55 protein-coding genes and 2 pseudogenes (2 of these 57 cut by a window edge) are annotated in these 57,671 nt (G+C 46.2%); 40 read left to right on the top strand and 17 right to left on the bottom strand.

The genetic code is table 11. The features are described from left to right. From ACQQ6X_RS25285 to ACQQ6X_RS25275, 3 genes and pseudogenes are all read right to left on the bottom strand, one after another. Positions 1 to 2,840, bottom strand: a pseudogene (locus ACQQ6X_RS25285) (condensation domain-containing protein); its annotated part reaches 412 nt to the left of the window's first position; the annotation flags it as partial. Between the two features lie 218 nt (positions 2,841 to 3,058). Continuing rightward, a complete protein-coding gene (locus ACQQ6X_RS25280; protein WP_305168257.1) occupies positions 3,059 to 4,129 on the bottom strand; it encodes a hypothetical protein in 1,071 nt (356 codons plus the stop codon). Between the two features lie 103 nt (positions 4,130 to 4,232). Continuing rightward, on the bottom strand, positions 4,233 to 5,036 hold the full coding sequence (locus ACQQ6X_RS25275; RefSeq protein WP_305168258.1) for a hypothetical protein: 804 nt from the start codon (positions 5,034 to 5,036) through the stop codon (positions 4,233 to 4,235). Positions 5,037 to 5,260: 224 nt separating this feature from the next. On the opposite strand from ACQQ6X_RS25275, the gene ACQQ6X_RS25270 reads away from it, so the two are divergent. Further along, positions 5,261 to 6,676: a helix-turn-helix domain-containing protein gene (locus ACQQ6X_RS25270; protein WP_305168259.1), complete on the top strand. Its 1,416-nt coding sequence runs from the start codon at positions 5,261 to 5,263 to the stop codon at positions 6,674 to 6,676. Positions 6,677 to 7,626: 950 nt separating this feature from the next. Here ACQQ6X_RS25270 and ACQQ6X_RS25265 read toward each other — a convergent pair. Continuing rightward, positions 7,627 to 8,325: a CTP synthase C-terminal region-related (seleno)protein gene (locus tag ACQQ6X_RS25265; protein ID WP_305168260.1), complete on the bottom strand. Its 699-nt coding sequence runs from the start codon at positions 8,323 to 8,325 to the stop codon at positions 7,627 to 7,629. A 1,198-nt stretch (positions 8,326 to 9,523) separates the two neighbouring features. Beyond that, positions 9,524 to 10,096, bottom strand: coding sequence for a hypothetical protein (locus ACQQ6X_RS25260; RefSeq protein WP_430493515.1), 573 nt, complete (start codon positions 10,094 to 10,096; stop codon positions 9,524 to 9,526). Positions 10,097 to 10,302: 206 nt separating this feature from the next. Between ACQQ6X_RS25260 and ACQQ6X_RS25255 the strand changes: the two are divergent. From ACQQ6X_RS25255 to ACQQ6X_RS25205, 11 genes and pseudogenes are all read left to right on the top strand, one after another. Next, positions 10,303 to 10,482 (top strand): annotated as a pseudogene (locus ACQQ6X_RS25255) (hypothetical protein). 145 nt (positions 10,483 to 10,627) lie between these two features. Then, entirely contained in the window at positions 10,628 to 11,128 is a 501-nt protein-coding gene (locus ACQQ6X_RS25250) for a hypothetical protein (protein ID WP_305167513.1), read from the top strand. Between the two features lie 110 nt (positions 11,129 to 11,238). Further along, entirely contained in the window at positions 11,239 to 11,601 is a 363-nt protein-coding gene (locus ACQQ6X_RS25245; RefSeq protein WP_305167512.1) for a phage terminase small subunit-related protein, read from the top strand. 18 nt (positions 11,602 to 11,619) lie between these two features. Next, positions 11,620 to 11,865, top strand: coding sequence for a hypothetical protein (locus ACQQ6X_RS25240; RefSeq protein WP_305167511.1), 246 nt, complete (start codon positions 11,620 to 11,622; stop codon positions 11,863 to 11,865). 3 nt (positions 11,866 to 11,868) lie between these two features. Beyond that, on the top strand, positions 11,869 to 12,027 hold the full coding sequence (locus ACQQ6X_RS25235; RefSeq protein WP_430493514.1) for a hypothetical protein: 159 nt from the start codon (positions 11,869 to 11,871) through the stop codon (positions 12,025 to 12,027). A 105-nt stretch (positions 12,028 to 12,132) separates the two neighbouring features. Beyond that, entirely contained in the window at positions 12,133 to 12,960 is an 828-nt protein-coding gene (locus ACQQ6X_RS25230) for a TIM barrel protein (protein ID WP_305167509.1), read from the top strand. Between the two features lie 16 nt (positions 12,961 to 12,976). Continuing rightward, positions 12,977 to 14,323, top strand: a complete 1,347-nt coding sequence (locus tag ACQQ6X_RS25225; RefSeq protein WP_305167508.1) for an amino acid permease — start codon at positions 12,977 to 12,979, stop codon at positions 14,321 to 14,323. Positions 14,324 to 14,484: 161 nt separating this feature from the next. Beyond that, on the top strand, positions 14,485 to 15,498 hold the full coding sequence (locus ACQQ6X_RS25220; RefSeq protein WP_305167507.1) for an SIS domain-containing protein: 1,014 nt from the start codon (positions 14,485 to 14,487) through the stop codon (positions 15,496 to 15,498). 95 nt (positions 15,499 to 15,593) lie between these two features. Beyond that, complete coding sequence (frlD, locus tag ACQQ6X_RS25215) at positions 15,594 to 16,376, top strand: fructoselysine 6-kinase (protein WP_305167506.1); 783 nt, start codon at positions 15,594 to 15,596, stop codon at positions 16,374 to 16,376. A 63-nt stretch (positions 16,377 to 16,439) separates the two neighbouring features. Continuing rightward, positions 16,440 to 17,168, top strand: a complete 729-nt coding sequence (locus ACQQ6X_RS25210) for a GntR family transcriptional regulator (protein WP_305167505.1) — start codon at positions 16,440 to 16,442, stop codon at positions 17,166 to 17,168. Between the two features lie 271 nt (positions 17,169 to 17,439). After that, a complete protein-coding gene (locus tag ACQQ6X_RS25205) occupies positions 17,440 to 18,090 on the top strand; it encodes a glycosyltransferase (RefSeq protein WP_305167504.1) in 651 nt (216 codons plus the stop codon). 384 nt (positions 18,091 to 18,474) lie between these two features. Here ACQQ6X_RS25205 and ACQQ6X_RS25200 read toward each other — a convergent pair whose 3' ends face one another. After that, a complete protein-coding gene (locus tag ACQQ6X_RS25200) occupies positions 18,475 to 19,383 on the bottom strand; it encodes a discoidin domain-containing protein (protein WP_305167503.1) in 909 nt (302 codons plus the stop codon). Between the two features lie 153 nt (positions 19,384 to 19,536). Beyond that, a complete protein-coding gene (locus tag ACQQ6X_RS25195) occupies positions 19,537 to 20,550 on the bottom strand; it encodes an SPRY domain-containing protein (protein ID WP_305167502.1) in 1,014 nt (337 codons plus the stop codon). A gap of 241 nt (positions 20,551 to 20,791) precedes the next feature. Here ACQQ6X_RS25195 and ACQQ6X_RS25190 point away from each other — a divergent pair, with 241 nt between their 5' ends. After that, complete coding sequence (locus tag ACQQ6X_RS25190) at positions 20,792 to 20,992, top strand: hypothetical protein (protein WP_430493513.1); 201 nt, start codon at positions 20,792 to 20,794, stop codon at positions 20,990 to 20,992. 148 nt (positions 20,993 to 21,140) lie between these two features. Here the strand turns inward: ACQQ6X_RS25190 and ACQQ6X_RS25185 are convergent, their stop codons facing one another. Continuing rightward, positions 21,141 to 21,506 (bottom strand): cupin domain-containing protein, encoded by a 366-nt coding sequence (locus ACQQ6X_RS25185; RefSeq protein ID WP_305167498.1) that lies wholly within the window; start codon positions 21,504 to 21,506, stop codon positions 21,141 to 21,143. Positions 21,507 to 21,615: 109 nt separating this feature from the next. Next, positions 21,616 to 22,155 carry a GNAT family N-acetyltransferase gene (locus ACQQ6X_RS25180; RefSeq protein WP_305167496.1) on the bottom strand — a complete coding sequence of 180 codons (540 nt, stop codon included), beginning with the start codon at positions 22,153 to 22,155 and terminating at the stop codon, positions 21,616 to 21,618. Positions 22,156 to 22,329: 174 nt separating this feature from the next. Between ACQQ6X_RS25180 and ACQQ6X_RS25175 the strand changes: the two genes are divergently transcribed. Continuing rightward, positions 22,330 to 22,818, top strand: coding sequence for an aminoglycoside 6-adenylyltransferase (locus tag ACQQ6X_RS25175; RefSeq protein ID WP_305167494.1), 489 nt, complete (start codon positions 22,330 to 22,332; stop codon positions 22,816 to 22,818). Then, positions 22,815 to 23,414, top strand: a complete 600-nt coding sequence (locus ACQQ6X_RS25170) for a dienelactone hydrolase family protein (RefSeq protein ID WP_305167491.1) — start codon at positions 22,815 to 22,817, stop codon at positions 23,412 to 23,414. The genes ACQQ6X_RS25175 and ACQQ6X_RS25170 overlap by 4 nt, the downstream gene beginning before the upstream one ends. A gap of 45 nt (positions 23,415 to 23,459) precedes the next feature. Here ACQQ6X_RS25170 and ACQQ6X_RS25165 read toward each other — a convergent pair whose 3' ends face one another. After that, positions 23,460 to 24,149, bottom strand: coding sequence for an ArsR/SmtB family transcription factor (locus ACQQ6X_RS25165; protein WP_305167489.1), 690 nt, complete (start codon positions 24,147 to 24,149; stop codon positions 23,460 to 23,462). Positions 24,150 to 24,247: 98 nt separating this feature from the next. Between ACQQ6X_RS25165 and ACQQ6X_RS25160 the strand changes: the two genes are divergently transcribed. The 3 genes from ACQQ6X_RS25160 to ACQQ6X_RS25150 all read left to right on the top strand — a co-directional run bounded on the left by ACQQ6X_RS25160 (position 24,248) and on the right by ACQQ6X_RS25150 (position 28,201). Continuing rightward, entirely contained in the window at positions 24,248 to 24,886 is a 639-nt protein-coding gene (locus tag ACQQ6X_RS25160; protein WP_305167487.1) for a flavin reductase family protein, read from the top strand. Positions 24,887 to 25,049: 163 nt separating this feature from the next. After that, positions 25,050 to 26,342, top strand: coding sequence for a homocysteine synthase (locus ACQQ6X_RS25155; RefSeq protein WP_305167486.1), 1,293 nt, complete (start codon positions 25,050 to 25,052; stop codon positions 26,340 to 26,342). A 194-nt stretch (positions 26,343 to 26,536) separates the two neighbouring features. Beyond that, complete coding sequence (locus tag ACQQ6X_RS25150; protein ID WP_305167485.1) at positions 26,537 to 28,201, top strand: CoA-disulfide reductase; 1,665 nt, start codon at positions 26,537 to 26,539, stop codon at positions 28,199 to 28,201. On the opposite strand, the gene ACQQ6X_RS25145 is transcribed toward ACQQ6X_RS25150, so the two are convergent. Next, positions 28,186 to 28,554 carry a VOC family protein gene (locus ACQQ6X_RS25145; RefSeq protein WP_063211926.1) on the bottom strand — a complete coding sequence of 123 codons (369 nt, stop codon included), beginning with the start codon at positions 28,552 to 28,554 and terminating at the stop codon, positions 28,186 to 28,188. The two genes, ACQQ6X_RS25150 and ACQQ6X_RS25145, sit on opposite strands and share 16 nt — an antisense overlap. A gap of 144 nt (positions 28,555 to 28,698) precedes the next feature. Between ACQQ6X_RS25145 and ACQQ6X_RS25140 the strand changes: the two genes are divergently transcribed. The 8 genes from ACQQ6X_RS25140 (at position 28,699) to ACQQ6X_RS25105 (ending at position 36,109) form a co-directional block, all read left to right on the top strand. Beyond that, positions 28,699 to 29,028 (top strand): hypothetical protein, encoded by a 330-nt coding sequence (locus ACQQ6X_RS25140; protein ID WP_305167484.1) that lies wholly within the window; start codon positions 28,699 to 28,701, stop codon positions 29,026 to 29,028. 338 nt (positions 29,029 to 29,366) lie between these two features. Next, positions 29,367 to 29,489, top strand: coding sequence for a hypothetical protein (locus ACQQ6X_RS25135; RefSeq protein ID WP_305167483.1), 123 nt, complete (start codon positions 29,367 to 29,369; stop codon positions 29,487 to 29,489). Between the two features lie 99 nt (positions 29,490 to 29,588). Continuing rightward, positions 29,589 to 29,897 carry a hypothetical protein gene (locus ACQQ6X_RS25130; protein ID WP_326403295.1) on the top strand — a complete coding sequence of 103 codons (309 nt, stop codon included), beginning with the start codon at positions 29,589 to 29,591 and terminating at the stop codon, positions 29,895 to 29,897. Between the two features lie 722 nt (positions 29,898 to 30,619). Continuing rightward, a complete protein-coding gene (locus ACQQ6X_RS25125; RefSeq protein WP_305167481.1) occupies positions 30,620 to 31,075 on the top strand; it encodes a MarR family winged helix-turn-helix transcriptional regulator in 456 nt (151 codons plus the stop codon). 152 nt (positions 31,076 to 31,227) lie between these two features. Continuing rightward, positions 31,228 to 32,106: a (Fe-S)-binding protein gene (locus ACQQ6X_RS25120; RefSeq protein WP_305167480.1), complete on the top strand. Its 879-nt coding sequence runs from the start codon at positions 31,228 to 31,230 to the stop codon at positions 32,104 to 32,106. A 122-nt stretch (positions 32,107 to 32,228) separates the two neighbouring features. Further along, complete coding sequence (locus ACQQ6X_RS25115) at positions 32,229 to 33,731, top strand: HD-GYP domain-containing protein (RefSeq protein WP_305167479.1); 1,503 nt, start codon at positions 32,229 to 32,231, stop codon at positions 33,729 to 33,731. Between the two features lie 174 nt (positions 33,732 to 33,905). After that, positions 33,906 to 35,351, top strand: coding sequence for an ATP-binding protein (locus ACQQ6X_RS25110; RefSeq protein ID WP_305167478.1), 1,446 nt, complete (start codon positions 33,906 to 33,908; stop codon positions 35,349 to 35,351). 38 nt (positions 35,352 to 35,389) lie between these two features. Next, on the top strand, positions 35,390 to 36,109 hold the full coding sequence (locus tag ACQQ6X_RS25105; protein WP_305167477.1) for an NAD(P)H-binding protein: 720 nt from the start codon (positions 35,390 to 35,392) through the stop codon (positions 36,107 to 36,109). 78 nt (positions 36,110 to 36,187) lie between these two features. Here the strand turns inward: ACQQ6X_RS25105 and ACQQ6X_RS25100 are convergent, their stop codons facing one another. After that, positions 36,188 to 37,450, bottom strand: a complete 1,263-nt coding sequence (locus ACQQ6X_RS25100) for a DUF4179 domain-containing protein (RefSeq protein WP_305167476.1) — start codon at positions 37,448 to 37,450, stop codon at positions 36,188 to 36,190. Further along, positions 37,447 to 37,974: a sigma-70 family RNA polymerase sigma factor gene (locus ACQQ6X_RS25095; RefSeq protein WP_305167475.1), complete on the bottom strand. Its 528-nt coding sequence runs from the start codon at positions 37,972 to 37,974 to the stop codon at positions 37,447 to 37,449. Before ACQQ6X_RS25095 ends, ACQQ6X_RS25100 begins: the two co-directional genes overlap by 4 nt. Before the next feature lie 285 nt (positions 37,975 to 38,259). Here ACQQ6X_RS25095 and ACQQ6X_RS25090 point away from each other — a divergent pair, with 285 nt between their 5' ends. Beyond that, positions 38,260 to 38,640: a RidA family protein gene (locus tag ACQQ6X_RS25090; RefSeq protein WP_063211908.1), complete on the top strand. Its 381-nt coding sequence runs from the start codon at positions 38,260 to 38,262 to the stop codon at positions 38,638 to 38,640. 243 nt (positions 38,641 to 38,883) lie between these two features. Here ACQQ6X_RS25090 and ACQQ6X_RS25085 read toward each other — a convergent pair whose 3' ends face one another. Beyond that, on the bottom strand, positions 38,884 to 39,639 hold the full coding sequence (locus tag ACQQ6X_RS25085) for a tryptophan-rich sensory protein (protein ID WP_305167474.1): 756 nt from the start codon (positions 39,637 to 39,639) through the stop codon (positions 38,884 to 38,886). Positions 39,640 to 39,934: 295 nt separating this feature from the next. Here ACQQ6X_RS25085 and ACQQ6X_RS25080 point away from each other — a divergent pair, with 295 nt between their 5' ends. The 3 genes from ACQQ6X_RS25080 (at position 39,935) to ACQQ6X_RS25070 (ending at position 42,957) form a co-directional block, all read left to right on the top strand. Then, positions 39,935 to 40,885 carry a bile acid:sodium symporter family protein gene (locus ACQQ6X_RS25080; protein WP_305167473.1) on the top strand — a complete coding sequence of 317 codons (951 nt, stop codon included), beginning with the start codon at positions 39,935 to 39,937 and terminating at the stop codon, positions 40,883 to 40,885. A gap of 250 nt (positions 40,886 to 41,135) precedes the next feature. Further along, positions 41,136 to 42,260: an NADH-dependent flavin oxidoreductase gene (locus tag ACQQ6X_RS25075; RefSeq protein WP_305167472.1), complete on the top strand. Its 1,125-nt coding sequence runs from the start codon at positions 41,136 to 41,138 to the stop codon at positions 42,258 to 42,260. A 109-nt stretch (positions 42,261 to 42,369) separates the two neighbouring features. Then, positions 42,370 to 42,957: a GNAT family N-acetyltransferase gene (locus ACQQ6X_RS25070; protein ID WP_305167471.1), complete on the top strand. Its 588-nt coding sequence runs from the start codon at positions 42,370 to 42,372 to the stop codon at positions 42,955 to 42,957. On the opposite strand, the gene ACQQ6X_RS25065 is transcribed toward ACQQ6X_RS25070, so the two are convergent. Continuing rightward, positions 42,887 to 44,539 carry a response regulator gene (locus ACQQ6X_RS25065; protein WP_305167470.1) on the bottom strand — a complete coding sequence of 551 codons (1,653 nt, stop codon included), beginning with the start codon at positions 44,537 to 44,539 and terminating at the stop codon, positions 42,887 to 42,889. The two genes, ACQQ6X_RS25070 and ACQQ6X_RS25065, sit on opposite strands and share 71 nt — an antisense overlap. A 7-nt stretch (positions 44,540 to 44,546) precedes the next feature. Beyond that, positions 44,547 to 46,361, bottom strand: a complete 1,815-nt coding sequence (locus tag ACQQ6X_RS25060; RefSeq protein WP_305167469.1) for a sensor histidine kinase — start codon at positions 46,359 to 46,361, stop codon at positions 44,547 to 44,549. Positions 46,362 to 46,568: 207 nt separating this feature from the next. On the opposite strand from ACQQ6X_RS25060, the gene ACQQ6X_RS25055 reads away from it, so the two are divergent. Genes ACQQ6X_RS25055 through ACQQ6X_RS25045 form a run of 3 tightly spaced genes read left to right on the top strand, consistent with a single transcriptional unit; the run spans position 46,569 to position 49,635 of the window. Then, on the top strand, positions 46,569 to 47,450 hold the full coding sequence (locus ACQQ6X_RS25055; protein WP_142613566.1) for a carbohydrate ABC transporter permease: 882 nt from the start codon (positions 46,569 to 46,571) through the stop codon (positions 47,448 to 47,450). Further along, entirely contained in the window at positions 47,451 to 48,287 is an 837-nt protein-coding gene (locus tag ACQQ6X_RS25050) for a carbohydrate ABC transporter permease (RefSeq protein WP_142613567.1), read from the top strand. It abuts the gene before it with no gap. A gap of 52 nt (positions 48,288 to 48,339) precedes the next feature. After that, positions 48,340 to 49,635 (top strand): ABC transporter substrate-binding protein, encoded by a 1,296-nt coding sequence (locus ACQQ6X_RS25045; protein WP_305167468.1) that lies wholly within the window; start codon positions 48,340 to 48,342, stop codon positions 49,633 to 49,635. 177 nt (positions 49,636 to 49,812) lie between these two features. Here ACQQ6X_RS25045 and ACQQ6X_RS25040 read toward each other — a convergent pair whose 3' ends face one another. Then, complete coding sequence (locus ACQQ6X_RS25040; protein WP_305167467.1) at positions 49,813 to 50,352, bottom strand: dihydrofolate reductase family protein; 540 nt, start codon at positions 50,350 to 50,352, stop codon at positions 49,813 to 49,815. A 103-nt stretch (positions 50,353 to 50,455) separates the two neighbouring features. Between ACQQ6X_RS25040 and ACQQ6X_RS25035 the strand changes: the two genes are divergently transcribed. The 7 genes from ACQQ6X_RS25035 to ACQQ6X_RS25005 all read left to right on the top strand — a co-directional run. Then, positions 50,456 to 51,388, top strand: coding sequence for a helix-turn-helix transcriptional regulator (locus tag ACQQ6X_RS25035; protein WP_305167466.1), 933 nt, complete (start codon positions 50,456 to 50,458; stop codon positions 51,386 to 51,388). Between the two features lie 178 nt (positions 51,389 to 51,566). After that, on the top strand, positions 51,567 to 54,692 hold the full coding sequence (locus ACQQ6X_RS25030; RefSeq protein WP_305167465.1) for a DEAD/DEAH box helicase: 3,126 nt from the start codon (positions 51,567 to 51,569) through the stop codon (positions 54,690 to 54,692). Between the two features lie 20 nt (positions 54,693 to 54,712). Next, on the top strand, positions 54,713 to 55,438 hold the full coding sequence (locus ACQQ6X_RS25025) for a phosphoribosylglycinamide synthetase (RefSeq protein ID WP_305167464.1): 726 nt from the start codon (positions 54,713 to 54,715) through the stop codon (positions 55,436 to 55,438). Positions 55,439 to 55,589: 151 nt separating this feature from the next. After that, positions 55,590 to 56,495, top strand: a complete 906-nt coding sequence (locus ACQQ6X_RS25020) for a M15 family metallopeptidase (RefSeq protein WP_305167463.1) — start codon at positions 55,590 to 55,592, stop codon at positions 56,493 to 56,495. Positions 56,496 to 56,848: 353 nt separating this feature from the next. Continuing rightward, the gene (locus tag ACQQ6X_RS25015; RefSeq protein ID WP_305167462.1) at positions 56,849 to 57,142 is read left to right on the top strand and encodes a hypothetical protein; all 294 of its coding nucleotides are present in this window, start codon (positions 56,849 to 56,851) and stop codon (positions 57,140 to 57,142) included. After that, positions 57,142 to 57,477: a hypothetical protein gene (locus tag ACQQ6X_RS25010; protein ID WP_305167461.1), complete on the top strand. Its 336-nt coding sequence runs from the start codon at positions 57,142 to 57,144 to the stop codon at positions 57,475 to 57,477. The genes ACQQ6X_RS25015 and ACQQ6X_RS25010 overlap by 1 nt, the downstream gene beginning before the upstream one ends. Positions 57,478 to 57,484: 7 nt before the next feature. After that, positions 57,485 to 57,671 carry the start of a glutathionylspermidine synthase family protein gene (locus tag ACQQ6X_RS25005; RefSeq protein ID WP_305167523.1) on the top strand. Its footprint extends 1,226 nt past the window's final position, so the window shows 187 of its 1,413 coding nt (coding positions 1–187); it begins with the start codon at positions 57,485 to 57,487; the stop codon falls past the right edge of the window.

Genomic DNA, 57,671 nt, shown 5'->3' with positions numbered 1-57,671 from the left:
TACAGTGACTCATCGTCTAATGCCAGCATGGTTTGCAGACGCAAGCTCGTTGCGGATTCAGATGCCGTTTCGCTATCAGACTTCGAATACGATTTCAAGCTTAAGCCTTCATTCAGGTTGTCCCTTTCCATCGTTTCAACGCTAACCGCCGTCGCCAGCTCACCCTTAACATTTCCATCGCCCAAAGCCCGTTGGCTTTCATTCAGCAATGCTTGTGCACCCTCCTGCAGTCCCGTCTGGGTCAACAGTACCGTCGCACCACTATCCTCCAGCATGAAGCGGATGCGTTCGGACGGATAGTCGGCATCCAGTGGCACATAGGCGCCTCCAGCCTTCCACACCGCCAATACGCCGACCAGCATGTCTACCGAACGTTCACTCCAAATGCCGACAATCGACTCGCGTCCAATGCCTTCATTTCTCAGTCTGCGAGCGAGTTGGTTCGCACGCTCGTTCAGTTGCCGGTACGTCAGCTGTTGCTCCTCGTACACCACCGCCACGTGATCTGGTGTAAGCTGAGCCTGTTCTTCCACGAAGGTATGGAACAGGGCTCCTGCATCAACTGCAGCAACATCTCTTACTCCCACTTCTCCAAAACCGTGGATAAGTTGCTCTTTTTCCTCGGCGGTGACCATATTCAAAGCGGCCAGTGGCTGCTGCGGATGATCTGCAATCGCTCGAACGATTTCCGCAAAATGCTGGGCTAATCGCATCATGGTCTCTGGCTTATACAGCGCCGTGCTGTATTCCAGACTGCACAGAATACCTTCGGGCTGCTCTACAGCCTCCAAGCTCAAATCAAATTTGGCCGTATGATTGTCCAGTGGATAGGAGCTCAAGGTCAGACCTTCCAGCTCGAATTCCTGCTGTTCCAAGGTCTTCAATTCAAACATCGTGTCAAACAACGCATTCCGGCTCGTATCCCGCGCTACATTCAGCTTTTCCACCAGTTCTTCAAACGGATAGTCCTGATGCTCATAAGCACTAAGCGCCTGCTCCTTGACCTCTTGCAGATAATCCAGGAACGGTGTATCGCCGGATGGATAATTGCGGATCGCCAGCGTGTTAATGAAGACACCTACCAAACGACTGAGCTCTGCATGCGGTCGTCCGGCAATCGGCGTGCCGACGATGATGTCCTCTTGGCCTGTGTATTTATGCAAGAGCGTGGTATACGCCGCCAGCAGCACCATATACAGGGTAGCGCCGGTCTGCGCCGCCAGTTCTTTTAGGCGTTCACTCACCTCACGCTCCAGTACAAATTCGATCGTATCCCCTGCCGTACTCTGTACCGCTGGGCGGACAAAGTCCGTAGAGAGATCCAGCACAGGCAGTTCCCCTCGGAAGGTGCTCAGCCAGTACGCTTCCTGACGCTGCATCCATTCCTGATGAGCTTCGCTTTGCTGCCATACGGCATAATCTTTGTACTGAATCCGCAACGGCGCCGGCTCTTCACCGCCATACAAGCGGACAAACTCATCGGTCAGGACCTCCATGGACACCCCGTCCGAGACGATATGGTGCATGTCGAGCATAAGCAAATGCTGGGATTCCTGCTCTGCTCCTGATACGCCCAGATCCACCAAGCCTACCCGCAGCAGCGGCGCAGCTTTGAGGTCAAACGGACGGACAAAGCTCCGCACCATTTCTTGTGCTTCCTTGCTGACCATGGTGTACATATCAGTTGTGACCCAACCTGTATCCGTAGTCGCACCCTCTGCTTGTACCTTCGTATATTCCACCTCGAACGGCACGATGTCCTCGATCCATTGCATCGGCTCACCGTCGATTAGCTCAAAACGAGTACGCAAGGTCGCATGGCGGGCGATCAGTTGACGGAATACCTGTTCCACTCGTTTCACATCCAGCGGACCGCTCACTTGCAGCACCGACGGCATGTTGTAGTTCACATCCTGCGGATCGAACTGATGCAGCACATACAGTCGTTTTTGCGCCGAGGATAGTGGATAGAAGCTACGCTCTTCCGTTACCGGAATAGACGCATACGCCACCTGATCCAGCCCTTCCAGCACAGCTGCCAGTTGTTCAATGGTTGGCGCTTCAAAAATACTGCGCAATGGAAGCTGCTTGTGCAGCTCCTTGTGAATCTTCGAGGCCAGTGTCGTTGCCCGCAGCGAGTGTCCGCCGATCTCAAAGAAGTTTTCCTTCACGCCGACCTGCGCCAGGCCCAGCACTTCCTGCCAGATTTGTGCCAGCTTCGCTTCCACCCATGTCCGCGGCGGGATATAATCAGCTCCGCTTTGCAGGCTGCCTTCCGGTGCCGGCAGTGCCTTACGGTCGATTTTACCATTGGGACTCAGCGGCATTTGCTCCAGCTGTACAAAGTAGGACGGTACCATGTAGCTTGGCAGTTCCCGGCCCAGCTCATTTCTCAGCTCGCTGGCTCCAAGCTCTTGTCCCGCGACATAGTAGGCCACCATGTGTTTTTGGCCCATTTCGTCTGCACGAGCCATGACAACCGCTTCTCGTACCGATTCCACTTGCAGCAGCTGCGTTTCGACCTCGCCCAGCTCAATCCGGTACCCGCGGATTTTTACCTGATGATCGATCCGGCCCAGATATTCAATGTTGCCGTCCGGCATCCATCTCGCCAAATCGCCGGTGCGGTACATCCGTTCGTACCCGGCTTTCCCGCCGGCAAACGGATCTTTCACAAATTTCTCGGCCGTCAGCTCCGGACGGTTCAGATACCCTCGGGCTACGCCGACACCGCCGATGCACAGCTCCCCTGCAACCCCAATCGGCTGCAATTGCTCCGTGCCTTCCTTCACGATGTACAGACGGATATTCTGAATCGGTTTCCCGATCGGGATCACCGCATCATAATAATTGTTAATAGAATTCTTTTCACTTTAATCTTCCTTAATGTGCTTTTTCTACATTAAAATTGGGGGAAACTTTTGATTGTTTAAGAATATTGGCTAATTCAAATTGTTGGTCTCTTTAGTAAAAATAACACTAAGCAGATAAAGAAAGCCGGAAAGATAGCGTAAGCTTGCTTCTTTCCGGCTTTTTGGCATATCGCTAATCAGAACAATTACTTGTTCAGCAGCATGAAGTTATTGATAAAACCCTCTTTCTGTATGAAGATAGGGGTTTGGGTTTTCGATGTGAAATCATAATAATATACGCCACGTCCTTCGTCCTCATTTTTCTCAGAGGCGCTTCCCAAATAATAGACACCCTTGCCGTCGGGGGACATATAGACAAATTGGCGGGATAAAATAGGTAATTTTATTTTGGTGCGTTTACCTGTTGCAATATCAACCAGACTATACACAGTATTGCCGAAATTAGATAGATTAGTAGTTACGAGAAGAAGTTTATCATTACTGCTGGTCATTGAAGTTATTTTCTCTTTTTTTAGTGTGAGGATAAGACGCTCTTGCTTGGTGATGCAATTGATTTCTGTAAGCTTGTTGTCTGCAGGTCTTGAATTAGTATCTTTTTTTGAGGCAATGTCGAATTCTCTGCGTTGTTCCTTATCTGAATACTGTGAATTGTAAATTGCTTTTTTTGCTGGATTATAGGTTATAGACCAAGTATGTTCATCCTGGTTTTCATCATGCATAACTTGCATGGTACGGGTTTCTTTATTATAGAACATAGTTTTAAGTATCCGCTCTCCTTTTTTGACTGCAACCAGAACAAGGGGACCATCCGGAGTAGTTGGTACGATATCATTGATGGCAAACAAATTATCGGTAAGCTGTTCGTTTTTTTTGGTATTCAAGTCATACGAAAATAATTGGTCTCCCTTATTACCGACATCAGCAGAATAATAAATTTTGTGATCAGGCAAGGACACCACAGAAAGCGGGTATTGAGAGGTATACGGAACATCAGCCAGCTTGGTCATTTTTTTACTGCTTAAGTCGTACGTCATAACTCGCATAACCATGCCTTGATCTGCGTTCTTCCCATTCACATATTCTGTATAGGTCATGGATAAATATTGGCCCTGACCGGTTAGAGCTGTCTTTTCCCCTGATTGGGTCTTTTGGGGTACAGCAGATTCTGCTGGTGGGGTAGAAGAGGGGGAGCAGGATGACAATAAAGCTGGCACGAGCAGGGAAAGTATAAAGAATTTGTAGCGGCGTGTTCTCAAAACGATGCATTCCTTTCTGAAATAAGTGATGAATCAAACTGAATATAATGCGAAAGGGGAAAAGGATAGGACACGAGACCCTATCCTTTTTGCTATAAAGATATTAGAAATTATAGGAGTACCTACCTGAAAATGAAGTATACGAATGCCAAGTTAAACCTAGATCCTCTACACCCGTTTTCCAAATATCAATGATTGCATCTGGAAGAGACCCATTATCGGCCTTCGTAAATTCGTGGACTATATCATTATCACTATTCCTTACCCGAATTGTTGTTCCGAATTTTGGATTATCAATGGCCCCTTTTGTTGCACAGTCACCTCTTTGGAGTCTATTGCCATTTTCCCCATACGTGTCCGTGAAGTTGGTTCCTCTCCCTGTGCCTATAACAGAGCCATGCTGGTCTCCACTAATAGAGATTACATTATTAGATGGTCCGTATCTGTAATCCCCAGCTGGGTTTCGTGTTCCGCGTGGCAATGCATTAAGTCCATAAACATCCGAAGACACATTATTCGGCAGGATAATGTCCTTGAGAAGACCTTCACCATCATAAATTACTTTGAGTCCAGGTTGAGGGGCAGGGGTTTCAATATAGTATACCGGCCGGGGTGTCTTGTCTTCTTCGATTTTCTTGATCATTGCTTCTTCTTTTTCCGATTCTATTTGTTGCTCAGCAGTAAGTGGGGCAATAGAAGCTTTAGATTTTTGCTGTTCCGGTACCGGAGTCCCTTTTTCCACTATAACCATATTATTATTATCATCGTATTGGATGATGGTACCCGCCAACATTCGGTCAGGGATTTTCTCTCCTTTTTCGGCATTTGAGGTAGTTGGATAGGCGATCCCCAAAGAAATGAATAGCGTTGCAGCCAGAAAAGCTTGCGGTAGAAATTTTACTTTCAAACAAAACGCCTACTTGAAAATTTTGTAAATGCATGACCAGCGTAAGGGATTCTATCAATATTGTCAACCTTTTTATGGAATATATGAATAATTCTAATAGATTCTAGGGTGGATATAGGATTGCAATGAAAAAAGAAGGTTATTGACAACTGTTAAATTATGGACAACAATAGAGTGCAATAATATATAATGTTTGGAATTTCTGTATGAAAGGTGGATATGATATGAAGCATACACCTACGATCCGAGCAGAATTAGATAGATACCTACAACAAGAAGGTTTGAGCATGACGGAGTTTGGACATATAGCAGGCATGAATAGGGGAGCGATAAGCGCCATTGTGTCAGGGAATAAGTCTATGTCTATTAACCAACTTGATCTAATTACTGAGGCTATGGGCTTACCAGAAGGTCACTTTTATGATCTGTTTATAGAAAACTTCATCATCGACCATCCCCCGAATATGAGGCGAATCGAGCCGTTTTTGTTTCGCTGTGCGGAGTTGGGCAAGTTGGATGCAATCCGTCGAGTAGTGGGAGCCATCATGGATAATCTGCTATATTCGCCTAAGCTATTTGAAATTGCAGAAGAATTATTGTCGCAGGGACGATATGAGGCTGCTTTGCTGCTTTATGAGGGTGTAGCTGAAACGGAGAGATATCAACATTCTGAACGCTTGGCAGTCTGCCAATATCGTATATTCACAATCAAAATTGGTGATGATCAAAGCCAAAATGTTAGGGCAGCAGCTGTTTTTGAAGCTTTTGTCGAACGCCTAGATGAAATAGACCAACTTGACGCATTAAAGGATTTAGCTAACGTGTACAGGTCTTTGCGTAAATGGGACAAGGTAGACGAAATGGCGAGGAAAATGAGGGCCAAGGCGGAAATCCAATATTCAATGAAACATGAACAACGGAGTCGAGAGCGGGATGAGTCTGTCAATAAGCTAAGTCGCCCGTTGTTTGTATATATTTCCTATGCCGACCTGTTGTGTGCAAGTGTCTGTGAAGCCCGAGGCGATTATCAGCAAGCTCTACAATATACATACGCCTATGCGGATTTAGACTGGGTATTGGAGACGGACCAGGATACTTTGTATTGGCTAAATCTTTATAAGGATTGGGCGAAATGTAATACTTACATTTATAAACTATTGTCTGGGGATACAAGTGTGCTTACGGATTATGTTGAATACATTGCTGCAACAACAGCCGATAACGAGAATGAGAAGCTTTCAAAACTATTGAATGTTATAATTGCAGCAAACCAGTTTAGCATAGACGTAGACGATATACTCAAACGATTTGAAACGATAATTGCGACTTTTTCACAGCAACCATCATCAGATGATATGTATACCCGACAAGTGATACCAGATTATATCGCGTGGTTTGGTTATGAAATGGCCTACTATTATTTAAACAGAGAACGTTACAGTGATGGCTTTAAACAATTGTTATTGGCAATGGTACAGTCGCATAACATAAATAATGAAACTTACTTTATAAACTGCATGGGATTGTTTGTTCGTTTTCAAGACCATGCGGTTCCTGAAACTAAAGCTAAGTATTTCAATCTTATTGAAAGGGTGTGGGAAAACAATGTTCAAAAAAATGGTGCTTTTAATCGCGGCTAGCTTTTTGTTAATTTTTACTGTGCCGGATCAAGCCATTAACCACCACTATAGTATTCAGCCTAACGTTACCGTTGGAGGTTCTTAAAGCTAAAGCTCTGCCAACCTTATAGTTGGTAGGGCTTTCTTTAGTGCAGGAATTACCACACATACGGCAGAATAACTATCTGAGGTGATCAGCATGAACCATACATATAAGTATCTACAGAATCCCCCAAACTGATTATACTTTCCATATAAATCCGAAAGCATCGGTGATACCCTGCTGGCATACGCTGGTGGGTTATTTTTGTTTACCTAGAAGTCTATTCCCTAAACATTTCCTCGCATAACCTGTGTAGTAACAACTGAGGCGTTACGTGTGAGGGGAACTGAAAGTAGTTGCGGAAGTACTGACTGAAAAGTTTGGACATCAATAGTTGCTGTCTTGACATTGTTCATCTTGTTGGTAATCATCTTGGAACTAATTTTTTTTATAAAGATCCATAGGCTTTCACCTCATTTTTGCGAATTGCCATTTAGCCCTGTCAATTTTTTTTAATGACACATACTGTATACCGTATCTAAAAAAAGGAGGAGTTCATGTGAGTGAATGTGGACATGAGCATAAGGCCAAACATTTTTGTCCTTTCACATCGACGGGGGCAATTTTGGTACTCTTTATTCTGTTGGTTATAATCACTAAAGCATGCTGGATTTAATTTTGTGAAATGAACTGTTAAATAACAAAGAGCTCTGCTAACCTTAATGGGGCGGCAGAGCTTTTTAGTTGAAAAATTGCTTACAGACGGACATTCAAGGTGCTATGAATCCACTTTTTTAAATGTTCGATGAAATAATGTTTTGATAAATATAATAAAAGAAATAACGGTAGGCTAGGACGGGAAAGTATGCCCTAGACTGCCGTTGTTTTATTCAACTAACGTTTCCAGTTAGCTTAATCTATGAAGTTATTAGTATTGAATGGCTTTACGAAGGAAGGCTTTAATCAATGGATGAACGATATTCTTCAATGCTGAACGTTCTGGTTGAAATAAGGTCCCCACAAAGAAGGGATGTTGATCAAGCTCCATAATTCGAACTTCGCCCTCAAGGCCTACTCCAGCAATGCGTAATCCAGCTTCTTCTAACCTTAGGCTATATTCAGGGTTCAAACCGTAATTACAAATCCCATACTGTTCAACAATCTCATTTGTTCCATAAATCTCTATCAGTTTTGTACCGGGAGTAAGCTTAAAAGAGTGTATCTTTTCACTTACCGAGCATGTGAGAGGAGCAACTAATATTAAAGAAGCTGAAGGGTTTTCCTCAGCGTGATCCGCTTCAGTAAGCCCTACGACATTTCTTGCAAACTCAATAATCATGTGTTGAAACCCACCGCAAGTACCCAAAAAGGGGATCTGATGTTCACGTGCAAACCTGATGCCGTTCAGGGCACCCTGCATGCTGCGGTATGGACTGGCAGGAACTGCCCACAGTGCCTGATACTTGGAGAGTTTCTGTTCGAAATCTTGATTGAGCGAAGGCGTTGAAACCCACTCGAAACTGATCCGGACACCCATTTCATCTGCTACCAATTGGATAGCTCGAGGTATAGCCACATGAGCCGTGACTTTCTCATCATAATCTCCAATTAATCCGATATGGTACACTTTTACACTCCCTTTCTCCACTTTTTTACAAGAATTCAACAAAAAAATAAGTATAAAGTGGCATTCACTTTAAATCAATAATTAATTTCGCTAAACTGCCCGTTAGCTTAACGTCGCCGTTAAGTCTACAAGCTTTCAGCAGGCAGCCGTAAGATGCCAGCTATTAATGAGCTGAAGATAAAGACGCGGTAGAGGACATAAAGGTTATGCTGCTTGTTTTAGAGCAAGATACCTAACTTTATGGGGGCAGGATAATTCTAAACTACGGGAAATCGTCATCTGGAGGGCTGGGACCGCAATCAAAAGATCATCCTGCTTGTAGGGGACGAGAAGGAGACTTTAGAGAACATTAAGGTATCAGTTTCGTCTTATTGCCTCAATCATTTTCTTCTACCAAATCTTCTACCGAAATACGGATATCTGTAATACCTGATGGAACCCTATTTATTGTTGGACAGGCTATAGGAGCTTTGTAAAACCCATCAAAACTCTATTTCAACGCACTCGTAATCGTAGGCCGGGGGTTCAATTCCCTGCATAGCTAAAAACCCAAGCACAGCGCGGCTTCAAGCCTTTTGGAGGTCGCGCTTTTTCGTTGGAGCGAGTATTCTTCTAACATTCTTCTACCCTTTAGTCTAGTAAAGTGGGTTCTTCAGTGCTAATGCTCTCTCCTGTAATTGAATCGCCAATGTTTTTTAACACCGCTTCTTGGAGATTCGGAAGAACATGTTGTCCTGTTTCAGAAATGGTATAAGCTTGTCGAACTGAGGCCGTTTACCTCTGTAAATCTACCTCTGCTCGGGGTAGCGCAAGTATCTCACTTTGACGCTTCTTCTTTTTTCCTTTGGGCAAGTCTACATACCAGGCAACATTCTGTGTGATAACTCCCCAGGCTACTGCCCGGTTTAACCTTCTTGATAGAGCTTACAGATAACTTGGGTAGAAGTAATTCATGATAATAATGCGCGTGTTTACTAACCACTCATAGGACTTCCAAGTACCATGTTTAACCGAGTTTTTTTGTCTTTGAGCCAGGCCTCCATAATTTCACCGAAAATTTTCTTGGTCGGTTCTACAAAGGTTCCTTTATTAAAAGCACTGAGAATGTTTGGGAATGTATGTTCTGTTTTGTGTTAAAAGAAAAGCCCGCAAAGGGATCGGGCTTATATTGTACCGAAATTTCATGCGTATGGAAATTTTACTTTGTTCCTATTATACGGAATGTAGTCATATCATTATTCTTAATCTTAAATTTATATTTCACTCTGTTTTTAATAGTGGTTGAAACAATGACATTTTCATTTTCATTTTTATCTAATACTCCCATTTCTTTGAGTAAATCTTGTGCATTATCATAATTGTAATCACTGTTTGTTGTCATTATTAAAGCAATCATAGCAGTCATTAAATTTCCATCAACTCTTTTTTTGAAACCTCCAGAACCTATTAACATAACTTCCTGTATTTTCTGCTTTGAATCAATGGTCCCTATCATGCTTAACTCATCATTGAAAGTGTATTGGAACTTTTTATGCTCTATTTTTAATTTGGATATGTGTAAGTAATCTAATTTATATTTTTGAGCAACGGCATTGAACGCTTCTGTAAAATCTCCTACTGTCATATCGAATATATATGTGTTTGAATCAGTTTCAGAAGCAGCTTTGACATCAGGGGTATCAACTGTTGTCTGAGCTGTCTCGGGAGTTGTAGTAATTGGATTTTGTGCTTCACCCTCAGTGCCACACCCTGCGAGAACTACTGTTGCCATAATAATTGTTAATAGAATTCTTTTCACTTTAATCTTCCTTTTATCGACCCATCGGTTGGGAAACTTGCTCATTTTATCTTGCCAAAACTTATTATCTAATTTTGGATTTAATCATGCAATACTTCGTAGGTTTTTACATACTGTTCTATCATGAAAATTAAAAACAACAGGAGTAGCCAGCATGATAGTAACGTGTGTAAAGATTCATGATCGTGAAGACCGTTGAGGGAATCCTCGAATCCAAGGCGTAGTAACGGAAGATTGTTAAGGCTGGTATAGCTCAGTGGGTCAAAGACCTGCAAGCTGGGAATATAAAAATGCAGACGGTCCAGGACTTGGATCGTCTGATTGAGTTGGATATAAAGCTTCAAAAGGATGAATTGTAAAAGCACATAATAATCTTGCTATCTGATTCATAAATATGGATTTATTAAACAATAATATGATCTTAATGTAAGAAAGATTAAAAACATGGAATCATTTGGTAGCATGAGGAGGTAGTTAAATATACAAATATAGGAGGAATAAACTTTGAAGAAAAAACATTTTATTGCACCAGCCTTGGCACTAGGTTTAATAGGAGGAGCTATTGCTGTACCCAGTGCGATTTTTGCAGATTCAGATGCTGCTGTAACTGATTCTGCAACATCGTCTGCGGTGACTCAAGATGCTGGTACAACAACTACTAGCGACCATGTAATAACTCCTCAGAGCCTAGGAAATTCTTTTAACTTTACTTCAGGGGGAAGTGCAACTTCATCAGGCACCTTCGAGGTTCCTAAGGGTTTCGGGTATGTTAAATTGCGCATTAGAAACTATGCAAATGCCCCAGTTGATTTTACTGTAGAACACAATGATTCTGGTAAAGCGTATGTTGACGGCCAGACAATCAGCAAAAACAGTGAAACTATTTGGAGAAGTTCTGATGCTATGCGTTCCGGACGATATACAATTCAGTTCCGCGGTGGTTCAAACAAAGTTAATGTGGAAGTATGGGGCGTAGCCGGTTCACTGCCTTCGGACGCAAAATAATAACTGAACAAAATCAAGAGAGAGCTTCAGACCTTCATATGGTCTGGAGCTTTCTTCTTTGTTTTTCAAGGTCACATCATTTACATTCGTGGGGGTGGTGATTGTTTAACATGGCGAGAGAACGGAGTCCCGAGCGGAATAAGACAAAACAGATGTGGCTGGAGAGCGGCGGAGCGATGAAGCTAAAAGACATCGCCGCCGCTCTATCTATTCCTGAGGGAAGGGGACGCAAATGGAAGTCTATGGACCGCTGGCAGGATCAATTGAAAGGGAACGTTTTTGATTCCTCCAATGGGAACGTTCCGAATGGAACGAAAGGGAACACTCCTAATCCAAGGGGAGCGCCAAAGGGGAACAAGAACGCAGTCGGCAATCGCGTCGGTGTTCCCCCAGGTAACCAAAACGCCAAGGGTAATAGTGGCGGACCTGGCGGTCCGTACCGCAATAAAAAGGCCCTGAAGCACGGCATTTAAGAAACGATCTTTCTTGATATGTTGAACGAGCAGGAGCAAGCGCTGTTTGATGCCATTGAGGTGGATACGCTCGACCAGTTAAAAAGAACATTAAAGACTTTGGTTGTTTCAGAACGCCGAACAATGCGCCGCACCAAGAAGCTTGAAACCGGCCTGACCGATGAAGAAAAGAAGATCAAAAAGGAATTGTACCAACGCAAGGATAAAGTTCCTTATACCAGTCAGAAAACAGGCAAGCTGATTAATTTGTCAGTTCAAACCTAGGGCATGAAGGTCATGGATATAACCACTGTTGTTGCTTTCAAACTGGACAAGATTCTCAAGCAGGAAGATCATCTCAATAAGGTGTACGAGCAAATGTACTCGTTCAGGCTTGCCTTTTTTACCCCTATAGGAGCTGAGCAGCCCACATTAGGAACCAGTTGAATGACTTTTTAATTATTTTCAAAAAGACATTGAAATCTTTGTAACTCCTAGTTATAATACAAGACATAACAAATAAAAGCGCTTACATGGGAGGGGGTGAAGCAGATGAAGATTGCAGGAATGAATATTACGTACAGGCATTTTCCTTTCGAGCACTTCCTAGACCAAGTCGCCGAGCTTGGGATCGAGCACATCGAGTTGTGGGCGGGCGAGCCTCATTTGTACGTCTATCGGAATGTTCTTGGCAACTTGAGGCGTGTGAGACAGCAGCTGAAATCCCGAGACATGAAGGTCGTCTGTTATACGCCGGAACAGTGTGTCTATCCCTTCAATATTGCCGCTTCTGACCTCCAGCTACGGCAGAAGAGCATCGACTACTTCCTAGATAATCTGTACGCGGCGCTGGAGCTGGAGACCGATATGATGCTTGTGACTTCAGGAATAGGAGACTTCGCTGTACCGCAATTCGAATCATGGAAATATGCGAGCGATTCCATTTATCAGATATCTAGGGTGGCTGAAAAGGAAGGGATGACTTTAGCGTTGGAGCCTCTGACCCGATTCGAATCGAATCTAATTATCGATGCTAAGGGAGTCAAGAGGATGCTGGAGGAGATCCGTTCCCCGTCATTAAAAGGGATGATCGACACCGTAGCGATGCAACTCGCTAGCGAGACACCCGAAGATTATTTCTCCCTACTCCCGGAGATGGTTCATTTTCACCTGATTGACGGTGACGGCTCGTCTGATGCGCATCTGGCTCTAGATGATGGGGTGTTGAATTGGCGGGAATATCTGACCAGTCTTCAGAACCATAATTACGAGGGAGCTTGTACACTAGAAATTATGGGGTTCAATTATTATCAGAATCCGCAGGAAGCACTTAGGGAATCGGTCAGGAAAATAAGGGGAATGCAATACTTATCACCTTGATTTGGAGGAACTCGTTATGAGTAATAGCTCACTTACACGAAAATTGGGCTTTTGGTCGGCCCTAGCCATCGCTGTTGGAACTACGATAGGTTCCGGAATCTTTGTCTCTTCCGGTGATGTTGCAAAAGCTGCGGGTATGCCCTCGATCTCAATTCTAGCCTGGATTATTGGTGGGGTTATTGCGATTCCGCAGGTCATGGTGCTGGCCGAGTTGGCAACTGCCTACCCGCAAAATGGAAGCGGTTACGTATACCTGAATAAAGCAGGATGGAGGCCCTTGGCCTTTCTATACGGATGGGCAACCTTTTGGGCCCTCGATCCTCCGTCCATTTCAATTATGGCTCTGGCCATTGTTGCCTACCTGGCGAGCTTCTTCCCTTTTTTCGTTGGAATTGCCGGCAAGCTGCTAGGGGTAGCGATCATTTTGGTCATCACGTCCATCCATTACCGAAGTGTCAAGGCAGGCGGTAGTTTTCAAGTCATTATTACGGCTGTCAAAATCATCCCTTTCCTGATTGTTATTGTGCTGGGCCTTATGTACATGAACTTTGACAACTTTGCTTACACACCCGTCGCAGGAGCGACAAGTTCAAGCTTAATCGGTGGCGTATCTGCTACGACGTGGGCTTACACGGGAATGGCCGCCATTTGTTTTATGGCTGGAGAATTCAAAAATCCAGGGAAAGTTCTCCCTCGGGCATTAATTAGTTCGGTACTGATTGTATTGGGTCTATATACGCTGCTTGCGGTATGTGTCACCGGCCTAATGCCGTTCGATAAACTGATGGGTTCCAGCTCCGCTGTGTCCGACGCCGTCAAGTATATTCCCGGATTATCCGGCATGGCCTCATCCTTTGTAGCTGTTACCGCGATTATTGTTATCCTGGGTTCCTTGAGCTCTTGCATTATGTTTCAGCCTCGCTTGGAGTATGCCATGGCGAAGGATGGGCTGTTCTTTCAGCGTTTTGCAAAAGTTCATCCCAAATTCGAAACACCAAGCTTCTCGATTATTGCCCAGGTTACGTTGGCCTGTATTCTTGTGTTCTTCAGCAATTTAACTGAACTGCTTGGTTATTTCACGCTGATTCAGCTGGTCATTAACATTCTGGATTTTGCCGCGGTCTATAAATGCCGTAAGAGAGAGGATTATAACCCGATTTACCGCATGCCAATGTGGAGAGTAACCACTATTCTGGCTATCCTAGGGGCAGGATGGCTGGCTTGGGGAACCTTTACGTGGGCTCCAGTGCAGGGCATGATTGCCGCGGCGATAGTCATCGCAACGGGTCTGCCTGTGTATTACTACTGGGAGAAGAAGTATGGATCTAAAAGCAGTCATGACAGCAGGAATATAGTCATTTAGCCCAGATGAAATGAAGGGAGCCAACTCTAACTCACTGATTTCCTTCATATTTTACAAAAAGAGTTGTTTTAATTGTAATGTCTGGTTATACTACTGTATATAACAAATAAAATTGGATGATATTGGAGAGGAACCGCTCCAGTATAGGGAGGGAACGTAAAATGTTGAATTTTGATGAACAGTTATTCCTTAAGCTTGTGGAACAAGAGGGCCTGGCCTTTAGAGGACAAATTGAAGAGATTGTAGACGGGATTGCCAAGAAAGGGTACAGCAATATTTTTCTGATTGGTGCGGGTGGCACAATTGCGATGATGTATCCATATGAGTATATTCTGAAATCAAACTCGACCATTGATGTGCATGCTGAGATTGCCGCTGAGTTTATGGTGATGAACAACAGACATTTCAGTAAAAATTCCGTATGTATTTTTACATCTGTGTCGGGAACTACGCAGGAGACCGTTGCGGCAGCCGAGTTCTGTAAGGAACGGGGAGCGACTACGATTGCACTTGTGGCGGAAAGGGATACTCCATTAACCAAAATTGTAGATCACTGCATCACAACCGGCTCGGAGAAACATTCCTTCGATACATTCTTCATGCTCCTGTACATGGTTGTGTTCCGGTTCATGTATAACAACAATGAGTTCCCTCAATATGAGCAGTTTACGAAGGAAGTTGCCTTATTGCCGCGTGCGATTCTGGATGCAGTCAAAACCTTTGACCCTAAAGCGGAAGCTTTTGCAAAAGAACATAAAGATACTGACTATCATATGATGGTTGGCTCTGGCAACCTGTGGGGGAATACGTACTCCTACGCGATGTGTATCCTGGAAGAAATGCAGTGGATTCATGCCAAGTCGATTCATGCGGCGGAATTCTTCCATGGCACGCTTGAGCTTGTGGTTGAAGAGACCAGTGTTATTTTGTTGAAAGGCGAAGATGAGACCAGACCTCTGATGGACCGGGTGGAGAGATTCGCCGAGAAGATTACGAAGAAACTGACGATTATTGATACCAAAGACTTTGCCTTGGAAGGCATCAGCGAGGAATTCAGAAAGCATTTTGCCGTAAGTATCAACTGGTCTGTACTAAGCCGTATCAGCGCCTACCTGGAACGTGAGAGAAATCATCCGTTAACACTTAGAAGATACTATCGCCAAATGGAATATTAAGATACACAGTCTTTAGTTCATTCTATATTGATGCATTTGATTTGAGCACTACTTTGTAGTGCTCATTCTTTAATAGCAGGGAAGGCGGGAGCAAGATGAGAATCATTACAGTCGGGGATAACTGCATGGATGTCTATCAAGCAAGCGGCAAGGCTTATCCTGGAGGCAATCCGGTGAATGTGGCCGTCTATTTAACTGAAATGGGTGCAAAGACGGCCTATCTGGGTTGGGTGGGCACCGACATTTATGGGGAGATCATGATCCAGGCTATTCAGGACAAGGGCGTGGATACTTCTCGGATTTCAAAAAAGGACGGAAAAACAGCGATAACCTACGTGGAGATGGTGGAGAATGACCGGAGGTTCGGCGATTACGATGAGGGAGTTAATGCACAATTTTTCCTTACAGCAGAAGAACTCGATTTTGCTGGCCATTATCAGCTTGTCCACTCGGGGATATGGGGTCATGCCGATCCGTACTTTCCTCTCTTTAAGGAAAAGGGCCTGATCACTTCCTTTGATTTCTCGGACCAGTTGCAGGATGATCGGGTACAGACGTTAACGCCCTACGTAGACTATCCGTTCTTTTCGTACACTCAGGATGATGACTATATCCGCCAACTCTTGGTAGAGGTCAAGCAAAGAGGAGCGCAGATTGCTGTGGCTACCTTGGGAGAGAACGGCTCGCTTGCTTACGACGGGGAACAATTCTTTCCGCACGGCGTGGGTAAGGTGAACGTCGTAGATACGATGGGAGCTGGAGATTCCTTCATTGCCGGATTCATTTACGGTCGATTGAAAGGGCTTTCAGTTAAGGACTGCCTGGAGCTAGGAGCAATCACAGCTGGGAAGACGATAGGTTATTTCGGTGCATGGTGACTGGAGATGATCATCAATGTATAATACTTATTATAATCATTGATGGATAAGGATGAATTTACCATGAATTTGAATCCTTCAACCCCCCAGCCGCTGTACATGCAGATCAGGCAAATGTTGAAGAACGATATCCAGGACGGACGATACAAACCGGATGAACAGATTCCAACGGAAGCAGAACTCTGTGATATTTATAGTGTAAGCCGAATCACCATACGGAAAGCGATTGAGGAGCTCGTGCGGGAAGGAACCCTGACGCGAATTCCTCGTAGAGGCACCTTTGTGGCCTCCAACAAATTTCATAATGAACTGTTATCCGTAAGCGGTTTCTCAGAGTTCAGCCACCAGCTGGGCATGATTCCAAACTCACGGATATTAAGAAGCGAAGTAATCCCGGCGTCTGAAGAGGTGGCTGGACATCTTCTTATTGAAGAAGGCAGCCCTGTGTTGGAGCTTGAACGGTTGATGTATGTAGATGACCGCCCGCTTTTCTATGATATAGCCCATTATTCGCTCACCCGATTTCCGGATTTGGAAAAGAAGATCGCAATGAAAGAATCGACTTACAAGATTCTGTCGGAGGAGTATAACACCGAGATCGTGAGCAACGACAAGATCATTGATGTGATCGGTGCAACCAAAGATTATGCGAAATTGCTTGAATGTGATATCGGGGCGAACTTGTTCCGGATATTAAAAATTGCTTTTGACGCAAACGATGAGCCTGTTCATCTCTCCACATTTATGTGTGAAACGAATCGGGTCAATCTGACGGTCCACCGGGCAAAATAGGTCATGCCCATCGGCATGGCCTATTCTCCAAAAGGATTTAGCATCGAAACGACTATATGGGTGGTTCAGAACGTAGCTTGTTCATCAGAATTACTTTTTTACTTGGATCATGGAGTCTTGGGCTCTGCTGGCAAGTACCGGCAGGCCTTTTTTGTGTTTTGAAATACGAAATTATGTTTTTGCAAGATGGTTGTAAGTATAGTATAAAATCTGATATTTCAACCATAATAAGACAACCTGTTTATTCCAAACGTAAGAGGAGCAGATGAATGTGAAAAATAAATGGTTACTGGCATTGTCGTTAACCTTGGCGCTCGTCTTTAGCATGACTCCATTAGTCGTCGTGCAAGCGAAGGAGGGGGAGGAAAAGGGCACCACTTGCCTAAGTCCCAAAATGGTACAGCTGAAGGTCGATATGCAGAAGGTATGGATCGATCATACCATATGGACGAGAAGCTATATTGTCAGTGCCGTATCTAATCGTCCAGACCAGAAAGACGTATTGGACCGACTTTTACGGAACCAACAGGATATTGGCAATGTGATCAAGCCTTATTATGGGGAAGCTGCTGGTAATAAGCTAGCTGATCTTCTGAGAGAACATATTCTGATTGCAGGAAAAATTGTAGCGGCTGCCAAAGCGGGCAATCAGGCAGACGTGAAAAAGCTAGAAGCAGTTTGGCACACAAACGCCGATGATATCGCCAAATTTTTAAGTGCAGCGAATCCGAACTGGCAGTTCAAAACGCTACAAGATATGCTGTACACGCACCTTCAGTTGATAACGGAAATAGTCCTTAACTGTATCAAAGGAGACTGGAAAGCAGATATTGCAGCAACCGATAAAAATGAGATCCATATGATTCATTTAGCGGACATTCTGACAGAAGGCATCGTCAAACAGTTTCCAGAAAAATTTTAAGCAAGTGGTGCAGTCGCCGCAAAGCAGATTGGCTTTTTATAATCACCCCAAAGGTGGCTATGGAAGGCTTTTTTTGTGGGGCACCTTTTTTGTTTTTATTATTTTCAGAGTATTGTTTTCTTTCCCAAGGTATCTATTTTGATCTTGTTGTGGTTAATATTGTTAACGGTACTTACTTCAATTATTGTTAACAGTATCATCAGTCTCATTAATAACAAGGTGTACACTAAAAATATGGATATTAATCCAAATCAAGTTGGAAGCCAAGTTTAGGTTTGTTATTAGTACTCATTCATGAGCAGTTTAATAAAATATAAGCGCAGCCTCCATGCTTTTTGGAGGCTGCGCTTTTTTATTGAAATGAGCGTGTTGCAAACCTTATGTTTATTTGGTTGAATACTCACTCACTTCAAATGTGAGAATTTTGTTGAAGATTACGTAGTCTTTACGGTTACTGAATGGACCTTTGTTGTTATTGTGCTTATCAATGGCAAAAAATGAAGGGCCTCTGCCAGCATCTTTAGCGTCGTACCAAGCGATGAAGGCGTTCAATTCTTTCTTACTCAGATCAAATTCTTTATCAAATCCATTGTCCACCGTTACAGTCAGAATAGCGCGATCACCAGTAGGTTGTGTTGGTTCGGCTGGATCAGACGGATCAGGATTAGGACTTGGTGTGGGATCTGGGTTTGGTGTTGGAACTACAGGATCGGGAGTTTGAGTGGCGGGGTCGTAACCCCACATTTCCATTTCATGAATGGACAGATTAACTTCCTTGCCAGTAGCTCCATTATTTTTAGCAATATTTATTTTGTAGGTTTTAAATTGATCTTTATTATTAAGTGAAAATTCATTAGCTCCTTCGGTAAAAACATATTCGGTTTTATTATCAAGAACGGTCCAATTTTTTCCGTCATTCGACCCCTCGAAAGTCCAAGTATTAGGCATATCTTTACCAGCATCTGGTGGTCTGTTAGTAGAATAGCCTCCGTAATAAAGAACATACTTAGTAACAATTTTCGGAGTTGGAAACTCATAAGCAAGCCACCCATTTTTAAGCGACGTTCCCCATGAGGTATAATTTCCAGCCATGCTATAGTTCGGCTTTCCATCAAATGCCTTATATCCTTCAAGACCGCTGTATGCGGCACTATTGGTGACTTCACCTGAAGGGCTAGTGTTTGACGTCATTTTAGGTATTAGACTGGTTGCTTCTGGTGTTGCTGCATGTGTTATTTGTGCGAACCAAGGAAGAAAGAATAGAGAAAGTAGAATAGGTAATAGTTTTTTCATGGGTAGTCCTCTTTTATTTGTTCAGTATTCGTACAAAAGCGAAAAAAGAATTGTTCGTAATCTATAGAAATAACATTAGTAAACAAAGTTTGATTTTGAGTAATATAATGAGGACTCCACTGGTATTTAACCATATAGAGTCCCTCTTATTGTTTATTTAGTTGAATACTCGCTTACTTCAAAGGTGAGGATTTTGTTGAAGATTACGTAGTCTTTACGGCTGCTGAATGGACCTTTGTTATTATTGTGCTTATCAATGGCGAAGAATGAAGGGCCTCTACCAGCATCTTTAGCGTCGTACCAAGCAATAAAGGCATTCAATTCTTTTTTACTCAGATCGAATTCTTTATCAAATCCATTGTCCATCGTTACAGTTAGAATGGCGCGGTCACCAGTAGGTTGTGAAGAACCATCTGTGTCCGATGGGTCAGGTATTGTAGACGACCCAGGTGTTGTAGACGAACCAGGGGTTGTAGATGATCCAGGCGTTGTAGACGATCCAGGTGTTGCAGATGGATCAGGTGTTGTAGACGACCCAGGTTTTGTAGATGTACTCGAATCTTGGTAAGGCAAAAACCCTTCAGGAATTGGATATTTAAAGGAACTAGCTCCAAAATTAGCAATAAGTGTTTTTTCTGTTGCTGTACCATTTATAATCAATGGAAAAACTTGTGACCCAGCAAGATCCGAAGGTTTGGCAATGCTTAATCCTTGAGAAACCCCATTTTTATACCATGTGATCTTGTCGTTGTCTAAATCTAGAGCTACCCCTACCACGTCTTTGTCGGTAAACTTACTACCGTAAGCAGATCTCTGAACTAAATTTGATGTTTTTTGGGTTTTTATTAATAATTCAGGATAGAGCCCATAGTTTGCTATCACGTCCCATGATGACGATGGCAAAGTACCTGTTTCTCCGGTAATTCCTATGGAAGCTATGCCATCACCTTTTATAGTTATCTCCCAGTACCATTTACCTGAGGTTTTTCCTATAGTTGCTTTGTCACCTTCATTAAATTTCGTGACAGTTCTTTCTAAAGACCCATCTGACCAAGTTACATTTGTTGTTTCAGCTCTCGAAACTGTAGGGAATAAAGAAAACACCGAAGCTCCAATAAGTAGGGCTAACAAGATACTCCCCATTCTTTTAAACATTTTATTTTTCATGACTTCCTCCTAAAATTATGTAATAACAAGTGAATTATAGAACTGGATTGGGATAGTTGTCCAAACATTAAATGATATATATTCAAATGTAAGTAATATTTTGGAATTTAATTTTTGCGTGAGAAATAAGAGATAACATAGGCAGAATGCTTGTTGCAGAAGGAATCGATATATAATTTACCGAATGTAAATATTTGAGGTGATCGTTGTGAAACGTACATATAAAAGACTGAAGACCGACATGGAGTTGTTTGGAGCCGCTTTGGTCCAGGCGCATGTATATGTGGTATCCGTTGATGAGGAACTACGTGTGACATTTGAGGATTACGGGGGAATAGTAGAGGAGATTAAGCGAGAATCAGTCAAGATATCAGGAAAAATTTTCATGAGAGATCAGCTTGAATTTCGCGTAGATCTTGTAGCAGGAGAAGAACCTAGATGATCTAATCCTGAACGATCTAGTAACTCCGGCACAATTCCGGAATTAGATGCGTATAAGAAAAATAAATCAAACAGCGGTGAACCAAGGCTTAAAAATAAAGTCTTAGGCTGCCGCTGTTGCCATTTGATTAATTCTTCTTTTCATGTATTTAAATCCAAATGTCATTGGCTGCCGTTAATTCTGACTCCGTCCCTCCAGTATTTACTACACCTCTCGGCTCTACTAGCATGATATGGCACTCTTCCTGTGCGAAGGGTTTATGTTCGACTCCCTTAGGTACAATAAACATTTCACCTTTGGAAACCTGTACACGCCCGTCTCTAAAATCAATGAACATCTCGCCTTCAAGTACAATAAAGACCTCGTCGGTATCTTGATGATCATGCCATACAAAATCTCCCACTATTTTCACCAATTTAAATTGGTAGTCATTCATTTCACCAATAACTTTCGGAGACCAGTGTTCACTAAACTTAGATAACTTTTCACTCAGTTTGATGGATTGATAATTCATAATAACCTCCTTAGAATTTACTGAAAATCAAATTACAATAATAGAATATTGTAATTTGGCACTCCTATCTACTACCTCCAGTGCTTAAACGAATGTTTACCCTGAAAGCTTAGATATCTTCTGGATTTATAATCGCCAGAACCTGATGGTCCTCCCACTTTCCATTAATTTTTACGTTGCTTCGAGAAACACCTTCTTTGTGAAAGCCAGCCTTCTCAAGTACACGGATGGACCCTGGGTTCCGGGGAGAGGCTTCTCCGACGATCCGATGAAACTTTAGTTCATCGAAAGCGTAGCGAACCACCTGCTTTACCGCCTCCGTCATATAACCCTTGCCGTTATAAGCTTGGTCTAAGCTGTATCCGATCATACAGCTTTGAAGAGGTCCCCTCACCACAAAAGATAGACCTATGCTGCCTATAATCCGGTCGTCCTCTTTGTGGCACACCACGAAGGAATATTTCCGATCCTCCGCCATGTCAGCCTTACTTTTAATAATCGTTTGGAGCTGGTGTTCCTCCGTATAGTGGTCTTCTTGGTGTTCTGGTGAAAACTTATCAAAGAACTCCCGATTGCGTCTGTACATTGCTGTCAATTCTGCGACGTCCACCTCTTCTGGGAATCGGACGTACACTTGCTGCTCCGACATCTGCACCATCCTTCCATACGATGATATTGAAGGAATTATATCACAGGATAAAGATGAGGAATTTGATTTGATGAGTGTGTGCATCAGAAGTATCTCATTGAATTTCAACTAAAAAAATATAGCGAAATGTTCATATTGGATATAGTATTTTCTAAAAAAGGGAGGCTAGAAAGTGTGAATAATGCTTATCAAGTGCTTGAGGAGCGTATATCGGAATGGGGCACTTCTAATGATGAGACCAGTTTTGCATTTCAAACGGTAAAAGGAGAGCCGGAAAAACTCGTTCTCTTTAACCCAAGAGCTGAGGTTGATTTTGTATTTCGTCATACGTCCGATCTGGATCATATCATTAATAATGGGCGTATTCTTAAAGGATTTCAGCGGGGGGTAAGGATGCTGCTCGATAAGACGGGAAATGGACACCTAATCATCCCTCAAACCACAACAATCTCACGTACGCCTCCGATATCTGAAAGGGCCTTTCTACAGGTTGTTAATATGTATTGCTTCGCATCTCTATATGTGGCTAAACAAATTTTGCGCCATGATATGTGGGTAGCCAAGCAACGGGATACAGACTGTAAACAATTATTGCTGCAAATGATAGAATGGCATGCAAGATTTGTTTTCCCATATTCAAACCTGGTTGGAGGAACAATATGATAAGTATAGATAAAAAGTCGGACACACTAATTGTCGTGCTGCATGAGATTTATGGGATTAACCAGCATATACAAAATTTTTGTAGCTTATTATCGGATGAGGGTTATGACGTCATTTGTCCCAATTTAATAGGCAAAGAAACGCCTTTTGACTATTCGCAAGAGGAGGCTGCCTATGCCCATTTTATGGGTAATATAGGATTTGAACGCGCTACCTATCATATCAAAAGTTTACTATTAAGTATTCGAGCTCGCTATAAAAAGGTATTGATCGTCGGATTTAGCATCGGGGCAACGATGGCCTGGCTGTGTAGCCAAGAAAAATATGTTGATGGAATCGTAGGATACTATGGCTCTCGTATTCGAAACTATTTAGAAATAACTTCACATTGTCCAACACTGCTTTTTTTTCCACACGAAGAACGATCATTTAATGTGGATGAGCTCATTTCAACTTTAGACAATCATAATATCCGGGTACATAAATTCAGCGGACAGCACGGATTCAGCGATCCGTACTCTCCCCGATATCACGAATATTCAGCCCAGCAATCATTTAGCGAAATGATAGAGTTCTTCAGGGAGGTTGATCAGTAAGTAACATTTAATACGGAATAAGAAAAGGACTAGATCTGTAGTTATCTAGCCGATCTCTATTTCAAAAACCTCCTTAAAACCTCTTTTACCATCGGCTGTAATGCGTATCGCGCGGGTTGTGGGCAGATGCTCGATCCAATGTAATTCGAATAATCTATCCAAGAGAGCCTTTCCTAAGGCACCGGCAAGGTGATGGCGTCGTTCACTCCAATCCAGGCATTTATGTGAGAAGGAGCGACGCTTTTGTCTTGTGTTCTTGAGGTTGATCTGAAAGTCAGCGAAGAAAATCTCTCCTTGTTGAGTAATATGAAGTCCGTCCTGATCCTCGGAAAGAATCCCCTTTTGAATGAAAAAGCTCATAATCTGTACGCCTAAATGACCTGCAATATGATCGTAGCAAGTTCTTGCCAACCGTATGGCCTCGTTTTCGGAGGCTTGTTTGAATGATTTGATTGGAACAGGTGGAGCTATGGATAAAAGTGACTCCATCACCTGGGCAACTTCAGGATCTTGAATGCCATAGTAACGGTGACGCCCTTGTTTTTCTACGGTGACGACTTGTGCCTCGGTCATTTTAGCCAGATGGAAGCTGGCGGTTTGCGGTTTGATGCCTGCCATATGGGCCAATTCACTTGCCGTGTGGAATCTGCCGTCTAATAGGGCGGTGAGAATGGCTGCACGGGAAGGCTCGCTGACGAGAGAAGCGATCATGGCTACATTTGATTTGGTGCTCATGGCACGATTATCCCCCTTTGTAATCCATACTTCGATGAAGGTTGAAATGTTTACATTTTACAATAAGGAGGCAGATCTGAACAGAAGGAGAAGAGGACATGGACTCAATGAATCAAATAAATCAATCGAATGTTAGCCCGAGCATACAAACGATAACCCCTAGCATTTTATATTATGGAACGCCTGTGATTTTACTCAACACGCTGAATGAGGATGGAACGACCAATATTAGCCCTATTTCCTCCTCGTGGGCATTAGGAGATTGTGTGGTACTAGGCATTGGAGCAGGCGGCAAAGCATTAGAAAATATGGAGCGGCATCCCGAATGTGTAATCAATGTTCCTGGACCTTCCATGTGGGAAAATGTAGAACGGTTAGCTCCTTTTACAGGCAAGAATCCCGTTCCAGTGGAAAAAGAGAAGTGTGGATTTACATATCACAAAGATAAGTATGAGATCAGCGGACTGACTGCGATTGGCTCGAATAGAGTCCGGCCCACCCGAATCAGGGAATGCCCTATTCAAATCGAAGCCAAGGTGAAAGAGGTCCGAATTCCTGGCCATTCCCCTTATTTTGCGATCGTTGAAACCCAAGCTATACAGGTGCATGCTCATCAGGACATCATCCGCGGTGAGAATCATATTGATCCGGCAAAGTGGAGCCCGCTTATCTATAATTTCCGCCATTATTTTGGTCTGGGTGAGCATTTGGGCAAAACCTTCCGGTCCGAAACTTGAACGTTCAGTAAAATTATAATATCCTACCTGAATAATGAGAATTATCTTCCCAAATCGTTCTTTTTGTGCGAGAATAGTTGAAAAATCATCCAAGACTACGCATACAAAGAGACGATGCATACAGACTATTCATACAGCACGTATAACAAGGGAGGCAATAATCATGTCAGAAGAACGCAAGCTGTCATTCGAAACCCTCGCTGTCCATGCCGGACAAGAGATTGATCCTCATACCTTTGCCCGCGCCGTTCCGTTGTACCAGACCACTTCATATGGATTTCGGGATGCCGAGCATGCGGCTGATTTGTTCTCGCTGAAAGAATTCGGCAACATTTATACGCGTCTGATGAATCCGACCACGGATGTATTCGAGCAACGGATCGCCGCACTGGAAGGCGGGGCTGGCGCGTTGGCCACAGCTTCAGGAATGGCGGCGATTTCCTTTTCTATTCTGAACATTGCGGGAGCTGGAGATGAAATTGTATCGGCCTCCAGTCTGTATGGCGGTACATATAATCTGTTTTCTACCACACTGCCGAAATTGGGTGTTAAGGTGCATTTTGTCGATTCGGATGAGCCGGAGAATTTCCGCCAAGCCATTACGGACAAGACGAAGGCCATATTCGCCGAAACGATTGGCAATCCACAGGGCAATGTGCTGGATGTGGAAGCTGTAGCGGCGATTGCACACGAATATGGTATTCCGCTGATTGTGGATAACACGTTCCCGAGCCCTTATCTATTGCGTCCTATCGAATATGGAGCGGACATTGTTGTGCATTCGGCAACGAAGTTCATTGGCGGACACGGTACGTCTATTGGCGGGGTAATCGTGGACAGCGGCAAGTTTGACTGGAAAGCCAGTGGCCGTTTCCCGGGACTGACTGAGCCGGACCCAAGCTACCATGGGGTTGTATACACCGAGGCGGTGGGACCTATCGCGTATATTATCAAGGCACGGGTGCAATTGCTGCGTGACTTGGGAGCAGCCATTTCTCCGTTTAATTCATGGCTGCTGCTTCAAGGCTTGGAGACATTGCATCTGCGGCTGGAAAGACATAGTCAGAATGCTCTCAAGGTAGCGCAATATCTCGAAAGCCACAAGAATGTGGAGTGGGTCAGCTATTCCGGACTGCCGAGCCATCCATCCTACGAGTTAGCCCAAAAATATTTGCCAAAGGGGCAAGGAGCGATCCTGACCTTTGGCATTAAAGGCGGGAGTCAGGCGGGGAGCAAGCTAATTGCAAATGTAAAGCTATTTTCTCATCTGGCGAATGTGGGCGATTCCAAGTCTTTGATTATTCATCCGGCAAGCACAACCCACCAGCAGTTGAATGCAGAGGAACAGGTGGCTGCCGGAGTCAAACCGGAACTATTGCGTCTATCAGTCGGGACCGAAGCAATAGAAGATATTTTGTATGATCTGGAGCAAGCAATCGCGGCCAGTCAACAGTAACAAGCAAATATTGGCGGTTTATTGAGCCCAGTGAGATAGGAATTTTTGCAGCAGTCACAAAGTGATTTCTGATTCAAAGCGGGTTTCGTTTAGGGTTTGAGCAGGCGGGGGCAATCTCCGCCTTTTTGTTTGTTGACATCATACCCCCATAGGTATATATTATACCCCATAGGGTATATGAGGAGGGAAAGCAATTGGGTAGGAAAATAATTATTATTGGCGGGGTAGCAGGTGGAGCTTCTGCCGCAGCGAGATTGCGTAGATGGGATGAGGAAGACGAGATTATTCTGTTTGAACGCGGTGAGCATGTTTCTTTTGCTAACTGCGGTCTTCCCTACTATATTGGAGGAACAATCCAGGCGCGGGAGAAGCTGTTTCTCCAGACACCCCAAGGCATTAGAGACCGTTTTAATATAGATGTACGGGTGCAAAAAGAAGTAATACAAATAGATCGCAAGCATAAGCTTATCCGTTACCGCGATATGATCACAGGAGAGACGGATGAGCAGTCATACGATATTGTGGTATTATCGCCGGGAGCCAAACCGATGATACCGGACATTCCCGGACTACATGAGGCTATAAATGTATTTACGTTAAGAAACATTCATGACACCGACCTTATTAAGGCATATGTAGATGAAAGGCAACCCAAGCATGCCACGGTAATCGGGGCCGGGTTTGTTGGGCTGGAGATGGCTGAAAATTTGCGAGAGCGTGGGCTTGCAGTAACCGTCATTGATATGGGACAACAAGTGTTGAATCCGCTTGACCCTGAGATGGCCAAACTGGTGGAGCAGCATATGAAGCTGAACAGGGTGGAGGTACGTTTAGAGGAAGGAGTCGCAGCTTTTGAAGAGCAGGGTACACAGCTTCGTTTGAACTCGGGGAAGATGCTTCAGACAGACATAGTTATTCTGGCGATTGGTGTCGTGCCTGAAAATGAGCTGGCCAAGCAATGCGGACTGGAACTAGGGTTTCGCGGCGCTATTCAGGTGAATGCTCAGCTGCAAACCAGTGATCCGGCTATTTATGCGGTAGGGGATGCCATCCAGGTCAAAGACCGCAATCATGGGTTTGCAACGATGGTATCGCTGGCCTGGGGAGCCAATCGTCAGGGACGTTTGGCAGCGGATCATATTAATGGTCAGGCGATTTCTTATAATGGTGCGCTCGGAACATCCGTAATTAAGACCTTTGCATTGACCGCAGCTTCTACAGGCAACAATGAAAAAACATTGCAGCGGCTGGCTGTGCCTTATCAGGCTATTCATATTCATCCCGGTTCACATGCCGGTTATTATCCTGGCGCGTCCCCCATTTCAATGAAGCTGCTCTTTCATCCAAAGACCGGGATGATCTACGGGGCGCAGGCTGTTGGGGCTGATGGCGTGGACAAAAGGATTGATGTTATTGCGACGGCGATTCGCGGCCAATTAAATGTCCGTGAATTGGCAGATATCGAACTTGCTTATGCTCCACCTTATTCTTCAGCTAAAGATCCTGTGAATATGGCGGGTTACGTAGCTTCGAATATTATGGACGGGCTGGTTCAGACGATACAGTGGCATGAAGTTGACGATTTTCACCGCAATGGTGGTCTTGTTATTGATGTCAGGGATGCGGTGGAGCTACAGGGAGGAGCCATTCCGGGTTCCATTCATATTCCTCTGGCCGAGATTAGAGAGCGAATGTCGGAAATTCCTCGTGATCTGGAGATCGCGGTATCCTGCCAAGTCGGGCTGCGCGGCTATCTAGCGGCCAGAATTCTGGCCCAATCGGGCTATCGGGTAAGGAACGTTGATGGTGGCTACAAAACATATTCGGTTATGGCTCAACGTGATCATCTTTTAAAATAGTTCATGACCCATCCAATCTGATTAAGATGATCGGTTACTTCGCCATGCAGCGCGCCAAAGAAGGTATCTTGTAATTCTACGGTAATGGTACCTTTCTCTGATAGTGCATGGTAAGCCTGTTTAAGCTCATCCTCACTTTCACAGTCGAGAATGATTTGGACATGCTGCGCTTTCAGCGGTTTACCGTAGGAATCAGAAAAATGGATATGACTGCTGCCCAGGTGCAGTTCGGCATGTAAGAGCCTGCCTTCCTGCTTGTTCAGTACTTTGATTTTTCCGCCCAAAACAGACTGGTAATAGTCTACTGACTGCTGCACATCATTTACAATCACATAAGGACTTGCACTTCTCATAAGATCAATTCCTTTCATCTCTTTTATGTGGGGCTGGCTGCTACGATACATTATTTACATTGTCCGTAGGGTTTAGCCCTTATCTGTTCAAATTATGGCTTGGTTCACTGTGTGACGTCTGTTACAATAGAAGAGGTATATACGATGGATAGAAAAGAGGTCGAACAGGTGGGCACTTCTGCGATTTGGGAAACAGTTATCTATTGGGTAATTTTGGTGATTTCCGCTCTGTGCGTGATTGCAGTATCTGGTAGTCGGAAGACCGCAAGCACGATTATTTTGGCGCCCGTTGTGTTGTTCTGTACCATATTTATGATGCAGGGCTCGGTGCTTACTGCCATGAAGCACCCGACCATGGGGGCTAATGTCGGTCTGGGGATGGCATTTCTGACCACATGGGTAGTCAGCGGAATATTGTTTGCTGTAGCGCTTGTGATTGCTTTTATTAAATATAGCAAAAGGAACAAGGCGTAGTTCAGCCTTAACCTCAAATGAAAAAAGGGCTTTCGGTGATGTACCGAAAGCCCTTTTTGTATTCTCATTTAGCCATACAGGATGTATTCGTTCATCTGCGTCTTCTCATCAGCAAAACAACGATCAGTACAATGATGATCACGATCAAGAGAAACTTCATAGTCGATTCCCTCCTTAGTCAGTCTCCTATTTGGTATTAACCATTTTGGGGAGATGTGCACCGATGCACCCAAACAAGTATCTATTGTCAAATGTTTGGCGAAAATGTATGGTGGGATCAAAAAGAGGTTTACAGGCTTAGCTGGAAAGTGTATACATAAAGTAAGGAGGCGATTGCCATGAGTGATCGTGCATTTCATTTGTTTTATATTATTTTCTTGACGGTTCTGGCACTTGGAAGCCTTGCAGGAGTCTCTTGGTGGTTGCGCTCTGTCGGTCGTCAGGAAAAGGAAAAAAACTAAATTCAGCATGGGCATACTAGCCCACTTGCATCTTCCAGTAGGAGGGTGCATTTTTATGTGTTATAATGGGAACATACGTTCTTTTTAGGAGGAATAATGATGCTGCCAGATTTGGAACGGAAGCTACTGCGTATTTTGTATAATTATTTTGCCCAACATCGCCACATGCCCACAATGGCTGAATTGTCTGCAAAAACGGGCAGGCGGGATTCTGAAATTACAGCCGCATTGCGACATATGGAACAAGAGCGCTATATCACCTGGGAAAATAGCACAGGGACCCAGCACATTGTTTTACTAGAAGGTTGGGAGCGTCCTTCGACTTACAGGCATGCCCAAGTGGAAGCTGGACGTCCTACTCCCCCAACGTCACAGTCCGGGAGTACGGAATATTGGACGAATTATTAATAGCGATATAAAGCTGGAAAATTAATGAGTTTTTAAGGTGCATATCATTTAGTTTTAAGAAAGCAAGACTATAATGACCTTATTAACCCCTTTTTGATCAAGCTATAGGCCCTGTCGATGTATCGGCAGGGTCACTTTTTTGTTCATAGATATAATTGTCGTATATGAAAAATCCCCCGGGGATCATCCGGAGGACGGGTGCAGCTTGCGTATACTGCAGAGCCTGCTCAAACTTTATCGTTTGACGGCATAATATATATTTAACCCCTGCTACCTTGTATTATATGGTCAGCATGTTCATAAGGGGCAGTCTGATTCCTCTGTTCATTTTCCAAACGACAAAAGCCCTACCTCTCTTTCGTCCTTGCGGCTCCGATGACCGCGCCAGTGTGAATGTGAAAATCTTCGGCAAAAGCTCAAAATTCTACATTAGGGTTATACATAAAATTTGGAGAAGCTCCATGCGGTGATTAGGAGTATAGCTTCTTGCGTGGAATCCTATGGGGTTAATACATACTAGTACAGTATAACAAGAATGATTCTAAAACACAAGGCATTTTTGGACTTTTTGATTGTAGACTGGAAAATACACTTTTCTGCAATGGATTAGGCTTATTTGTTTTGTATTTGCAGAGAATGGAGGCTGTGACAAATTGCCCTGACACAGCACGCAAATTCTGAAATAGTGTAGTTACACGAAAAGATGGAAGGAAACAAGAACTATGGCTGCATCAAGGAAGGACAAAAAAACATCGCAGAAGAACTCGCCCTCAGTCTGCACCTGCATTAATCTGCGTCGCTCCTCGATGGCTGTATCAGGGCTGTATGATCGATATCTGGCTCCAAGTGGACTCAATATCTGCCAGTTTTCGCTGCTCAAGCACTTAACGGCGCTGGGACCGGTAAGCGTAAGCGAATTAGCGTTGGAGATGCGACTCGACCGAACCACGCTGGTGCGCAATTTGAAGGCGCTGGAGCAACGCGGGTATGTGGAGGATACATCCGTTGAGGGAAGCCGAAACCGCTGCCTTACTCTGACGGAGAGTGGAAAAGCGGTATATAACGATGCAGCAGAACTCTGGGAGGAGGCGCAGCTTTTTTTGCAGGAGTCGCTCGGAAGCGCTGATTTGCAGATTTTGACCGCACTGTTATCCAAAATTGAAAAGTTGAGTCTGTGATTAGCCTTCACCTAATAAAGGAGGTCATGCTGGTCTATTCGTGTATATACACGAAAAAGATTCAGAAGTGTAAAGCAGCCATTCATCAGACAACAGGTATCCGCCAGGAAGTCGAAAGATTCACAATAACTAAGAAGAGGGATGTGGATAGGATGGTAATGCCCGTACCGGACATGAAAGAACTTATCGCAGCCGAGATGAAAGCCTATGTGAGCGAAGACAAGGGGAATTTCTGTGAAGAATTGCAAAGTCATTACTACGAGGAACCGATTATTCAATTTGCTGCGGCCAATGATCCTTTGTTTGAGGATTATAAAACAGTGGTGGGCCCCGACCATGCTACGCCACAGGAAGCCTTCGAACGGACCTTCGGCACAGGAAGTTTTGGTGGAGGCAGCGTTGTCAGTGTTGTGCTGCCGATCAGTGAGACGATCCGTAAGGCCAATCGTGCGCAAAAGACAAGAGCCTCCAGAGAGTGGGCGCTGCTGCGGACCTTTGGCGATGAAGAGTTTGTGCGTTCGGCAAGGCAGCATTTGGCGGGATATCTGACCGGGCTTGGTTACCGGGCGGTGTCACCGCTGGATACGGATTGGTACAGCATCAACGGTGCCACAGGGGGGCCGGTTTCTAACTGGTCGGAACGGCATATCGCGTATGCAGCTGGTCTGGGCACCTTCAGTATCAACGATGGCTTCATCACCGAGAAAGGAATTGCCATCCGCCTGCTGTCTGTAGTAACGGATCTGCAGGTGTCGCCTGATGTCAGGTTGTCCTCGAACCTGAGCCATACCGCAAACTGCCTGCTGTGCAGCAAAGGCATTTGCGGTGTGTGCATTACTCGCTGCCCGGTGCAGGCCATCAGCAAGGAAGGCGGTCATGACAAAATCGCCTGCATGAAATTTGTGTACGGCGAGGAATCCCGAAAGTGGGCAGTGTTAAACGGCGGTGAGGCTAAATCAGGTGCTGGCTGTGGACTTTGCCAGACCAAGGTGCCCTGCGAAAGCCGCAATCCAATGCGGACTGCTCGCTAGTGTTATTTTCCTAGGATTTGTGCAAAGTGCTCAAGCAGGAAGGTTAACTTTTGACGTCCGGACTCCGATATTGAATAACAAAGATATCTTATGAGCGTACGGATGAAAGAAGGGGTAGCATTTTGCCGATCTATAAGCGCTTTATTCAGCATGTTATCCTGAACTATATTATAGGTTCATTAATTGCTGTACTACTGGTATGTATGATTTTTGTATTTTCCACGTTAAATGTAGCCCGCTATGAGCTTCTGAGTCTTGTCAAAATTGTTGCTTTTTCCAGCGTCATTATGATTACTTGTGAAATTATAGTGTTTCGGATGCATTTGAGACCTGTTCAGCGTTTTTTTCAAGGCAACCAGGAGACGCTCAAGGATGTAGAAGCGGTGTATATCCGGGTTCACCATCTGCCTAATTTGTCAGTTTTGCGTATTGTTGGGCCGCATTTGTTAGGCTTCTCTGTCCCGGCAGCCGTCATTGCATTATGGATGATACATACTGGACAACTTACCTTTCCCTTCTATTATGTAGGAATCGCCTGTATCGGAGCTTGTCTGGTCGCTTCCATGCATGCACTGGTTGAATTTTTCCTAACCATGAGAGCAATCAAACCGCTGCTGGAAGAAATCCGTGACCGAACCTATCAGCAATATGGATTGAGCTTGTCCCTGCGAGGACGAGTTCTGCTATCACTGCGGCATAAATTTCAGTTAAGCGCAACGTTAATTGGTGCATTTCCTCTGTTTCTGTTTTGTTTAGCTACACAGATTCGGCTGGAACACTTGGATGCGGCGAATTCCGGTTCCTATTGGGTATGGGCGGGGATGATTTTAATATTCGGTGTAGCTTTTGCTTATCTGGGCGGCAGGTTGCTGACCCGTGAGATCGAACAGCCCATCCATCACTTGTTGGAAAAAATGAATGAAGTGAAAGAGGGCCGTTTGAACAGTAACGCCAGTGACTTGTATTCGGACGAGTTTGCGGAGCTGGTTGAAGGGTTTAACATGATGATCGAGGGCCTGAAGGAACGAGAGGAAAAGAACGGTCAGCTACTGGACAGTTACTTTGCCACTTTGGCTGCAGCGCTAGATGCACGGGATGCCTATACCGCAGGACATTCGTTGCGTGTGGCTGAATATTCTGTACTCATTGGGCGAAAGGGCGGTTTGAGCGAAACGGAGCTCGACTTGTTGCGTAAAACAGCCTTGCTGCATGATATCGGTAAAATCGGTGTGGCTGACGCTGTGCTATTTAAGGATGGCAAGCTGACGGACGAGGAGTTTGACCAGATTAAAATGCACCCGGTTATGGGGGAGAGTATTCTTCGGCAAGTGGAGCCGGCTTATGCTATGGCCCCTTATCTGCCGGGTGTGCGCTCGCACCATGAGCGTTACGATGGCAAGGGATACCCTGACCAGCTCTCCGGGGAAGATATTCCGCTATTTGGGCGCATCATAGCCGTAGCAGATGCCTATGATGCGATGACGTCGGATCGTCCTTATCGGAAAGGGATGAAGGAAGAGAAGGCGGTTATGATATTGGAAGAGGGTAAAGGAACCCAGTGGGACCCTTACTTTGCCGAATTATTTGTCAAGGAGTGGCGCCGGAACAAAGGCATTCTAAGCTGACTCTATAGATCCTCCCACTAAGGCGAGCCGTTGCGGTTCGCTTTTTTTATATACACACCCAAGCCTCTTTGGAGATGTCGAAAGATGGAGCTTCATGTTATGATGTACGAGAAAGGCAAAATCGGCTAGCATAGGCCTGGCATCCAATTTCTCGCGCAATGGGAGTGTGAATCCATGCAATTTTCAATGATGTTTATAATGAATTTGGGGATGCTGATTGCCGTTGCCTATGTGGCGAACGTGATTTATAAATATGGCTTGAGTCGTACCTCTTCGCGGTTCAAATATGTTAGCTCGGTGCTGCTGGTGGTATTTGGCGGATGGGTCAGCTCTTGCTTTGGTTTTAATTTTAATGAAACGGTTATTTTTGATCTGCGTTTCGTACCGCTCATTATCGCAGCGCTGGTATACCCCCGTTCGTATACGCTTATTATTATTGGGGTTGCGATCGGTCTTACGAGATTTACCTTCGGACTGAATATGGCAGCGTGGGTCGGCTTTCTTAATATGAGCATTTTGGGTGTATTATGCGCCGGATTGAACTACTGGATGCGCCGCTCTACCTGGCGCCTGATTATTAAGGCATCCGTAACCATTTTAGCAGTTAATATTGTAAATACGTTAAATATTGCCTTCCTGGGCGTCATTCCCTTGCGCTATTATGTAGCGGAAGTCGTTCCTCTTACACTGCCTATCGGCGTTATCCTCAGCTTTTTATTTGCCCTGATATTACGTGATTTTCAGTTAGAACAGCAGCGAAACTTTCAGATTCAGCAGGCGAATGAGTTATTGTCAGAGCAGCGTGATCAGCTGCAGAAAGCAAAAGTTATTTTAGAGGAACGTGCCAAGCAGCTCATGATGGCTTCCCAGTATAAATCCGATTTTATGGCAACGATGTCACATGAATTGCGTACACCTCTTAACAGCATCATTAACCTGGCCCAGATTATCAACGAGCAGGGAAAAGAGCTGGATGAGGACGAGCTAGACCAGTATAGTGATCTAATCTATGCCTCGGGGCATGATTTGCTCCAGCTGATCAATGATATTCTGGATTTATCCAAGGTCGAGGCTGGACATATGGAAATCGTAAGTGAGCCAGTCAGTGTACGTGAGATTGCACAGGTAATGATGATGCATTTTGAAGTCACAGCGAAGGATAAAAACCTGGAATTCAGCTTGAACGTGCCTGAACATATACCGGATGAAATCCGATCCGATTCCAAACGAGTACAGCAAATTTTGCGCAATCTGTTGTCCAATGCCTTTAAATTTACACATGAAGGACGTGTACTGCTGGAAATCAGCACACAGCATCTGGATCAAAAGGGCCGGGAGGGAGATTGGGTTGTATTTGCTGTAAAAGATACAGGCATCGGCATATCCAAGCTTCAACAGCATGTTATTTTTGAGGCTTTCCAGCAGGCGAACGGTTCGATTAATCGTAAATATGGTGGAACTGGGCTGGGGTTGTCCATCAGTCGTGATTTTTCCCGCTTGTTGGGCGGGTTTATCCGTTTGGAGAGTGAGGAGGGCAAGGGAAGTACTTTTTCCTTGTACCTGCCTATGTGTCCGTCCAAAAGCAAGAAGGTGGACGAACAGCCGTTTAAATTAACCTGATCGCAATCATGGGAACAAGGAGCGTTAGGAGGTATATCATGGAACGTAAAGCGGTCGTTGTGGGTGGCACAGGGCTTGTCGGGGGGTATGTGGTACGGGAGCTGCTGGTGCAAAAAGAATACACCCGCGTCATGGTTGTGGGCAGGCGTCCACTAGACATTAAGCATCCCAAGCTGGAGCAGGCGCTAATCGACTGGGAACAACCACAGAAGTCGACCTTCGCCTTCGAAGGGGTGGATGATGTGTTTTGCTGCCTTGGGACAACGATGAAAAAGGCCGGCTCCAAGGAGCAGTTTCGACAGGTGGATTTGGACTACCCGGTTCTGACAGCCCGACTGGCCAAAGACGCAGGAGCAGTACAAATGCTTGCAATCTCCGCAATGGGCGCTGCCCCGGATTCACGCGTGTTTTATAACCGTACCAAGGGTGAGGCTGAAGAGGCGCTTGCTGCGATCGGATTGCCTGCACTGCACCTGTTCCGTCCATCGCTCATTTTGGGTGCGAGGCCTGAACGACGTTTTGGCGAAGCCGCAGCCACAGTTGTCATGAAGGCGCTAGACAGCCTCATGACGGGCAGGCTAGCTTCCTACCGCGCTATCCCCGCTTCGTTCATCGCACGAGCTATGGTACGAATTGCTCTCGCGCAGGCGAGCGGCGTACATATTTATCCGAATGACATCATTCGGGTTATCGGTGCGGAACTAACCTCCGATGATGAGGAACCTGGTACAGGAACACCCCCTGATGAGAATGTATAGAACCACAGTTAGGCTTAGAAAATGACAATAACGCCGCTGTTGCCCAATGATTTGGGCAGTAGCGGCGTTATTCGTGTTTTATGGTTGGTTTGTATTTTGTGGTACATCGATTGTAATCTCAAATTCAGGAAGGTATTGTCGGACCCATTCGCCTTTAGCGTCCAGAATAGCTCTTCCATCTGGAGTCATAAGAAGAATATATGGCTTGAAGGTGATTTTTTTTGGCGGGTCAGCAAAAGGAGTAAACAACATGACCATTTGCGCTGGTTGATTTTTGGAAATAGACCGGCCTGATCCTCCAAGTATTTCAAGTTCACGTCCCTGCTCGTCAATTATCGCATAACTGATAGGTTTCAATTCTTTCTTGGTGTAGTTTTTATGCGGTCCCTCTGTGGAAATATACTTGCGGTTTTCTGCATAGTCGCCGGGCATATCCTTAAGGTCCACAAGCATGGTGAAGGTGGTGAGGATTTTGGTCGTAACCGGTGTCATTTCCACCCGATCAACAGTAAATTTAAGATATTGATTCGCCTTGCTGATCTGGGGCTGGAGCACCTTGCTAGCCAGCTTCGTTTTGTAGACAGTCGTTTGCAATGCAAATGGCTCCGCTACTCCTTTTAGCTTGGCGTACACTTTCAGATCAAATTGCTTCGGCAAGGCAGGCAGCCCGCCGGCAGGGTCGCGCATATAGGAAATGAGCATAGAATTGCTATCTTTTCCGGGCCCCCACTCAAATGAGTTAAATGGACCATTTTCACTAAGAATGGATTTTCCGTTAATGAATAGATCGAGTTTTTCAATGATGTCTTCAGGTTTTTTTCCGTCGGGGGTTACTTTCGTAAACAAGGGCAGTACTTTTTGTCCGCCATCCTGTTTTTCAAGTGCTACGACCAGCCGGGTACCGTCAAAAATAATTTGGGATACGTTCAACGTAATGCCGTCATGGGTAACGCTGAGATTCGTGGAGGTTGCCAGTCCTTTCCGATCAGCGGTTTGCAGGCCGAAATCTCCAGCGAGCTTGAATACGCTGTCGACAAGGGGGACCTGTTTCAATGACTCCGCCATTGTAGGCGAAACAAAGGCGCTGCCGATGATTACAAAGCCAATGACAGCTGCAGAAGCAGCGGTAATTGCAGTTCCCCGTAGAAATCTTTTAACAGATCGAGGGGAGGATGGACGGTTGGGCAGGCCCGCTTCCGATTCTATTTGTGTATAAAATGCGTCTAGGCGTTGTCTCACCAAATCAGGGATGACTACCATTTCTGCTTCCAAGTGTTCCTTTTCCGATTGTAATTTCTCATCCAGCTTTTGTGCCTGTCTCTCAAACTCTGAAGGGTTCATTGAAAGGTCACCTTCCTTTCTCCATGATTTTGTAGCAGGTTCATTAATGTTCTGCGAGCACGGTGCAAGCGTGTTTTGACGGCACCCTCTGATAGTTCCAGTACCTCTGATATTTCTCTAATCGGCATATCGCGCAAATAGTGCAGGGAAATTACGGTTCGCATGGATTCCTCCAGGTGGTCGATGGCCTCGCGCAGTTCGATTTTTTCATATCCGCCCAAGGTAGAGGGTTCCTTTATAAATTCCGCGACGGGTACAACCCGTTTTTGCTTGCGGATAATGAGATGGCATTCATTAATAAGGATACGAAGAAGCCATGTTTTAAAATAGCGAGGTTCACGCAGTTCACTCAGAGACTTGTATGCTTTGAGCATCGCTTCTTGCATTGCGTCCGCGCAATCCTCATTGCTGCGAAGAATCGAACGCGCCATGCCATACATATCGGATTCCATATGTTTCATCAAGGCGACGAACGCTTTGCGGTCCCCGTTCCTTGCTTGGTGCAAAATTGTTTCGAGATTCAAAGGATGGTGCTCCTTTCCCGTCCATACTAGCTATGATTATTGTACTTGTACCTGTATGTGAATTGTAGAATCTATGGTGTGGTAGGTTACAGGAATTAGAAGGTTACAGGAATTAGATGATATATAGGCGCTAAAGGTTACAGCAAAAATAAAAAAGTGTAGCACCATCGCAACAGGTTGTTTTCAAAGAAACCCGAGATGTCAAACTGTCACGCGGAATAGTGGCTTTGGACTTCACATGCTATAATACGGTAAACCAGTATCAGGAAGGAGAATCCACCCCATATGAAAAAAACAATTGCTACTGAAAAAGCACCCGGTGCGATCGGGCCCTATAGCCAAGCGGTAGAGGCAGGCGGGTTTATTTACACCTCAGGACAGCTTGGGCTGAATCCGGCAACAGGTGAGTTCGGCAAGGATGTACAGGAGCAGGCTCGCCTGTCCTTGAGTAATGTACAAGCCATTCTGGAAGCGGCGGGCAGCAGCATGAACCAGGTTGTGAAAGCGACTGTATTCCTGAAGGACATGAACGACTTTGTCAGCGTCAATGAGGTGTACAGTTCTTTCTTTGAGCAACCGTATCCAGCGCGCAGTGCGGTGGAAGTAGCTCGACTGCCTAAGGATGCACTGGTAGAGATTGAAGTCATTGCATTGAAGGGTGAATAGTCTGCAAGGTTTGTTCATAAAATCATAAGTTTGCATGACAACTGGATGCCCCTACGATAGAGGCATCCGGTTGCTCCAAGTTTTAGTGCGTGCTGTTCGTCTGAATGCAAAGTGGAGGTGGAGATGATTAATAAAAATAGTCTATGCCTGAATATATTTAATAAAAAACGACAAGCGAGCTTGGGCTAAATGATTCAGACCTAAGCTCGCTTGTTCTTGCTAGGAGTTTAGTATTCGTTTGTTTTAATCCCGGTCTCGATTACGAGCGAAGAATAGCCATAGCGCGTATACCAGGATGATTGCCGACAAGATCCAAGCAGCCAGTCGTACCTTTTCATGGTTTGGATGCTCGATGGCGATGGCGACATAGGCCCATACAAATACAAGTGGATAGATGCTGTCACGGTAAGGAAAGCTGACCAAGATGGCCAAAGCGGTACCAATGAGCAGGATGATGATCGCCCATACCGTATCGCTGAGACCCCAGCCACTCCATTCATTTTTTTTCAGTGCTACTGCGATGTTGATGAGAGTAGCAACGGATACCCAGCCGAGGTTCAGGCTGAACGGCAGCTTGACGAACCACATTTCTCCGCGAGTTGGCTGAGGCATACGGGTACGTATATATATGATGAACAGGGAGAGCAAGTATAGAATAATGACGATCACGCACAGCTCTATGTATACATACTGCCATAGGAAAATCCAGACGATGTTGAAGAGACAACTCAAAATAAAGAAAATGCCAATAGATTGAACGCTTGTCTTAGCTTGCCCTGTAGTTGTAGCTTGGTACACGACAAAGCAGGCGAGCAGCACGTAGATGAGCGACCAGATGGAAAAAGCGTAACCTGCCGGTGTAATTAAGGTAGGGTACATGTGGGATACAGCAGCAGTGCTTCTTCCGCCGATGGGAAGTGTAGAAGCCAAAATATTAACGAGAACAACAGCGATAAATGCGATAATATTCCACCATTTATACGGATGGCTTCGTGACATAGGAATAACTCCTCCTCAACGAATGATGTCCAAAAATGACCGACTGGTCACTATCTTCTACTATGAATATACCCACTTTGTTTTCAAATATGTCCGAACGGGAAAAAGTTTCTTGAACCCCATATAATCATAAAAAGTTGTATGTATATGCATTCATATGTAGTACAATGATAAAAATTTTAAGTACTATATAAGCTGATGAAAAATTCACATAAGGTGCCAATTGGCAGACGAAAGATGCTTCTCATATGAATTTTCTCGAATTCGGCTTATATAGAAGTAAGGAGATAGATAAATGAATGGTCTTGAGAGAGTAGGGAAATTTGTAGGTGGAACCTTTTCCATCTGGGTACTTTTGTTTGCATGTTTGGGATTTTTCTTTCCTACGGCGTTTACAGGGTTGAAAGGATACATACAGCTATTTCTGGGCATTGTCATGTTCGGAATGGGACTAACTTTATCTGCTGATGATTTTCGTGAAGTATTCCGGCGTCCAGTGGATGTGGCTATAGGGGTGGTCGGGCACTATCTGATCATGCCGTTTCTCGCTTTTGTATTGGCATTAGTATTGCAGCTTCCGCCCGATATTGCGGTGGGTGTCATTTTGGTGGGCTGCTGCCCGAGTGGAACTGCATCCAACGTAATGACGCTCTTATCCAAAGGCGATGTGGCGCTTGGGGTATCGATTGCCTCCGTGTCGACGCTGATTGCTCCACTGGCGACTCCGGCGATGATTAGTCTGCTTGCCGGGCGCTGGATGAATATTGATGCGAAGTCGCTGATCATGGATATTCTCATCGTGGTTATAGTCCCTATTGTGCTGGGTGTAATCGTCAAATCGCTATTCCGCAAACAGGCAGAAGCGAGTGTCAAGGCACTGCCGCTCATTTCAACATTGGCAATTGTACTCATCGTGGCTATTGTGGTTGCAGGCAGCAAAGGTAAAATTTTGGAGACAGGCCCGATTATTTTTGCTGTGGTTATTTTGCATAACGGTATCGGCTTTCTGCTCGGATATTGGTTTGCCAAGCTGTTTGGCATGAATCTTTCCAAACGTAAAGCCGTTACATTGGAGACGGGAATGCAGAATTCCGGGCTGGGCGCTGCGTTGGCAGCCGCTCATTTTAATCCGATTGCTGCTGTACCAAGTGCGATTTTTAGCGTGTGGCATAATATTTCCGGCTCGTTGCTGGCGACCTGGTTTTCCCGCCGGGAGGAGAAAGATAGCATGGCCGGAAGCAAATAAACGAGGGCCAATGATTTGTGACAAGGGGTTAAAGTTCAGGTTTTTCGGAAAGTTTAAGGGAGATCAGAAAGGATAGGTTTGACTTTACAGGGGCGGATCATTATACTGTGGTTATTACAACCACTGTATTTAAGTAAGCAACGGGAGATAGGCTTTGTCATGGAAGGAAAATGACGTCAAATTCGTATTTGCTTCATGCTCAACAGCCCTATATAAACTGATCTGACTTAAACTGAAGGAGAGAGACCGAATGAACCCGAAATATAATCCTTTATTTGAAGCATTTACTCTGCCATCCGGTGTTACATTGAAGAACCGTATTACGATGGCCCCTATGACTAACTTTGCCTCCCACGGAAATGGCGAAGTCAGTGACGAGGAACTGGCGTACTACCGTGAACGCTCTGGGGGTGTAGGCGCGGTTATTACCGCTTGTGTGTATGTAACTCCAGATGGCAAAGGATTTGTTAACGAGTTTGGTGCGGACAAGGATGAAATGATTCCTAGCCTGCGTCGTCTGGCCGATACGATTCATCAGGAGGGCGCGAAAGCGATCCTGCAAATCTATCATGGTGGACGTCTGTGTCCACCGGATCAGATTCCAGACGGACAACCGATTAGTGCAAGCGCAGTGGCTGAGGAAAAAGAAGGCGCACCTGTGCCGCGTGAAATGACATCTGACGATATCCACCGCGTTATCCGCGCCTATGGCGAAGCAACTCGCCGCGCGATTGAAGCAGGCTATGATGGTGTGGAACTTCACGGAGCGAACGGCTACCTGGTGCAGCAGTTCTTTTCCCCACATTCCAACATTCGTACTGATGAATGGGGAGGAAGCCTTGAGAAACGCTTGACCTTTCCGCTGGCGATTGTTCACGAAGTGAAGAAAGTAATCGCGGAGCATGCGAAGCGTCCATTCATTTTCGGATACCGTTTGTCTCCTGAGGAAGGGCATACGCCAGGCATCACACTGGATGATACGATGGTGCTTGTAGACCGTCTGGCAGATGAAGGGCTGGATTACCTGCACATTTCCGTAAATCATTTCTTCGGCGGTTCGTTCCGTGACCGCAGTGACGAACGGTCACGTACGGTTCTCATCCACGAGAAGGTAGGGAATCGTGTGCCAGTCATGGGGGTTGGTTCGCTGAATACTCCGGATGAGGCGCTCGCAGCACTGGAGACAGGTGTACCGCTTGTTTCACTGGGACGTCCGCTGTTGATGGAGCCGCAATGGGTTCAGAAGGTGCAAAACGGCACTGAAGATACTATTCGCACGACATTGTCCAAGCAAGCCCAACAGGAGCTGGTCATTCCTGACTATTTGTGGGGTGCACTGACGACCATCCCTGGCTGGATGCCGGTTACGGACTAAATTTTGAATAATAATACCCTAGGCTGTGTTCATGCGCCTAGGGTATTTTCTTGTCTCATGACCGTGATTTACAATTATATAGGAATAACATAGAGAGAAGGTAATGATAATGTTCTATGAAACTAATGGTGTGATTTCGGTGAAGTCCACCCATCCGGGGTTACAGATTCGATTGTTGCAAGTAAGTGATGCTGAACGTTTATTGGAGATCAGACGTGAAAATTTTGATTTCTTCAAGCCGTACGAGCCAGAACGACCTGAAATTTACTTTACGCTAGAAGAACAGGCGCGCCTGATTTCCAACGGTTTAGAAGCGGCACAAGCCGGACAGGGATATACGTTTGGACTTTTTTTGGTGGAAAATAATAAGCTGATTGGCAGAATGGAGCTGTCTGGTATTGCTAGAGGTCCCTTCCAAAATGCCAATCTGGGCTACCTCGTAGATCCTGCATATCATGGACAAGGCTATGCTACCTCCGCAGTGAAGGATATTGTACACTATGCCTTGAATGAGTTGGAATTACACCGTATTCAAGCTGGAGTCATGCCAAGAAATAAGCCCTCCCATCGCGTGATGGAAAAGGCGGGATTTCGCCGCGAAGGGCTGGCTCTCAACTATTTAAAGATTAATGGTGTGTGGGAAGATCATGTATTATATGCGATGACGGCTGAGGATTTGCAGAATGGCGTCTTCTGAATTCGCCAGGCGTGACTCCCTCAAGCTTTTTGAACACCTTGCCAAAGTATTTCTCGTCCTGATAACCGACCATACCGGCAATATGATGAAGCCGCAGCTTGTCATTCAGCAGTAACAGCTTTGCCTTGCTCATCCGGATCTGGCACAAATAATCGGATAGATTAACCCCGTACTCCTGCTTGAATTTACGAGAGATATATTCTCGGCTAAGGTAAAAGCGGCTTGCTATATCCTGTAGAGAAATGTCCTCGTCATAGTGAGCATCCAGATAGCGAGCAATATCACGGATCGTCGGATTGTTTGGGTTATGGCTTGGTGTGAGTGCCTGACCGGCTGCCAGCAATCGATTTTCGATCTGTTTTTTCCATAAAGGTGGGGAAAGCAAACCACGGCTATCGACCGGCAAAGCAGGAATGGTGCTCGGCTCATCTGTCAGTTCCTCGCCTTCGGTATCTCCAGGTCTGTCATTCAGCCAGCGAGCCAGCATCCAATCCAGCTCTTGATTCCAGCCGGCTAGCTGCTCTGCTGTAACCGAAGGCAGTACGGCTACAGCTTGCATCCAGCTGCCTACCGCCATAGATACGCGACTGGCATTACAGCTGAGTGCGCTAAGCCGGAGTTCCTCTTCCATTTCAGACAACTGGGGAAGACGAACGGTCTGCCGGGCCGGAGAACTTTCGTGCATCCAGTCGGTGTTCTGCAACATATCCCGTTTCCAGAGCGCTTGCCGTGCTTCTTGGTAGGCTGTAGCTGCCCCTGCAGGAAAGGTTTCGAAAGAACCAACTCCAATGTGCATGTAGCAACGCAGTGCCGTTCTGATCCCTGCGTGAATGTCCTGCAAAAGCGCTGGCCAACGAGCCGGCTCGCCCCAATACAGCAGGATAATTTCGTCCGTACGCTCCAGATGACGGAATGCAACTCCGGTCTGAGAGGTGCCCAGAAATTCGTTACAGATGTTAATGAGGGAAAAGCCTAAGAGCGCGCGGCGCGTTTTGTATTTATCCAGGATATCGGCGTCCAGCTGAGTGGTACTCATCACTGCCGCATTGCAGACCTGGATAGCCGGCGGGAGACGCAGCTCCTCACGTAAAGGCGTGATGGAGAGCGATGTACCGGAAATAAGCTCGGTCAGGAGTTTATCAGCATAGTGCGGTCTCATTCGATTGACCTCCATAGCCTGCATGGCCTGCCTGTTCCGGTCTTGTTCCGCTTTCCGCCAAGCTTGAGTAGCTTTACTGAGCGCCTCATTAATCTCTACTGGATCTACGGGCTTAAGAATATAGTCCATGCCTCCTCGGCGAATGGCCTGCCGAACCAACTCAAAATCATCATATCCGCTGACCACCACGACTCTGGTGGCTGGAGAATTCGCTTGAATCCACTCCATCAAGGCTACTCCATCCTTGCCAGGCATTCGCATATCGGTGAGTACCACGGGTGGGGAAAGTGCGGTAATGACCTCAATCGCCTGATCGCCCGATTCAGCCTCAATCACCTCGGTCACTCCGTAAGCCTCCCAATGTACAAGCATCCGAATGGCGTGACGTACATGCTTTTCATCATCCACAATCAGGACTTTCATTGATAGATCACTCTCCCTTAATATGAATTTCTGTAAGAGGTTTAGTGCGAATTTCAAGTGTAAAACGAACGCCATGAGGCAGAATATTATCTACACACAAGGTATTAGAACCATCCTCCGAGTGAAGTTGGATACGTAATAGAACATTACGAAGACCGATAGAGTTCTGTTCGCTGGTGTCTGATTCTTCATGGGCTTTCAGCGGACGTTTCAGCATTTGCTGAAGCTGCTCCAACTCGGTTTGTGGAATCGATGCGCCGTTATTTTCCACTTCTATCTTCACAATGCCTTCCCGGATACGGCTGCCTGTAATGCGAATCTTACCAGGCCCCAGCCGGGGATCGGCACCGTGTTTAAAGTAGTTTTCCACCAATGGCTGGAGAATCATCTTAGGCACCCGCTCATTCAGAATTTCATCATCCCACTGATAGGTTACTTCTAATTGCTCACCGAAGCGTTCCTTTTGCAAATCAAGATATTGTTTTACATGCTCGGCTTCTTCCTTGAGTGTAACAACCGTATGATCTCGCATGTTATAGCGCAGCATTTTGGCAAGGGAGGAGAGCAGAGAATAAATGCGCGGCACCTCATGCTGTAGAGCCAGTGTTCCAATAGACTGTAGCGTATTATATAAAAAATGAGGATTAATCTGTGCTTGAAGCGCTTTCAATTGGTTTGTCTTGTTAGCCAGTTCGAGCTTGTATTCCTGCAAAATGAGGTTATTGATGGTATCCATCATCTGTCTGAAACGACGCGACAGCACTCCAATCTCATCGTTGCCCATGGCTCGGATGTCTACATCTAACTGACCGGACTGAATCTGGGTAATGTAGCGAGTCAGCCGCTTAATAGGTTCTGTAATTTTTATCGAAATCCATAACGTGGCGACAATAACGAGCAGCAATGCTGTGCCTGTAATGACCACATTGATCTGGGTCAGTTGGGTGGCCCGCAAATAAAGCGTCTGATGAGGGATTTTCTTGACGAGCGTCCAGCCTGACAGGTTGGCATCCAGTTTGCCATATACGTGCAGGGCTGTGTCATCCTCAATTACACCGTGCCCGCCTTCTTTAGAAATTCGATTGAATAGGTCAGATTCCTCCCAGTGTGTTCCAATGGTTGATTCTTTTCCGCTATATATGATCGTCCCGTTCCGATCGATTAAAAATAACTCCTCTGTATCCGCATCATACAATTGACGGCAAATACTGCGCAGCGGCTCCAGATCCACATCTATAGCCAGTACCCCAAGCGTCTCTGAAGAAGGAATGTTTCGAATCGCCCGGTGGAGTGTAAATACCCGCCGTTTAGTATCGTGCTCCGCATAGGAAACCGCTGAAAAGCCGTACAAATGCTTTATGTGCGAGGGTTGAATGAACAGCCCAGAAGGACCGTAATGAATAGAGCCGGTGAAGGGAGCCAGCCTGAACTCCCGCAGAGGGACCGTGCTGGTAATCAGCGTAGATTGCCCGGCCTCGAATGAATGCAAATACACCTGGTCAATGCCTGAGGAAGCATTCATCATCGTTTGCAGCGTGGTGTAAATCTCGGCAACGGCCCGATAATCATCCGGAATTTTAGCCAGGTTGCGCAGAAAATGAGGGTCATTATACACCCCGATCGATGTGCGATTTAACCCCTGTAAATAGTTATCCAGATTCGTAATTCCCTGAAAAATAAGCCGTTCATTTTCCTGGGTGGCCTGCTCCCGCAAGGATTGCTTGGTAAGAATGAAGGTCATGGTCATTGAAAGCAGCAGCGGAAGAGTGACTGCAATGAGTAGAAACCAGATTAGGCGAGAACGAATGCTATGAAATTTCATGCAGATAGCTCCTTTCAGAATTCAAGGCAAGCTGGAGGTCAATATTTTCCCCCCTAATGGTTCACGATCTTGCGTGTTCTCCAGAGCGCTAATTCGACATAATGAACATGTGAATTGCATATCCATATGGCTTCAGCGTCCACACTGCTTGCAAGGATGCCGTAGGGGAGCGTTCCAGACACCACAGACAACAGAGGGGGGATCGGTTTGAATCGCGCCAAGTCGTCGCAATGGCTCCAGCAATGGATTTTTGTAGGGCCATCGACGTTATTTTTCGTTATCATTATTGTAATCCCTTTCATGCTAGGAATGTACTATTCTTTTACAGAGTGGAACGGGGTAGCCAATCAGGCCAAGTGGGTTGGGCTGGATAATTTCAGTCACATCTTATTTAACGATGACAAATTCGGGACAGCGTTCTGGTTTACCGTCCGTTTTACGGTGATTGGAGTGGTAGCTGCCAATATTTTTGGTTTTCTGCTGGCGTATTTTCTAACCAAGCCGCTAAAAACAAAAAATGTACTTCGAACTATTTTTTTCATGCCTAATGTGATCGGAGGTCTGTTGCTCGGATTTATCTGGCAGTTTATTTTCGTCAAGGGATTTGCTGCGATCGGAGAGAGCACGGGGTTGTCCTTCTTCAACCTGCCCTGGCTGGGAGATGAGATTACGGCCTTCTGGGGCATTGTGATCGTGTTTATCTGGCAAACAGCAGGATATTTAATGGTGATTTATATCTCTTCCCTAACCAATGTGCCCCGGGATATGCTGGAGGCAGCCGAGATTGACGGAGCGAGCCGAATGCAAATCCTGCGGTCGATTATATTGCCTTTGATCATGCCCGCCATTACGGTATGTCTCTTCCTGGCGATATCGTGGTCGTTTAAAATGTTCGATCTCAATTTGTCCTTGACCAAAGGCGGTCCCTTTGGTTCTACAGAGTCAGTGGCGCTCAATATATACAATGAGGCGTTTGTCAATAATCGTTATGGACTAGGGACGGCTAAAGCACTTATTTTCTTTATCATTGTTGCTCTTGTTACGAGCCTTCAGGTACGCCTGACGAAAAGCCGGGAGGTGGAATCGTAAATGGAAACAAGCAATCGCTACCGCATTGGAACATGGGCGACCGAATTGGTGATGATTCTCGTAGCATTGTTATTCCTTGTCCCGTTTTACTTTTTGTTCGTGAATTCGGTCAAAAGCTTTGGTGACCTGCTGACCGATTCTGCAGCCTGGCCACAAGCTTTTGTATGGAGCAACTATGCTAGAGCTTGGAGCATCACACGTTTTCCTGAAGCGCTGTGGAACTCACTCGTGGTTACGGTGGTTAGCAATCTGCTGCTCGTACTGATTAGCTCAATGGCTGCCTACCGAATGGTTCGGCGTCCAACACGCTACAATCGGGTGCTGTTCAGCCTGTTCGTGGCTGCGATGGTCATTCCTTTCCAATCGGTGATGATTCCTTTGGTTAAGGTTGTAAGCACGCTGGATTTAATGAACAGTATTAGTGGTCTTGTGATCTGTTATCTGGGATTCGGGGCTCCTATGTCCATCTTTCTCTTTCACGGATTCGTCAAGGGTGTGCCAGTTGAGGTGGAAGAAGCAGCTACAGTGGATGGCTGCACGCCTTACGGGGTGTTTTTCCGGATTGTCTATCCGTTGATGCTGCCTATGATGGTAACGGTTATTATTTTGAATACACTCTGGATCTGGAATGACTATCTACTGCCTTCTCTGGTGCTGCAAAAGGCTGAATTGCGCACCATTCCGATTGCAACCTATGCCTTTTTCGGACAATATACGAAGCAGTGGGATTTGGCTTTACCTGCTCTGGTACTCGGCATCTTGCCAGTGATCGCATTCTTTCTGGCCATGCAAAAATATATTATACAAGGGATTATGGCCGGTTCGGTCAAAGGTTGAGTGTTCAGTTGAATGTGGTGCTTTGAAACCTAGAATAGAAAGGAACATCAAAATGAAAACGCATACTTTTAAAAAGAAAGCCCAAGCACTAATTTTGCTTTTTGCAGCCTTTGCTCTGGTTTTGGCGGGGTGTAACAGCAGTGGTGGACAAAAAGCAAGCAATGAGGAAGTAAAGGAAAAAACCATTCACATTTTTCAGTTCAAGGTAGAGATTGCAGAAGCGCTAAATCGCATGAAAGGAGAATATGAAGCGACTCACCCGGGAATCAAGCTCGACATTCAGACTGTAGGCGGAGGCAGTGACTATGGGGCGGCGTTGAAGGCCAAGTTTGCCTCTGGCGAACAGCCGGATATTTTTAATGTCGGCGGTTATCGTGAGCTGGATACGTGGCTGGAATATTTGGAAGACCTGTCCGATCAGCCTTGGGTCGGTGATGTGGTCGATGTCGCTAAAGAACCGATGACCAAGGATGGCAAGCTATATGGTCAGCCGATGAACCTGGAGGGGTACGGCTTTATTTACAACAAGGACTTGTTCAAAAAGGCTGGAATCACCGAGCCTCCTAAAACGCTGTCTGAGCTGGAGGCCGCTGCACAAAAGCTGCAAGCCGCAGGGATCACACCTTTTTCCAATGGATACCAGGAGTTTTGGGTGCTGGGCAATCATTTGCTGAACGTGGCATTTGCTAATCAGCCAGATCCGTCAGGCTTCGTTAAGGGACTGAATGATGGAACAGCCAAAATTCCGGGCAATGCTGTATTCGCTGAGTGGATTAAGCTGCTCGATCTGACGCTCAAGTATGGCAATGCGAAGCCGCTCACGACCGATTACAATACGCAGGTAACGAATTTTGCCACTGGCAAGGCTGCCATGATGCAGCAAGGGAACTGGACTCAGGTCCAAATTGACGGAATTAATCCGAAGTTGAATTTGGGTATTTTGCCTATGCCGATTGGTGAAGACCCAGCAGCGGGAGATAAGCTGTTTGTAGGGGTAGCCAATAACTGGGTGGTTAATAAAAATTCGTCTGTCAAAGCCGAGGCGAAAGAGTTCTTAAACTGGATGGTGACATCCGAGCAAGGGAAAAAGTACATCACCAAGGAATTCAAGTTTATTCCAGCGTTCAAGAGCATCAAAGGCGACGAGGCTGATATGGGGCAATTGGGTGCCGAAGTCGTGAAATACAGCCAAGAAAATAAACTGCTGGGCTGGTTCTTCAGCCGCTATCCTGAAGGAGCACAGCAGGAATTCGGAAGTGAGATGCAGGCCTATGTGGCAGGTAAATCGGATGCCGGGAAGCTGTTCGAGGATTTCCAAAGAACATGGGATAATTTGAAGACCAAATAATTCAATGAAATAAACAGAAGAGCCTTCGCATGCCAGGGAGATACATGGTCCTGAGCATGCGAAGGCTCTTCTACCTATCGTGCCACAGCGCAGACGGAGGGTGCTTCCTATCGCCACCGCTACGCTTGTACAGCACCATTCCGCCTACCTGTTTTTATGTTCATTTTTTCGTGTGGCCTATACATTATAATGAAGTAGAACAATATCCCCGCGGCGTTCTATTTCCTGGAGTTCAAATGTACTTGGTGGCGTTCCTTCTGGAAATAAGGGGATTCCTTGTCCAAGCACTTTGGGAATAATCGCAATGATCGCCTTTTCTAGCAGTCCAGCCTGCATGAAAGCCTGAACTAGCTGGCCTCCACCTACTAACCATACCAAACCCTCGGATTGTTTTTGTAGACGTGGAACCAGTTCAGACAGAGCTTCGTCCGTAAATGTAACATGGGGTGCCTGCTGTTGCTCCGTCATTGACCGGGTGAGTACATAACACGGCTTTCCGGCATAAGGAAAGTCAGCCGAAAGCTTTAATACTTCTTCATACGTCAGCCTGCCCATCAGTACCGTGCCTACAGTGTCGTAAAAGTCGGCATATCCATTGTCGCCACCATCCCCTTTGACATCAAACAGCCAGTCCACCGAACCATCCGGCAATGCGATATACCCGTCGAGACTCATGGCGATATACAACACCACTTCATTAGATTTCAATTCCTTCATTGGTTCATCACTCCTTTCTATCTCTATGTTACAATCTATTTATGACATACTTTGTCGTAGTTAAATCATTGTTTAAACTTTATTTTTATTAGAGGAGCATCCTATGAACGAACGCAGAATTGCTCTTATGAGGATACTGGATTCCCGAAAAAAATATACGGCGCGTGAGTTGGCCGAACGTTTTGGCGTTTCCATCAGAACGATACAAAGAGATCTCGATTATCTGCAGCAAACCGGGTTACCCCTGTATACCGAAACCGGACCTCATGGCGGCTATCGGGCACTTCCCAATCGGCTCCTTCCTCCCCTTCATCTTGCGCGCGACGAAGCTCTGGGCCTTTTTCTCATGCTGCAACTGCTGGAAAATATACCGGATATCCCTTTTGGATCGGTTCGTAGACATTTGTCCGAGCATTATTATGCCGAGCTTCCTCAGGATGTACAGGGCAATATTAACCAGCTAAAGGATTACATTTCTTTTCGCATGATGCCCACTCACGCAGACTCCCCCCACACTTCGCTCATTTTGGAGGCTGCGCTGAATAAGCGCAGGGTGAACATGCACTACCGCTCCGCTTCCGGGGCAAAGTGGACCCAGGTATATCCGATTGGGCTTTATTTTGATCACGGCTATTGGTATATGCCAGCGCATAGCAGAGACCGCATCATTCTGTACCGTTCAGATCGGGTGATTACCATAACGGTGCTAGATGAAACCCTGGATAGCCTTCCTACCCTTCAAGAGTGGTTGGCTTCAGAAGATTCCCGTGTTGGGATCCCGTCGAAAATAAGATTTACCGCCTTGGGTGCCAGGCTGGCCGAATCAGATGCCCTCTTCCACAATGTCTCCCATCAAGAAGGGCGGGGACAGGAATGGCAGGGATATATTCCTGTTGAAGAGTTTAGATATGTATCCAGACTTTTGCTAAAATACGGGCCTGAGGCCGAGGTCGTATATCCGAAAGAACTGCGTACACTGGTCAGGAAATTGCTGCAAGACAGTCTGAGTCCTTATTTGGAGGATGACGAAGAATAAGAGGGAGTGCCCATCGCATTCCCATTCATTACGGCTCCTCTTTTTATAGTTAATCACATGAATATTTAAGGTTATTAGCATATGACTTTCCAATTATTTTTGTGATAAAGTTTTGAAAAGAGCCCGTTTTCGTATATGATGAAGAGTAATAATTCAAAAGGCTGGACGGGAGACAGATATGAATCAACCGCTTTATGGAATATGGCTCGGTGATGTGTTTTTTTGCTTTTCTGGTGAGACGTCGGAACCACGTATTGATGCGTGGAGCAGTGTGATCCGCAGGCTGACGCTAAAGGGAGACCTTCGGCCGTTTCGGCAGGCTGCGTTGCGTCTTGCCGAGGTGCGGATACCTAACAATGCTCGCGTGGAAACCGCAGGCAGAGGCGGCAAGAGACGCTCCATGCTGGGGCGTACGCTGGAGGGTCTGGCACTGGAACCTCGCGAGACGATGGCCCTGCTGACCCGCATGGACGAGAAGGGCTGTGCGGCATCGGGCATTACGCTCGGCGAGGAAATGCAATATTGGCAAAAGGCTGCCTATTTTGCGCTGGAACTGATGCAGCGGGGCGAAATTGCGCCATCGCTTACAGAGGCGCGTCCGTCCGGACCGCGCCGACGCGGTCCAGATGCGGCGGTAGGAGTATGGGTTCCTCGGCTTCGCGAAGAGGAGGACATCCGCCGCTTTCATGAGCTGGCAGCTGCAATGCCAGCTGTTTGTATGGCAGCTCCGGCCGTTTTTGCGGGCAAGGAGCCAGAAACACGTGAGGATGCAGCTGGAATGGTGCTGTATTCCTTCTTGTGTGCGGTCGTCCATGCCGAAACAACCGCAGTGCTGGCAGCGTCAGATCGTGAGTTGGGACGATATCGGGCAGAGTATCGGCGCGGAGGATCGCCACTGGCGGAGCTGTGGTGGAACAGTCTGTTGACAGGCTCGCGCCAGGTTGCGATACAGGGAACGCCCGCTGAGATGGAGGAGCTGGTTCTTCAAGCTTCCTCTCTTAAGGGGAGCACGATGCCTATCACGGAACGGGAAGCCAGGGAGCCCATTGAAGGGCAATTGCGTCTGTGCCTTCGTTTGGAGCCTTCTCTGGAAGAGAGCATCCAGGAATGGCGCATTACCTTTTGGGCAGAAAGCGATGCTGAACCGGGGTTGCGACTGCCTGCTCTGGCACTCTGGGCGTACCCTGAACGTGATCTGATTCGCGGTGAAATTGTATACCGTCAAGTACAGGCACAACTGCTGACGAGGCTCGGACAGGCGGCTGAAGCGGCACCTATCATGCAGGAAGCATTGAATCGCCCTTATCCCGAGGGGCTGACCCTGGAGCCGGAGATGTTCTTCCGCTTCCTGACGGAAGCCGTGCCTGCGTTACAAAAGAACGGTATCACTGTGCAGATGCCTTCACGCTGGAGCCGGGAGGGGCGAAGACGTGCAGGCTTGCGACTTAAAATGCGCTCGACAGAGCAGGGGGCCAAGCCAGATGGTGTGATTGCCGATACATCGTCCGTTGGCATTAACCGCATGATTTCGTTTGATGCCGAGGCTGTGCTGGGGGATACGACCCTGACGATGGAGGAACTGGAAAGCATTGTGGCTGCCAATTTGCCATATGTACGTCTCGGAGGCGAATGGATCGAGGTAGATCCCAAGGAAATTCGCCAGGTGCTGCGTTTTATCAAGCGCGGAGAAAACGGCGAAATGAGCTTGTCTGAATGGATGCATCTGGCTGCGGAAAATGAAAGTGCAGGCGAGGCCTCGTGGAAGGGCCTGTCCATCTTTGGCGCGGAATCCGCCGGATTGCTCGCGTCTTTGGCTGAGGGCGGAGTGCTCCGTTCCGTAGAACCGCGGCCTGTGCCGGAAACGCTGCATGGTGCGCTACGGCCCTATCAGGAGCGCGGTTTTCAATGGCTGGCTGCGATGCGAGGATTGGGCTTTGGTGTCTGTCTTGCGGACGACATGGGTCTGGGTAAGACGATTCAGGTTATTACCTGCCTGCTCGATGGCGGCATCGGCGCAGATGATCAGCGTCCGGCGTTAATTATCTGTCCGACGTCCCTGCTTGGCAACTGGCAGCGGGAGTTGAAGCGCTTTTCGCCGGATTTATCGCTGTATATTCACCATGGTAACCAGCGACTTCACGGCGAGCTGTTTCAGGAAAGTGTACGAGAGTATGATATCGTCCTCACCACCTATCATTTGGCGGGCCGGGATGGCAGTGATTTGTCTGCGGTCCACTGGTCTTCCATCGTGTTGGATGAGGCGCAATATATAAAAAATGCACGCACAAAGCAGGCACAAAGCGTCATGAAGCTGTCTGCACCACATCGGATTGCCATGACGGGGACGCCGGTAGAGAATCGGTTAAGCGAACTGTGGTCTATTTTTCAGTTTCTGAATCCAGGGTATCTCGGTACGGCATCTTCATTCCGCCAGCGGTACAGTCTGGCAGGAGAGGAGCGGGGGTCTGCGTTGCGCGAGCTTCATCGCCTCGTCTCCCCGTTCATGCTGCGGCGGCTCAAAAGCGACCCGGATATCCGCAAGGATTTGCCGGAGAAGCTTGAGTTGAAGTCCTATTGTGTACTGACACCAGAGCAGGCCGGATTATACCGTGGCGTGGTGGACCAATTGTTGGGCACACTTGACGGGCAGGTCGGTATGGCCCGCAAAGGGCTTGTTCTGTCTTCACTCACCAAGTTAAAGCAAATCTGTGACCATCCGGGGTTGATCATTCCGGGCCGTGCTGACAGCAGTAAAGCTGAAAATTCAGGTAAAATGGAGCGACTGCTGGAGTTGGTCGAAACCATTCGCGAGAACGGCGAATCGGCGCTGATTTTCACCCAATATGTGTCGATGGGAGAATTGTTAGTATCCCGTTTGGCTAAGATTTTGGGAGAGGAGCCGTATTTCCTGCATGGAGGGTTGGCGAAAACCAGACGGGACGAAATTGTCCACAATTTCCAGCAGGGAAAAGGACCGAATATATTCGTACTTTCCTTGCGTGCAGGTGGCGTGGGTTTAAACCTGACGCGTGCCAGCCATGTCATTCACTATGACCGCTGGTGGAATCCTGCGGTCGAAAATCAGGCGACAGACCGGGTGTTCCGTATCGGTCAAAGCCGCAATGTACAAGTGCACAAGCTGATTTGCCAAGGGACACTGGAGGAGCGGATCGACGAGCTGATTGAGAGCAAAAAGACGCTCTCTGAGCAGGTTGTCGGCTCCGGGGAACATTGGCTCACCGAAATGTCTGATGATGAACTGCGTGGTCTGATTGCGTTGCAAAATGACGTATGGATCGAGTGAGCAGAGAAAGGATGAAGGCGATGACGAGACCGCAAGTGAAGCTGAAAGTAACTGACGGTCGATGGATCGTGGAATTAGACGGCAACGGACTGGTAGACGAATCGACGGGTGTACCTTTCGCACATAACGTCCAATGGACTGGCCCAGTGCCTGTACTAAGTCTGCAGCAGCGAGAGGCATGGCTGGAGCAGCTAAAAGCGGAGCCCTTGGACATCTACCGTTTCCTGCAAGGGAAAACCTGTCTGTCGCTCGATGAGATTGTTCAGCTAGCAGCTGAGGCAGCCATTTCCGTCAGCGAGAATGGTATAGGTGCAGTCGAAGATGTAAAGAAAGCTCTGCAGGCCGGGCTGGAAAACGAGCCACAACACTGTCCAGCGTTGATCGGAATGACGCAGGAAGAACTGCTGGAGTATGTGTTTAGTGCTTGGGCTGGAGAGTTATCCCATATACAGAGGACATCCCCCGCGCTTGAGTCTACTTCACGCGCGGAGGGCGGACGCAGCGGATCGGCAGCAATTAGCGAATGGATTGCAGAATCCGCAGTGGAAGGAGCATTGCATCGTCCCGGAGCAGGCTTTCATGCCATTGAGATTCGTCTGCCGCAAAAACTTGCTTCCAAGAAGGAAACCGATATTACGTCCTTGCTGCCGGGATTACCTCGTGCCGAAGAAGCATTGAAACTCATACGTGAACGGGTAGCCGAACGAGCTCGGGCTGCAATTCCGCAAAAACGTCATAATCCGTAATAATTCGGGTATATGCTTTCTTTTTCGAGTCTGTTCACCTTCATTGGATAGGATAACAGCTTCGAAGAGTGTCCAAAGTTCAGTTACAATGGGGGAACGGAAAAGTCACTGCAAGTCATGTATCAATTGCAATATTGGAGGAGATACCCGCATGAAACGACATATACAACAGACGCGCACATCTCAGCGATGGACCAAAGCGCTCATTCCGGGGCTAATCTTGCCGGGATTATTGCTGGCAGCTTGCCAGCAGGGAGGATCAGGTGGCCAGGAAAGTGAGCCATTAAAGTCATCCACAGCAGTACAGGAGAATGTACAGTCTGCCACCCAGACGGATGCGGAAAATGGCAGCACTAGCGCTGGACAAGCCTCTGCGGGTACAGCAAGCGGACAGGCTGACCCTGTGATGGCGCTACGAAGTCAAAGTGCACTACAAGCCACAGTTAAGGAAGAGGATGGAACGGCGGTTGTCACCAATGCGACTTCCGATACAGTCGTTGTAAACAAAAAGCGCAGCTTACCTGTGGGCTATGTCCCTGATGATCTGGTAGAGCCGCAGGTGCCTTTTTCCTTCGAGGGGCCGCATGAGAAGCGGCATTTGCGTAAGGAAGCGGCAGAGGCACTGGAGAAGCTGTTCGACGGTGCGAAAAAGGATGGCATTGAGCTGCGTGCGGTATCGGGATACCGATCCTATAAGCGTCAGGTGTCTATTTTCAACAACAATGTAAAGACAAAGGGTCAGGAATATGCCTCTAAAGTCAGCGCCGTACCGGGTACGAGTGAGCATCAGACAGGATTGTCCATTGACGTATCCAGCCCCAGCGTAGGCAATGAGCTGGAGCAATCTTTTGGAGCTTCCAAAGAAGGCAAATGGCTGGAAGAACATGCACCGGAATACGGATTTATTATTCGTTATATGAAGGGTAAAGAAAATGTGACCGGCTATGTGTACGAGCCTTGGCATATCCGTTATGTGGGAGTAGACATTGCAGAGGATGTAGCCAAGCAGGGGCTGACACTGGAGGAATATTTCGACGAAAACAATATTAAACTGTAGCTGCTACAATCAAGCCGTAATCCTGGGGATTGCGGCTTTTTTGTCGTATTTTTCTTCCAAATTGAACCTTTCCAAGGTAGAATCGCGTATAGTGAACGACGACAGATGCTTGGATTTATAGCAAACCTCATGACAGGAGCGTACAGGAAGGGAAGGGAATCATCATTTATTATTCATTAACGTATTGCGAATGGTCAGAAGACACTCAAGAGGAACTGCGCAGCCTGACACGGGAATCCGTATCGGGAGATGAGCTGTTCCTGCGCAAGCTTGTAGACGCTACGCGTCTCCATGACAAACTATGGGCGCATATCTCGAATGAAAGTGAAGAGCATACGGATCATTCCATCTATGTGACCGAATTTACAGGGGAACGTGCACAGCCTTACGGTGCATCGATCACGGATCTCGTGCTGGCTAGTGAGAGAGGCTACACATCCACATTCAGTACATTGTACTGGGTATGGGATGAGCCTGCGTTCCGCAGTATGGATCAGCGGGAAGGCTCAGTATTTACCTTGGAGCTGGCCCAACGACTATTGGATCACTATACGGTGTTGGGTGGCAAAACATACGAGTTCATCTATTCGGTACTGGACCCTCAGTTGAAAAAGGTGCATTTGTTTGTGAAGGAGGTCGATCTATAATGGAGCATTCTTGGGAAACCATGAAATCCAAGCCCGGATCTCGTGCACGGATGGCGGCCTTTGCCCTAATGCTGGCTGTCCCGGCCGCTCTGACGGGTTGCGGTGACGACGAGTATTATGACTGCGACGAGCTCCCTGTATCGGAGCAAACGGCCTGTCGGGATTCAGGCAGCAGCGGGTATTATTATGGCGGATCGACCTATTATAATGGAGGCTCCTCATATCATAGCAGTCGTTCTTCCAGTTCTTATCGCAAAAGCTCGTCTTCATCTTCCAGCTCACACAGTGGTTTTGGCAGCAGCGGCTCACGCAGCGGTTTTTTTTCTGGAGGTTAAGATGAGCATGCGTACGATTCGGCAATTACCTTATGAACATGACGAGCTTTTTAAGGATGAAATCAGCCGTATGATTCCGTATCATCGCATGTACGGCAAGTCCTATTGCGTACCTGCCTTAACGGTATATCGGGACAGCGAGCTGGCAGAGCTTCAGGCTGCTTCCGAGGCGGTACATCGTATTTATCGCAAGG

Source organism: Paenibacillus ottowii, assembly GCF_050516475.1.
In the GTDB taxonomy this organism is placed as follows: Bacteria; Bacillota; Bacilli; order Paenibacillales; family Paenibacillaceae; genus Paenibacillus; species Paenibacillus ottowii.
This window is presented reverse-complemented; position numbering and strand designations above follow the sequence as displayed.

What these genes read in the sequence shown, in the direction of transcription:
- ACQQ6X_RS25060 (WP_305167469.1), bottom strand. Translation starts at nt 46,361, where the DNA reads ATGAAATTTCATAGCATTCGTTCTCGCCTAATCTGGTTTCTACTCATT.
- ACQQ6X_RS25200 (WP_305167503.1), bottom strand. Translation starts at nt 19,383, where the DNA reads ATGAAAAAACTATTACCTATTCTACTTTCTCTATTCTTTCTTCCTTGG.
- ACQQ6X_RS25225 (WP_305167508.1), top strand. Translation starts at nt 12,977, where the DNA reads ATGAGTAATAGCTCACTTACACGAAAATTGGGCTTTTGGTCGGCCCTA.
- ACQQ6X_RS25140 (WP_305167484.1), top strand. Translation starts at nt 28,699, where the DNA reads ATGGATAGAAAAGAGGTCGAACAGGTGGGCACTTCTGCGATTTGGGAA.
- ACQQ6X_RS25010 (WP_305167461.1), top strand. Translation starts at nt 57,142, where the DNA reads ATGGAGCATTCTTGGGAAACCATGAAATCCAAGCCCGGATCTCGTGCA.
- ACQQ6X_RS25160 (WP_305167487.1), top strand. Translation starts at nt 24,248, where the DNA reads ATGGACTCAATGAATCAAATAAATCAATCGAATGTTAGCCCGAGCATA.
- ACQQ6X_RS25135 (WP_305167483.1), top strand. Translation starts at nt 29,367, where the DNA reads ATGAGTGATCGTGCATTTCATTTGTTTTATATTATTTTCTTGACGGTT.
- ACQQ6X_RS25260 (WP_430493515.1), bottom strand. Translation starts at nt 10,096, where the DNA reads ATGGCAACAGTAGTTCTCGCAGGGTGTGGCACTGAGGGTGAAGCACAA.
- ACQQ6X_RS25270 (WP_305168259.1), top strand. Translation starts at nt 5,261, where the DNA reads ATGAAGCATACACCTACGATCCGAGCAGAATTAGATAGATACCTACAA.
- ACQQ6X_RS25020 (WP_305167463.1), top strand. Translation starts at nt 55,590, where the DNA reads ATGAAACGACATATACAACAGACGCGCACATCTCAGCGATGGACCAAA.
- ACQQ6X_RS25230 (WP_305167509.1), top strand. Translation starts at nt 12,133, where the DNA reads ATGAAGATTGCAGGAATGAATATTACGTACAGGCATTTTCCTTTCGAG.
- ACQQ6X_RS25110 (WP_305167478.1), top strand. Translation starts at nt 33,906, where the DNA reads ATGCAATTTTCAATGATGTTTATAATGAATTTGGGGATGCTGATTGCC.
- ACQQ6X_RS25195 (WP_305167502.1), bottom strand. Translation starts at nt 20,550, where the DNA reads ATGAAAAATAAAATGTTTAAAAGAATGGGGAGTATCTTGTTAGCCCTA.
- ACQQ6X_RS25065 (WP_305167470.1), bottom strand. Translation starts at nt 44,539, where the DNA reads ATGAAAGTCCTGATTGTGGATGATGAAAAGCATGTACGTCACGCCATT.
- ACQQ6X_RS25125 (WP_305167481.1), top strand. Translation starts at nt 30,620, where the DNA reads ATGGCTGCATCAAGGAAGGACAAAAAAACATCGCAGAAGAACTCGCCC.
- ACQQ6X_RS25235 (WP_430493514.1), top strand. Translation starts at nt 11,869, where the DNA reads ATGAAGGTCATGGATATAACCACTGTTGTTGCTTTCAAACTGGACAAG.
- ACQQ6X_RS25035 (WP_305167466.1), top strand. Translation starts at nt 50,456, where the DNA reads ATGAACGAACGCAGAATTGCTCTTATGAGGATACTGGATTCCCGAAAA.
- ACQQ6X_RS25130 (WP_326403295.1), top strand. Translation starts at nt 29,589, where the DNA reads ATGCTGCCAGATTTGGAACGGAAGCTACTGCGTATTTTGTATAATTAT.
- ACQQ6X_RS25090 (WP_063211908.1), top strand. Translation starts at nt 38,260, where the DNA reads ATGAAAAAAACAATTGCTACTGAAAAAGCACCCGGTGCGATCGGGCCC.
- ACQQ6X_RS25120 (WP_305167480.1), top strand. Translation starts at nt 31,228, where the DNA reads ATGGTAATGCCCGTACCGGACATGAAAGAACTTATCGCAGCCGAGATG.
- ACQQ6X_RS25170 (WP_305167491.1), top strand. Translation starts at nt 22,815, where the DNA reads ATGATAAGTATAGATAAAAAGTCGGACACACTAATTGTCGTGCTGCAT.
- ACQQ6X_RS25155 (WP_305167486.1), top strand. Translation starts at nt 25,050, where the DNA reads ATGTCAGAAGAACGCAAGCTGTCATTCGAAACCCTCGCTGTCCATGCC.
- ACQQ6X_RS25105 (WP_305167477.1), top strand. Translation starts at nt 35,390, where the DNA reads ATGGAACGTAAAGCGGTCGTTGTGGGTGGCACAGGGCTTGTCGGGGGG.
- ACQQ6X_RS25045 (WP_305167468.1), top strand. Translation starts at nt 48,340, where the DNA reads ATGAAAACGCATACTTTTAAAAAGAAAGCCCAAGCACTAATTTTGCTT.
- ACQQ6X_RS25210 (WP_305167505.1), top strand. Translation starts at nt 16,440, where the DNA reads ATGAATTTGAATCCTTCAACCCCCCAGCCGCTGTACATGCAGATCAGG.
- ACQQ6X_RS25050 (WP_142613567.1), top strand. Translation starts at nt 47,451, where the DNA reads ATGGAAACAAGCAATCGCTACCGCATTGGAACATGGGCGACCGAATTG.
- ACQQ6X_RS25025 (WP_305167464.1), top strand. Translation starts at nt 54,713, where the DNA reads ATGACGAGACCGCAAGTGAAGCTGAAAGTAACTGACGGTCGATGGATC.
- ACQQ6X_RS25240 (WP_305167511.1), top strand. Translation starts at nt 11,620, where the DNA reads ATGTTGAACGAGCAGGAGCAAGCGCTGTTTGATGCCATTGAGGTGGAT.
- ACQQ6X_RS25245 (WP_305167512.1), top strand. Translation starts at nt 11,239, where the DNA reads ATGGCGAGAGAACGGAGTCCCGAGCGGAATAAGACAAAACAGATGTGG.
- ACQQ6X_RS25070 (WP_305167471.1), top strand. Translation starts at nt 42,370, where the DNA reads ATGTTCTATGAAACTAATGGTGTGATTTCGGTGAAGTCCACCCATCCG.
- ACQQ6X_RS25165 (WP_305167489.1), bottom strand. Translation starts at nt 24,149, where the DNA reads ATGAGCACCAAATCAAATGTAGCCATGATCGCTTCTCTCGTCAGCGAG.
- ACQQ6X_RS25100 (WP_305167476.1), bottom strand. Translation starts at nt 37,450, where the DNA reads ATGAACCCTTCAGAGTTTGAGAGACAGGCACAAAAGCTGGATGAGAAA.
- ACQQ6X_RS25185 (WP_305167498.1), bottom strand. Translation starts at nt 21,506, where the DNA reads ATGAATTATCAATCCATCAAACTGAGTGAAAAGTTATCTAAGTTTAGT.
- frlD (WP_305167506.1), top strand. Translation starts at nt 15,594, where the DNA reads ATGAGAATCATTACAGTCGGGGATAACTGCATGGATGTCTATCAAGCA.
- ACQQ6X_RS25030 (WP_305167465.1), top strand. Translation starts at nt 51,567, where the DNA reads ATGAATCAACCGCTTTATGGAATATGGCTCGGTGATGTGTTTTTTTGC.
- ACQQ6X_RS25220 (WP_305167507.1), top strand. Translation starts at nt 14,485, where the DNA reads ATGTTGAATTTTGATGAACAGTTATTCCTTAAGCTTGTGGAACAAGAG.
- ACQQ6X_RS25080 (WP_305167473.1), top strand. Translation starts at nt 39,935, where the DNA reads ATGAATGGTCTTGAGAGAGTAGGGAAATTTGTAGGTGGAACCTTTTCC.
- ACQQ6X_RS25075 (WP_305167472.1), top strand. Translation starts at nt 41,136, where the DNA reads ATGAACCCGAAATATAATCCTTTATTTGAAGCATTTACTCTGCCATCC.
- ACQQ6X_RS25190 (WP_430493513.1), top strand. Translation starts at nt 20,792, where the DNA reads ATGGAGTTGTTTGGAGCCGCTTTGGTCCAGGCGCATGTATATGTGGTA.
- ACQQ6X_RS25180 (WP_305167496.1), bottom strand. Translation starts at nt 22,155, where the DNA reads ATGTCGGAGCAGCAAGTGTACGTCCGATTCCCAGAAGAGGTGGACGTC.
- ACQQ6X_RS25145 (WP_063211926.1), bottom strand. Translation starts at nt 28,554, where the DNA reads ATGAGAAGTGCAAGTCCTTATGTGATTGTAAATGATGTGCAGCAGTCA.
- ACQQ6X_RS25085 (WP_305167474.1), bottom strand. Translation starts at nt 39,639, where the DNA reads ATGTCACGAAGCCATCCGTATAAATGGTGGAATATTATCGCATTTATC.
- ACQQ6X_RS25040 (WP_305167467.1), bottom strand. Translation starts at nt 50,352, where the DNA reads ATGAAGGAATTGAAATCTAATGAAGTGGTGTTGTATATCGCCATGAGT.